We start from the raw sequence: 57,671 nt of genomic DNA, 5'->3' as shown, positions 1-57,671 counted from the left end.
TACACGTTTTTTATGTACGCTTTTGCATCGTCTTGGTTAGCGTAAACGTATGAGCCGGCAAGTCCTCCCTGTTGTAAATACTTTTGCAAAGCATCGTTAAAGTTGCTTGTTATTTCAAAGTATTCGCAATATTCTGCAAAGCTGAAAGGGAATACTGGTATCTCAATAAATCTTCCACTAAATAGTGTTGCAAGATCCGAGCTAAGTAAGAATGCGTTGGATCCCGTTAAGTAAATATCGTATTTATTGCTATTGTGAAGGCTATTAATCGCAAGCTCAAATTTTGGGCATAATTGCACTTCGTCAATCATGAGAACGTTGTAAGCATCTGATATATAACGACTTTCAACGTATGCAAAAAGGCTTTTGTAATTTTTCAGATTTTCATAATTTAGGTTATTAAAGTCAATGTTGATTATGTTAAGTTGCTGATTATCTAGGTTATTTTGTTGTTGTAGTGCGTTTGGAAGTTGCGCATGCTTTGCTGACGCGTAAAGTTTGCTACTTTGATTGCTGTAGGTGTTTTCTAAATACGTGCGGTAAGCGCGCAGCAACTCCGATTTTCCGCTGCGTCGAATCCCGGTAATGATTTTTATATCTGGTGTGCCTTTAAGTCGCTTTAGGCGATTTAAGTAATCTGTTCTCTCAATGAGTTTCATTTCAATCGCCTTTCGTCTTCAGAATCGTAGTATTTTTCACTTTTGAAAGCAGATTCGTATTTTCACTTTCAAAACTTTAATTTTATTTTATTTTTGAAAGTATTATATCATTTTCACTTTCAAAACTGTAATATTTTTTCACTTTTGAAAGTGAGTGTCTATTTGTGTTCGCGTTCGCTTGTTTGTTTTCTTGCTTGCGCTCGCGCGAAGGCTCTTTTCTTTATGCATTTTCCGATTGCGTTCTGTTTTTTGTGTTTTGCGGCTTGTGCAAATATCATCTGACTTCGCAAAATTAAAAAATTTTCAAATTTGCGAAGTGGGATTTGCTTAGTTTTAAAGTGCGTAAATCATGTTGCACCGAAACTAGTGGCGTTATGTTGCCGATGCTGGATTCGTCAAATCGCAAAATATGATGCAACAAAAATGTGTTGTAAGCAGAATATGCAGTAATCAAAATGCGTTGCGAATAGTAAAATAGTGCGTAGTTATTTTTGATTTGGGTGCGTGTGTTGGCAGGGAGAAGAAATGATTGATAAAGAAACGCAACGTAGGCGTCAAGAAAATTTGGGTCTTGCAATAGCTTCAGGCAGACTTGAAGGCAATTCGCCTTCAAAAGAGTTTCTTTATGACGCAAATCAATATGCTAAAGGTCTTATAACCAGTGACGAATTTGTTGCTAGAATGCGTTCTAGATATGGCGTAATGGATTAAGTTATTGGGTTGTGTGCGTCGTGGAAACAGTTTTTGACCCTTATCTTATTCCTCACACAAGGGTATTGAAGAACAAATCTAATATAAATAATCAGATTGAATTAGATAAATATGAGAACGATGCTGTTCTCACAAGATGTTCTATTTTGTACGAAAATTTGCCGCATGCTGAAGGAACTGTTAAGCAATTGCAGTGGATTCATCATTATCTTTTCCAGGATGTTTACGATTGGGCTGGTCAGATTCGCACTATTGACATGTCTAAAGGCGGTGGCGAGCCGTTTCATCCGCTTGAATATATGGGCGTTGGAATTCGCTACTGCGAGCAAACGCTTAAAAATGATAATTTATTACAAGGTTTATCTATTGACGAGTTTATTAGTAAGCTAAGCGTAAATTACAATAATTTTAATGTTTTACACCCATTTCGTGAGGGCAATGGTAGAACGCAACGCGTTTTTTGGGATATAGTTGCGCGAGATGCTGGATACCATTTCGATTGGGGATTAATAACGCAGCGTGTTAACGACGAAGCTTCAATCCAGGCTAAAGATGCTAACGATACAAAGCTTCTTGAGGGCATGTTCCACATTATTACAAAGCCTTTGAATATTGAGCTTTTAGCTCAACAGCAGTTTGCTCATCTTGTTGAAGAAGAATACGAATACGCGCCGAATGTGGCTAGTGTTTTGCAAGATAAGGATTACGCTGCGTATAAAACGCGTTATGGTATAGATTGAATCTAGCAATTATGTATCGCTATAGTGTGCAATCTAAACTTGCAAAAATACAAAGTTTGAGTTATCAATAACTTAAACTCACGAAAAAGAAAAGTTTAGGTCATGAATGACTTAAACTTGTAAAAGGTGGATTTTGTTGCGACTTCTGCTTGCGAAAAGCTTTATATTCAAGTAACTGAAAGCATGATGGATGAGTCTATGCGCGAGCGAGAGTTAAAGCCGCTTCGGAAGATTCAGAATAATTATGAAAAGCTGGTTATTACTTTGAGTAAGGCTTTAGATGATTACGACGGCATTCGTGTTGAAAACATTGTTGATTGGTTGCTTAAGTAGCGTTGTTTATTTGTTTCTTAGCTAGTTGTTATGGGTATTCATTAAAACGCGTAAATCGTGCTACGCAGAAACGAGTTGCGTTATGTTGCCAGTGCCGTAAATATTTCTATAATGCGTTTTTGCAAAAATTTTGGTATAGATGAATATTTTTTGCACGCTATGCCTTCATTTTGCCAGAATGTAGGTATAGGCGAATGTTTTTGTGTGCTATGCTGCTATTTTTTAAAAATGTCGGTATAGAATGAGACTGTCTGTAAACTATGTCGACATTTTGCTGTTTTTGTTGTTTTGTTGCGGATTTTGACGAGTAACAGAGAGTTTTGACTTAGGGATTGAAGCAAGCGATGTTTAGGAATGTTGTTGCGATTGAGCGCGCGCTTGGAACGGGGATTATTATCTCTAGCAGCAAGCCGATTTCGCAGCGCGTGCAGAAGCGGATTCGCGCTTTTGTTGAAGAGTATGAATCGGTGCTTTCGCGCTTTCGTGAAGATTCGTTTGTTTCGCGCATGGCTCGTGCGGAGCATGGCGGTGAGTTTGAGTTTCCGGCGTGGACACAGCCGCTTTTTGCAATTTACGACGAGTTTTACGATGCCACTCGCGGAGCTTTCGACGCTTGTATTGGCGCGGATTTGCTTGCGCTTGGCTACGATAATTCCGTGCAATTCGTTCCGGAGCCGGCTGGCAGTGCGAACAAGGATAGTGGCAGTGTCAGTGGCAGCTGGAGCAAATATCGCCGCTCTCTTCCAGTTAAGTGGGCAGATATTTCTCGAGATGACAGCGGCACAACGCTTCACACAAATCAGCCAGTGCAGCTTGATTTTGGGGCAGCTGGGAAGGGTTATTTTGTAGATCTTGTAACGAATATTCTTAAAGACGAGCTTGGTGACGATTCGCTTTCGGATTGCGATTTTTTGGTAAATGCCGGCGGTGATATGCGCGCTTGCTTTAGCGATGAAGATTACCAAATAAAAGTTGCGCTGGAAAATCCTTTTGATACAACGCAAGCAGTTGGAGTGGCATCAATTGCAAGCGGAGCGTTGTGTGCTTCGTCTGCTGCAAGAAAGCGTTGGAAAGTAAAAGACGCAAATTGCCTTGCAGACAATGCTTTTGAATCTAATTTAATTGCAACTCATCTGATTAACGCTTTAGACGGCGTTCCTTCGCAAAAACTTTCTGCAAGCTGGGCGTATATTCCTGCTAAAACTTGCGCTTTTCCAACTGCTTATGCCGACGCGCTCGCAACTGCGCTTTTTGTTTCGCAAGAAAACGATTTGCAAAAAATTGTGCAAACTGCCGGCGCTGAGTTTGTTGTAATCTCGCCAAATTATGCGCTTCGCAAAACGGCCGCCTTTCCAGCGTATTTTTTTGCTGCATAATCGCAAAAAGATTGATAATTATCGTTATCAATATCATTTTTGTAATATTTGCGTGTTTTTTGCGTAGAACTATATCAATCTACATGATATGTCGATATTATGTACCTGTGGGGCCTTTGTAATGGCAAGTTTTAGTTGGGTGCGCTCAATTTGGGGTAGAGCGCGTAGATATGCAGAAATGCGTTAACGCAAAAGGCGTAAAACGCGTGAGAAGTGCGGAATCGCAAGAAGACGCGGAAGAACGCGAGGAGATGTTATGCGCGCGTATGTAAAAGTGCGCCGAATTATTCGTGACTCGGCTGCACTGATTCTGGCTGTGTGCATGTTGGTAGGTTGCATAGTGAGTTCGTTCGCTACAACTATTCCAGCTTTTGCAACAGATGCGGATCGTTCATATACTAGCTGGACAGAAGTTTCTAAAGCAATTAATAAAGAATTGCTACAAGGTCAATCAGAATACAATAGTGGCAATAATTCTGGAGCTGCAACTCGATTTGAAGCAGCATACAATTCCGTTTATGTTGCTTCTAATATGATTACGGTTGTGCGAGATGCAATCGGGCAGAATAAAGTTCAGGCACAAACTGATCAATTCCAGCAGCTACAAACGCTTGTATACCAGCAAAATCAAGGTTCACAAATAAGTGCTGTTTCAACGGCTCTTTCAGTGGATGTTGCACAAACTGCATCTAGTCTCGATGCCAACTTAAAAGTGGATAAGCCAAATGTTTATGCACAAAAGTTGCGTGCGCAAATTAAAGCAGAGCGCAAAAAGCTTGATGCTGCAAAAAAGAAAAACCTCGGGCGCAATGGTCGTACGTGGGGTCAAGTTGCTCGAGAAATGAACGTTATTCTCGACAAGTCTGTTGCAAAATACAAGTCTGCAAAAGGTAATAAAACTCAAGTAGCATCTGCAGTTGATTTAATTAACGAAGCCTATTACCAGTATTACGAAAAGCTTGGTTTCGAGAAGAACGTGATGAATGCAATAAGCGGAAGTCGCGTTTCGACTGTCGAGTATCAATTCAAAGAGTGCCGCCAAACAATGAACAACGGCGGAACTATTGAGCAAGCTAAAAAGTTCGTAACGGATCTTAAAGCGATGCTTATTGAAGACGCAGCAAAATTAGACAAAGGCGCATCTTCAAGCGCAAATCCATTTATGCAATTCATAACTAGCTCATTCGGTCAGGCTTTCGTAATTTTGCTTCGTGAAGGTTTGGAAGCGTTGCTAGTTGTTGCAGCAATTATTGCTTACCTTGTTAAATCCGGTCACAAGAATATGGTGAAGTATATTTACCTAGGTATTGCGGCTGGAATTGTGGCATCTCTTGCTGTAGCTGCACTATTCGGCTTGCTATTTAATGGTTCTGGTCCGCAGCAGGAGATTACAGAAGGCGTTGTTGCATTGTTCGCAATGCTTATGCTGCTTTACACGAGTAATTGGATGATTTCTAGATCTTCAGTGCAAGCATGGAATAAGTATATTAGTGAGCAAACAACGGCAGCAGTTTCTAAGGGAAGTTTGGTTTCTTTAGCGTTATTGAGTTTCCTTGCGGTGTTCCGCGAAGGTGCTGAAACTGTAATCTTCTATCAAGCAATCTTTGCAGTTTCAAACGGAGCTGACTCTATGATTTGGGGAGGCTTCATTTCCGCTGCTGCAGTTCTTGTAGTGATATTCTTGCTGATTCGTTTCGCATCTGTGCGCATACCAATTCGCCCATTCTTTACTGGAACAAGCGCTCTTATGTCTGTTCTCGTAGTAATTTTTGCGGGCGGTGGCGTGCACGCGTTAATCGAGGGCGATGCTCTCGAAGGAATGTATATTCAAGGCTTGCCAACTAACGATTGGCTTGGGTTCTATCCGTATGTTGAGACGATTGTTGCTCAAATTGTGGCAGCAATTGTTGTGATTTCACTGCTTTGCGTATCTATTGCGCGAAGTCGTGGGAAACGCGCGATAGAAAATAAATAAGCAAAACAACAAATAACCAACTAATAAATAATTAATAAACAACCAATAACAACAATTAAATAAAAATAACTAACAACAAACACAGAAGGTTAGATATGAAGAATAATAAAATGACAGCAATTGCAGCTTTAGCTCTTGCTGGACTGCTTGCGCTTGCTGGATGCGGTTCCAATGGCAATTCAGCTAAAACTGATGCTAAGTCACAAGCAACCGAGCAGAAGTCTGATAACAAGTCCGACGACAAGGGCGGCGATAAGGGCTTTGAGGAGGTTCCAGTTGGTCCTCACCAAGATCAGAACATTGGACCTCTTACTATTGGTGCCGTGTACTTCCAGCCAGTTGATATGCTCCCAGCCGGTATGGGTTTGAAGGCAAGTGAAGCAAGCTTCCACCTTGAAGCCGATATCCACGCTAACCAAAAAGGTACAAAGCTTGGCTACGGTAAGGGCGAGTTCATTCCAGATTTGACTGTGAATTATGAGATTGTCGATAAGACAAGCGGTGAATCCGTTGGCAAGGGTACTTTTATGCAGATGAACGCTTCCGATGGCCCTCACTACGGTGCAAACGTTAAGCTTGACAAGGCTGGAAATTACAAGCTCGTGCTTTCTATTGAATCCCCAGAAAAGAAGGGTTGGATGCTTCACGTCGATCCTGCTACCGGCGTAACCGGTCGCTTCTGGACTGAGCCAATTAAGGCAACCTTCGACGATTGGAAGTACACTCCTCGTCAGTGGTAGTGATAGCTAGTTAATAATTAGTGATTAATTAATAATTTTAGTAAATAATAAGTAACAGCAAAGGAGGGAGTTATGCTCAGACTGTTTGTGGCAGTTATGCCTGGGCTGCTCCCTCTTACGCTACTCACAATGGGATTAAGCACATCGCTCACTGTTGGCGAGGGGCGAGATAAGCCTCTAAGCGCACGTTGGAGATTGTATGGGCTGTCTGCAGGCACAGTTGCAGCTCTTATTTTTGCTATACTTCGCGCATCTGTGGTCATTAATCAGCGAAACTTTGTTAATATGCCGGCGTTGTGCATTGCAGTTCCGCTTGATATTGCTGCAATTATTGTGGTTATCTTTTCACACAAAATAGTAAGAAATTGGCGTAATTGCCCGCTTTTAATGCACATAAGTAACGTGATTGGTGCATGTTGTTTAGCGTTTACTGTGTTTTATGCTTTACCAGATGTTATTTTGCAGCTTACTATTTTCGTAGATTCAAGCACTCCGCCTTTTACATCAGACATGTTGCTTCGCGCGCTTGGTTTTGTACTTGGCGTTATTGCTGCTATTTGCTTAAGCCTTATGGTTCGTTCTTTGCGCACTACATCTAACGCTATTTGCTTCAAAATTGCTGTAGTTTTAAGCATGATTATTTTGCTAGTGCAGCACATAACTTCACTTTTGCAGATTATGCAAGGAAGCATTCTGCTTTATATGGATGATTTTTCTTTCAGCGTGCTTGTTTGGCTAATTAATAACGCTCCGTTAATGATTATGGCGCAAATTAGCGTGTTCATGATTCCTGCTGCTGCATCCGTAATAATCGGCTTTAAAACGGCTGTAGTTGGTGAAAATGCTGCAGAAATTCGCACGAAGCGAGCGTTTAAAAGGAAATCACGAAAGTCTGCGCTCGCAGCTCTTTTGGCTGCTATAACAGTAATACTTACGCTTACTGTAGGCGTATCTATTATGAATATTAAACCAACTCTTACGCCTCCAGAACCGTACGAATTGCACGATGGTGTTGCGACTATTAATTACGTTCAAGTTTCAGATGGTCATTTGCATCGCTTCCAATACAAAGCAAAAGACGGCACTGTTATGCGCTTTATAATCATCAAAAAGAATGGTGGAGCGTATGGCGTTGGCTTGGATGCTTGCGAAAACTGTGGAGATGCAGGCTACTATGAAAAAGACGGTAAGATTATTTGCCGTAAATGTGACGTAGCAATTAATTTGGCAACTATCGGTTTTAAAGGTGGTTGCAATCCGATTCCGTTCCCGTATAAGGCGGGGCATGGCAAAATCACAATTCATACCGCTGATTTAGACGTGCTCAGTTCGCATTTTAAGTAAGGGAGAGTTGCTATGTTTATGATGCGCATGGTTGCTCGATCTCTTGTGCGGCAATTGAAAAAGCGTGTGTTAATTGCGCTCGTAGTGTGCTTAAGCGCGTGCGTTAGCGTGTCAATGCTTAGCGTTGTGTATGACGTTGGAGACAAAATTAACGCAGAGCTTAGTTCGTATGGTTCAAATATTGTGGTTCAGCCAAAATCTAGCGCTGTTGTAAATGATTTGTATGCTTCTCGAGAGCAGATTGATACTAATGGTTCTGGGAGTTTAAAGGCTGCGGAAAGTCACGAGTCTACTGCTTCGCTAAAAGAATCTGATGCTGCAAAAATAAAAATGATTTTCTGGGCGTTTAATATCACTAATTTTGCGCCGAAAATAAAAGTTCACGCAAATCTTGAAGCGAAATCTTCTGGCGATTTGGTAGTGCCTATTATTGGAACTTGGTTTAATCGTAAGCTTGCGCTCGCTTCTGGGGAAACAACGGTTGTTGGTGTTAGGGGTTTACGCTCTTGGTGGAAGATTAATGCAGGTCGTTGGGCAAAAGATAATAAATCTGAGGCAATGGTAGGTGCGCAGCTAGCTGAGCATTTGCACTTAAAAATTGGTCAGCGTTTGCGTTTGATTCGTGACGGGCGCGAGGTTTCGTTGCGCTTGGTTGGCATATACGATTCTGGCGACGACGATAATAACGCAATCTACGCAAGTTCTAGCGATGCTCAAAGCCTTGCAAATAAGCCGAATAAGGTTGATTCGATTGAAGTAAAGGCGCTTACTACTCCTGAAAATGATTTAGCGCGAAAGGCTGCTAAAAATCCGGCAGCGCTCAGCCAGGAAGAGTGGGAAACTTGGTATTGCACGGCTTACCCGAGTTCGATTACTTACCAAATTGAGGAGGTAATTCCTGGAGCTGTTGCAAAGCAGGTTCGTCAAGTTGCAGCTCTTCAGGGTAACGTATTAAATAAGACGCGCGCTGTTATGGTTTTGATGACTGCGTTAAGTTTAATTGCTGCGGCTGTTGCTGTGGCGAATCTTATGGCTGCTTCAATTTCTGAGCGTTCCGGTGAGCTTGCATTGCTTAAGGCTTTGGGTGCGCGTGATGGTGCTGTTGCTCGTCTTATGCTTATGGAAACTGCGGTTATTGCGTTTGGTGGAGCGTTACTCGGCATGGCTTTGGGATTTGCAGTGGCGCAGATTATTGGTTTTACAGTGTTCGACTCTGCGATTTTGTTCCGACCGATGGTATTTGTTCTGGTGTTCGTGCTGCTTGCGTTGACTGTGCTTGCTGCTGCAGGCTCGTCGATTCGTTCGATTTTGAGTGTGCGTCCTGCGGAGGTGCTTCATGGCAGGTAAATCTTATATGACTTCCAACAATTCTATGTTTATTACCATGCTATTTAGCGCGGTATTTCGTAGAAAATCGCGTGCTTTGATGGCTGTTATTGCAACGCTTGTTGGTGCTGCCACGCTGTTTTGTTTAGCTGCAATCTGCCTTGTTGTGCCTCAGCAAATGAGCGATGAAATGCGTGCGTATGGAGCGAATATTATCGTAACTCCAATTGAGGGCGAGTGGAAAAACGGTATTGATCGCGCAATGGTTTTGCACACAAATGATATGGTTCTTGCAAAAGGTGCTATGCGCTCTGCTACGTATCGTTACGAAAACGTGCGTATTAACGCAGCTCCGTATGTTTTAGCAGGAATAGACGTTCGTCCAGTAAAGTCGCTTAATAAGCATTGGAATGTAGACGGCTCTTGGCCTAGCAGTGGAAATGTTATGGTTGGGCGAGATGTAGCTCTTGCGATGGGCTTAAAAATAGGTTCTCGAATTGCGATTGCGTATAGATCCTCGGATAATACTGCCGGCTCGCATAAGCCAGCAGAGAAGTCTGAAAATAAGGCTGCAAATAAATCTGCAGATAAACCAGCGCAAAATTCTGTTGCAAATTCTTCAGAAGAATCTGCACAAAATTCATCTCAACAAAAGCTCGTTGAAGGCAGAGTCTCAACAGATATTATGGATACTCACGGCACAACTTTCCGAGTTTGTGGCATTTTGGACACAGGCGGCGCAGAGGATTCCATGTTATATGCGCTAAACGCAGATGTAAATTCTCTTACAGGAGTTAAGCGTGGTACGGATGTTATTGCTTACTCGTCTTCTGCTCCTAGTGTTGATGCTGTTGTGAGAAGTATTAACGACATGACTTCTATGCGTGTGCGTGCTCAGCAAGTTACTAAAGTTACTGCTGCTGACACTGGTATTATCACTATGCTTCGCAGCCTGTTCTGCATTGTATCGCTAGTTGTTCTAGTGTTGATGATGGTTGGTGTGAGCACTACTATTTCTTCGATTGTGCAGCAGCGTCGAAATGAAATTGGTTTGCGCAAAGCTTTGGGTGCGAGCGCACGGAGTATTGGCGTGGAGTTTACTGCTGAAGCTGGATTATATGGCTTCGTTGGTGGCGTTGCTGGTACCGCAGTAGGGTATGTGTTTGCTCGTTTGCTTGCAGCAATGGTGTTCTCTAGAGATTTGGGCGTGAATTGGTGGCTTGTTGCGTTCTCGGTGGCGTTTAGCATTATTGCATCTTGCGTTGCTGCGTTGCCGCCTGTTTTGCGCGCTTCAAAGATCGATCCTGCGATTGTGCTTCGAGAAGAATAATTTTAAGCGTAAATTTAGAGATTGTTTAAGATTTGAGTTAAGGATTTAATATGACAGAGAATGTAGAAAATAAGTTGGAAGGCGCGGAGTCTAAACCAAAAATGCTGTTGACTTTGGATCATATTTCCAAGATTTACGGATCTCTTCGCGCGGTTGACGATTTGTCGCTTACTGTGCCAGAAGGCGAGTGGCTTTCTATTGTTGGCTCGAGTGGCTCTGGCAAAACAACACTTATGAACATTATTGGCTGCATGGATTCGCCTTCCAAGGGTTCCGTGTCTTTGCAAGGTCGCAAACTTGAGGATTTGAATGCCGGTCAGCTTGCTGACGTTCGTAAAAACGTAATTGGCTTAGTTTTTCAAAAGTTTTATCTTGTGCCGCATTTAACGGCAGTTGAAAACGTGATGGTTGCGCAATACTATCATTCTGTTGTTGACGAAGCTCAGGCAATGGATGCTTTGGATCGAGTTGGCTTGAAGGACCGCGCTCACCATTTACCAAGCCAGCTTTCTGGCGGCGAGCAGCAGCGTGTGTGCGTTGCTCGCGCGCTTATTAACTGTCCGAAGTTGCTGCTTGCGGATGAGCCGACTGGTAATTTGGATGAAAAAAATGAGCAGATTGTGCTCGATTTGTTTAAGCAGCTGCACAATCAAGGGACTACGATTATTGTTGTAACTCACGATTCTCTGGTTGCTCAATGCGCGGATCGCGAAATTATGCTTAATCACGGTGTGCTTGTTGGTGAGCGTTGGAATAATGAGAGTGCGCGCAAAGCGTACGAGGCGATTGGTGGCAAGCCTGCGTTTACGAGTGCTCACGTTGATGAAAGTGTTGTGGAAGCTTTGCAAGACCATGAGCCTACTAAGTTGCCTAAATTAGCGAATTTAGATGATTAGTTGCGCAAGATTTTAAAATATACAAGATTTAAAGGCGATGATTTTATGATTTCAGATAATATGTTTCACGATGTTTCACGCGATGATTTGAAATCCAAAAAAGTTGCAAAAACCGTTGCTACGCTTGCAATTGTAGCTGCATCTTCTGCTATGTTGTCGGCTTGCGGTGAACCTAGTGCTGTGCCAATGAATGATGAGTTTGCTGGCAATTCTGGTCAGAGTGCAGATGATGGTGGTAATCCTTCAGGCAAGTACAATGCTGGTGCTCAGCAATCTAAGTCTTCAGCTCAAAGTGAAGATTCTGGGGATTCTAAAAACCAGTCTAAAACTGATACTGGTAATTACAAAGATGGTGACTATAAAGTCAAAGCTACGTATGGTCCTGTTGCAGAAGACAGTTTTGATGTACGCTTAAGCGTTGCAAATGGAAATGTTAGCGATGTGCAGATAACATCTCATCCGTTTACGCCGATTTCAAAAGGCCACATGGACGCATTTTCAAAAGCTATACCTGGCAAAATTGTTGGAAAGTCACTAAAAGATTTGCATATTTCGGTTGTTGCTGGAGCAAGTTGGACTAGCGATGCCTTCAACAAAGCGCTTGATGTTGCTCGCCAAGAGGCCTCAATTCAACCCGTGCAATAAATGTACTCAAAACTTAGTGCTCAACGTAATGGTAGATTGCCAATAAGCTTAAATCCTTAAAAATCGCTTTTATCCGTAGGGTGACCTTGTGGGCGCTTTATGACTCGACACAAAATCACTAATGCTAAGACACCATTTGCAATTCCGTAGTAATAAATCCAAGGAACGTGAATAAGCCCACAAATAAAGCATGTAATAATATTTGTTAAATTATTTGAGTAATTGTTAAGTATTTGCTTATTTTGCAATTCGACTTTTTTGCGTTTTAGTGCGACAACTTTGTTTTCTTCGGCACTTTCGCTTTTGTCGTTTTCTGAGCCGTAGCTGTTTTTAACATTGTTGTCATAGTTATCGCAATTATCGCAGCTATCGTAATTTTCAGTATCGCAAGCCTTTTTGCTGCCTGTGCTCTTAAGTTCACTATCTCTACTTATACTGTTAGTGTTATCGCTATCAAGCTCAGCTATATTATTTGTGTTACTTGCATTTTCGCCTTCAAGAACATTTTTGCGCAAGAAAAAATATGCATAAGAATACATTGCAACAGAAAGGAGTCCTAAAACAAGCCACAAAACAAAAAAGCCAAAACTACGCATAAAAGCAGCTGCTGAGGCAAACGCCATCGCAGCTACTTCTGCGGAGTGCAATACTACTAGTCGTTTTGTCATATAATCCTGCTGCAATCATTATTGAAAATGAGTTTTCAACGCAACCAAAAGTCGCATACTGTCACTTATTATAATCACATTTGACTTACATGCATTACTTGTAATCATTTCTTGCTACACAATTTGCTCTATTTTGTGCGCACTTATAAAGTAAAATATAAGAAAAGTAGCGTGAAATTGCAAGAAAGCCATTATGCCAAAAACGTATGCAATAGTAGATAACGATCCATTAGTTTTAGCGGTTATGCGAAACGTGCTCAGCAAGCTTTTGCCAAGCGAGTACGCGTGCAAATGGTGCGTAAAATCTGGAGCGCAAGCTTTGGAATACTGCCAAGTAGCAAAAACTACTCCGGATTATATTTTGATTGATATGTCAATGAAAGACATGTCTGGAGTAGACGTAATACGCGCAATTCGTGAGAAAAACAATAGCATTATTTTAATTGGTATGACTTCGTATGACTGCAGATCCTATGCTTCGTCAGTAGCGCAAGTTGGTGGGCAGGCAATGGTTGCTAAAGACAATTTCAAAGGTTTGGCAGAAGCTTTGCAATATTGCGATAATCAGCACGTGTATGGCTGCCGTTGCGTTAAAGACGTTGCTTACGATTTTGCTACACCGCAAGAATCTTTTATTAGGCTTTCTAAATCAAGATCGCGTAGCGTTTTGCCGCCTCAAGAACTAAAAATCATGGATCTGCTTGCTAAAGGCTACACAACGAATCAGATTGCGGCTCAACTTGGTCTTATGCCAAACACTATTAACACGCATATTCATAGAATTTACAAAAAATTGCATGTTTCTAACCGAGTGCAAGCAATATCCGCATTTGCTGCAATGCAAAATCGTGAGCAAAATAGCAATCTGCAATATTTGAATGATTCGCCGCAGAATCATACGAATATTTTGCAAGAAACGGATAACGCATGTTAATGAAAACATTTTCGCGCGTTATTGAGTTGGTTAAAAGCTGGAAAATTCAGCGAACTTTATTCATAATATTGGCGATTCTTGTAGTGTCAATGGATGTGCAATCTTGTAATACAGCTGGGTTGTGGCACAATCCATTACAATCTGCGTGCCAATACGTTTGGATGTTTGCAACTTTTCTTATGATTGCTTTTCCGCGTCAAATATCACTCGTAACTCCGATTTTTTATTGCGTAACGTTAGCAGTACCAGGCGTAAATGCAACTTGTGTGCTTTTTGCGCTGCTCTCTGGCATGCTTGTTGCAGGCTTTTACGATTCGTGGAAGTATTTGCTTTGCGCTTACATAGTTTCGCTGAATATTATGTACTTTGCAAAAATGGCGTACATTCCGCTTACTTTTCCTTGTTTTGTTCTTATTTCTATGATTTGTGGCTACGCTTTGCACAAATATTTGAACATGTTGGAAGAAAATAATCGCGCAAAAATGGATATTGTACGGAGTAAGTTCCAGTCTTATATTGCGTCTGTTGCGTTGCAATTGCATGACGATGTGAACAATGAGATTACTGATATTACGTTGCTTGCGACGGATGCTTTATATGTTGAGAACAATGAACATACAAAAGAATCGTTAGAGCAGATTATTGAACATTCGCGTAATGCACTTTCCAAAGCGAGACTTGTTATCAGCCTGCTTGAGCAAGCTGAACAAAAGTATGATGATTCTTTAGATTCAAATATTGCTAGTACGCAGTTTGTTTATAGTTCTAATAACAATGATTGCATGAATTTGACTGATTTTTTATGCAATATTCGTGCGCGTTTACAGGCTGAACGGCAAATTTGTGAGCAGCTTGGGTACTATGGCTCTTTAATAGTGGTTGATAAAAGTTCGGGGAGTGGTGATTTTGCTGCATCTGCAACTGTTAGTACTGAAAAAGCTCAATGTGCTATTCGCATGTGCAGTGAGTTGCTTACTAACATTCGTAAGCATTGCAGTACTAGCGTTGACTTTTCTATGAACGTTACTGTTGATGAGCGAGAATGCAAAATAATGTGCATGAATTCGTTGTCGAATAAGTTTGGTGGAAGACTTGTTTTTGGCAAAGGGTTACTATTCCACAAAAAATCTGTGGAACGTTTAGGTGGATCTTTAAACGCGCAAAAAGATGATGACACTTGGCTGGTCAATGTTGTTATTCCACTAAACTAGCAGTACTTAAACTCTCGAGTTATCGTGGCAGTTTTTGCGAATTTTGCAATTTTTGCCACGATAACGTGTGATTTTTGTGTTTTATAAGTCTTGTAATACAATTCTTTTATCTTCTGCAGACTGCTTAGATGACTTATCGTCTTTCTTAAGAGAATGCGCATATCGAATAAGACTTCTTGCAATAAAGAACACTAATACGCATATAACAAGTGCAATAAGAATGTCAATTATTGGACCAAATAATGCATAGCTCATGATTCATCCTTTCTTTTTCTATATTCGTTTATGAGTGTTCGAGCTGTGTCAACATCGTATTTATCGTCAATAGCAAGACTCTTTACTAAAAGAACGAACGGGTCTTCTGGTTCATTGTCGCTTATGCGCAGCTTTTCAATGAGCCGGTTAAGCCTGATTCTCATCGTTGGGTAAGAGACTTGATACATTTGCGACATTTCTTTTAACGATCCAGACGATAATACAAAGTTCTTTATAAACGACATATCTTCGTCTGTGAGATTAGCCATCCATTTTGGAATATGATCCATATCACCCCTTTCGTCAACCTATAAAACTTTAATTAAATTAAACTTTTATTAAAAATATTAAAGTTGTTATATGAGTTTGTCAAGAATAAACATGAGAGATATGACACAAAGCGGCATTTTTATGTCGCCAAAATTGTCGCTTTGTCGCCAATGGATACAAAATTTAGTCATTTTGCTTAGAGCTAAGAACGTTCAATAAGTTTATAATTTCATCAAGTTCGCTTGAAAATGTTATTCCTTTTGTATAACTATATTTTTTAAGCAAGTTATCGTGGCAAAAATTGCAAATCTTACAAAAACTGCCACGATAACGTGTATGACATAGCAACGAAACAGCATGCTGCATTGCAAATTAACCGCTTACTTGCATCTTCTGTGCAAAGCTTCGTCCAAATACTCGATTAAAACGTGTCCAAATACTCGATTAAAGCGCAAGAAAGCACAATGACTATTTCTCTACATGAAGTGGAACATGTACATTAATAATCCACGAATCGCCATCTTCAATAACTTTAAAAGTTCCGCCAACTCGTTCCGCAAGCATCTTATGAAAACGCAGTCCATATCCTAATTGCAAGTTAGCAAGAACGCCTCGTTGCGCACTATTTATACACGTAATATGACATTCATGGTCATTAAGCATTACATTCATGGCGTATTCTTTAGGTTTTGCAGCATGCTTTTTTACGTTCGCAAGCAGTTCTCTGCAAATATATTCAATTTGAGCACATTCTTCAAAAGGTAAATGTGCTGATCTCGAATTTTCAGTAGCTAAATCACTACTCAAGTCAATGGAACCAATATAGTCAAGCTTTTCAAATGACTTTTGTTCACAGTCAAATAAAACACGTAAGCCTGTGCAAAAATCTTTATAAAATGTAGTCGATTGCATAACATCGCCAGTGCTTGCAGTTGTAGCATTGTCAAGAAGAGAAATAATATTACGTGCTCTATGAACAGTTGTAGTAGCACGTTGAAGAATCTCTCGCGAATTTTCATGTTCTTGGTCATGAGTTGTTTGAGGTTCAATAGATTGTTGAGCCATCATCATAATGCTGGAAAGCTCATTAGTTACTTCATCGTGCATGCGAATTGCTGCAATAGTGGCATATTTTTGAAAAATGTTGTAACGCTGTGCAAATAACTGTTCCTGCTGTTGGTGAATAGTGGAAATATAGTATTTTACGATTGCGCTAGAAATAAGAGTGATAAGAAGCCACCACGCTAACACATAAGCGTTTTGAAAATCGCAGATAATAAAGAACCATGAAGAAACTCCGCAAGAAGAAAGCACAGTGTACCAAGGTTGAGTAATTACAGCAATTGCTAAACAAATCAATATGGTAAGCATCATAGATGAGTAGTTGATATTTGGCGCAATAATTACCAACGGCATCCAAATAAGCACAATAAAAGATGCTTTACGAGGCCATATTGCAATACATAAGCAGATTACAATCCATACTATTTCAACCGTAATTGCATGCCAATTAGAGTAGTAATGAAGATTATTATAGGAACAAATTTCAAGAATCAAAGTACAACTTATGATTGCGCCAATTCCAATTTTCTGCCAGGCATCATGCGGCAAAAAATTGATCATACGCGTTAATAATTTCATAACTACCTACTTTTACATGTTAATTTCTTACACGTTATATGTCATGCGAATATTTTGCGAGCGCAGCGAGCGCTTGCATACGACTTTTAACTTGAAGTTTTCCATAAATACGCCGTAAGTGCGTGTTGACTGTTGAAACTTTCACATTAAGCTGATCTGCAATCTCTTTCGTAGAAGATCCCTGTTTGCACAAGCGCATAATTTCCGATTCTTGAGGAGACAAAACTGAAGTCTTCGGAAGTTGAGAAATCATATTGAATGATTCTTGCGGAGTGTGAAAATAGTCAATATATTGTGGCAATTCTGGGCAACCGTAGCTTGTTGTGCGCGATTGAATAGCTGCAACTATGTCTGCTAAATTGTCTTTATGTACTAGCGCTTGACCACCCGACTTAGCAACTTGCAATACGTATTCATCCAGCATGTAGGAAGTAATGCCAATCAAAACAATATTGCTATTGCGCTCGCGAATTGCCTTAATTACATCAACACCACTCATTTCTCTCATTGACATATCTACTAAAAGTATGTCAGGAGTATTTTCTGTAACGCAACGATGAATAGCTTGTTTTGCAGAAGAACACATCCATGCACAAACAAAGTTTTCAGGCAAACGACTTCTCAGAAGAAGTTGCATATATCGCAATACAAGCGTGTCATTATCAACAATTGCGTAAGTAGTGTTCATACAATATATGGTATCTTGTTTTGGAATCCGCTTATCAAGAGATGTGCGATTGTATTGTTTTTCTCAAATTATCAAGATTGTACACATTAAAGTGCCATACGCTAGCACTTTCCGTTGGCACACTCCATTCTTCGGTTTTACCATTCGCAGTAAAGCGAATTATTTGGGTTGTTGGCTTATTTATAACTTCAAAATTAGTGAGTTGATTCCACGGAATGCGATGAAGATGCTTATCGTCTAATTTAGCTAGATTACCCGAGCCTAAAATGGTATTCGGATTAACAACAATAAACTCATTATTAGTGGCAGCAACAATACGCGCATCAACACTTTGCGCTACATAGAATAATTTAGGTAACAAAAATAGTTTGAGTAAATCTTTCCACCAAGGGTCGTATTTCATGGTAAATACATACGTCTTATCAACTGAAAGATTGTGATCTTTAAAGTACTTGACGATATCTTCTTCTCGTATACCGCGCAAAGGATTGGTCATAATAAGCACCTCCTTGTGATTCTTGTTTTGTAAATTACCAACATACTAACGTTCAAATTTTATCTACACAAATAGGCGTACTTATTTTTAACGATAGCGTTTTTAGAAAACTTTTTAAAACTTTTACGATTAGCAGTTTGTATGTTCTCAACAATCAACATTTAAGAACATTTCCGTTTTGGAACCATTCTTAAATAAAGACATATTTATGGAGTTATCGTGGCAAAAATTGCAAATCTAACAAAAACTGACACGATAACGGATGTGTTTGGGTTGATTTTTGCAGCATAAAAATTTCTACTGAGCCCAAAAATAACAATCACAAGTATTGCCAATTTTACTGTGTCACTAAATATAGTTACAGCTGATTACATGACAGTATTTTTTTATTACACTGAGAGCCATTGCACAATTTATTTGTACAGCAAAATAACGTTTTAAGGAAAGGAATTATGCGGTGAAGCGCTTAGCAAAGACAGTGTTAAAGAAACTCGGTGGTTCTGTTGGTATTGCATTTCAATTGGGTATTGCGCATGGCAATGTCGTGACCAGTGGGGTAGGTGAATCATTATGAAAAAGCAAATTTTGGCTTATTTTAAGCGACTTATCAAACGAGAAGCTACTTATATGCCGTTGACATTTATTGGCTTGCTTGGAATTTTTGCAATATTTAGTGGCAATACAATTGCTTACATTTCATCTCCAAATAGGTGGATTGAAACATTTGTTTTTACACTTATTGTTGCTTTTGCACGTGCCTTCATACCTGATGATCGTTATTGAACAATTTATTTCATAAAGATTAGCGAAATGCACACAGCACTTCGCTAATCTTCTATTTCATATTTTCTAAGTTATATTACGGTAGATTTTAATCCTATTTAGTTGTTTTTTATTTATCAGTAACTTTTTGGTTGCTGTCTAGGATGCTAATATGCAATATTCATAGATTACATTAAGAAGAAGGAATATCATGAGTCAAGATTTTGGAGTAAAAAATTGGAATCCATCTGCTGCAGCAAATACTAGTGACGATGACGATGAGCTTTCTGAAGAAGATTTTGATAAATTGGCTGCAGAGCTTGAGCAATTCTTTACCAAGTATGTAGTGTTAGAAAATAATAAGTTTGTAGTTCATGACGATGCGATTATTGCCGATGGTTATGGAGAATATTTAGAAGGCTTTCACATCTTAGCAGAAAAATTCACTGCTGGTCTTGAAGAGGACAGATAGCGTAAATTAACCACGATAACGCGTATAACATAGCGAATGTGCAATTAAAGTTATACGATACAGTCGCGTAATCAGTTAAAAAATATTGCCTGTTCATCAATATCGTTGATGAACAGGCAATATTTTTAAAACAACAAAATTTGGCAAATAGCCTAAATTTTGTGGCTAAACCATTTACTATTTTGCTACGTCAAGAACTACTAAACGTTGTCCGCCATAAGTTCTGGCATCAAGACAGGTTTGAATAAAGTAAGCAGATTTAGGGAATTGCTCAACATATCCTTTGAACTGGCTTAACAATTTATCCGCGCTGCCTCCTCCTTCAAAGTCTTTATAATCTGCCACTTTATAGTCTTTGCCGTTTAATTTAACTGGTGTGCCCTTTTGAAGTTTCTTTAATAACATTCCTGAAGTATTTAAACGGTCGACGACCATGTAGTGACCAGTAATGACTTGGAACCAGTCGTCTTGAAGTGTCCAATGATAAAAAGCATCTTTCACGTAGGCCAACTTATCAGGATAAGCGTCCCAAATAACGGGTTTAGTTTCACCTAGTGCTTCAAAAGTTCCTTTTTCGCCTTTCACAAAAGCCTCAGGAACGTTCTTTTCTGAAGGTTTTTTGATTGATTTTGAATGTTTTTTAGTTGACTGATGGGTTATTTTCGTAGACGCTGAATTGTTTGCTTTGGAGCTACCGCAGGCCGCTAGCCCCACCAGCGAACTGAATAGCACTACAACACAAAGTACTTTTTTATAAGTCATTTTCCCCATAACTGACCTTCTTTCTTCGTATAGATGTGACTAACAACTGCTAGGCATCCTTATCAATTTGGATTCCAAACTTGAGCGCCTGCTCAGTTCAGCCCAAAACGCTTAGTTTAAACGGAGGATGAATTGATAGTCACTGCTGATTTTTGCATAAAGGGATTAACAAAACCAGTTTCTTTTCCATAGTGTACCATAAAGGCTGAGGGGGCTCATGTTACTTTCTAATTTTTCAGTTTTTATGTATACGATATTTTGGTTCAATAATTGACTTAGATAAATTAAATTGGTTAACTAATTAAATTAATTAGTTAACCAATCGAACAGTCAGTTAATCAAATAAACAATCAATTATGCGACTAGAAGTCCCAATCGTCGTCGTCGGTTTCAACAGACTTTCCCATGATGTAGCTGGAGCCAGAGCCGGAGAAGAAGTCGTGATTTTCGTCGGCAGCAGGAGATAGAGCTGCGAGAATTTCTGGGCTTACGTGAGTTTCTTCTTCGCTGTACTTAGCAGGATAGCCAAGATTCATCAAAGCCTTGTTAGCGTTATAACGAACGAAGTCAAAAACGTCATCGTGGAAGTCAAATCCTTCGTAAATCTGACCAGAATACTCAACTTCCAAATCGTACAAAGTATCGAGCAAGTTCATAGTGAACTTTTCAAGATTCTTCTTATCGTTCTCGCTTCTAAGCTCCAAACCGCGCTGGAACTTGTAACCAGAATAATAGCCGTGAATCGCCTTATCGCGCAAAATCAAACGAATCATATCGGCAGTGTTCATCATCTTTCCGCGAGAAGCAAAATAAAGCGGAAGGTAGAATCCCGCGTAAAGAAGCAACGAAGAAAGCATAGTTGCTGCTATCTTACGTTTAAGTGGATCTTCGCTCTCGTACTCGCAAAGCACAGTGGTGACGCGCTGCTGCAAAACATCGTTGCCAACAGCCCAACGGTAAGCTTCGTCAATTTCCTCGCTAGAACAAAGAGTAGAGAAAATAGAGGAGTAGGAGCGCGCGTGAATCGACTGCATAAAAGCAATATTCGTGTAAATAGCCTGCTCGTGCTCAGTGCGAGCGTGCTCAATCTGGCAAAGCTCGCCAATAGTTGCCTGGCTAGTATCAAGCAAAGTCAAGCCCGTAAAAACGCGAGTAGTGGTCTTGCGTTCAAGATCGGTGAGGGAACGCCAAGAAGGAATATCGTTGCTCAGCGGCACTTTTTCAGGAAGCCAGAAGTTAGCAATAAGACGATTCCAAACGTCCAAATCCTTGTCGTCAACAATATTATTCCAATTAACTGGGCGTACACGTGATCCGTGATGGTAGCGGTACTGAGATGGTGTGATAGAAGCTGCCATCATAGCGTCATCTGCGATTACGCGATTTGTGCCGAAAGGCTTATCGAGGCTACTGCGCAATGCTGTTGGATCGAGCGCAGTTGGGTCGAGCTCGGTTGGGCTGAGTTCTGTCATAATTACTCCTGATCTTGTGTTTACGTTTTATAAAATTTTTAAGTTTTTTTTTATTTAATTTGGAAATATCTACGTAACTAAAATTTTTATCACTACTACTTATAGTGTGCAGCTTACGCAACCTTCAATTTCCGTACCTTCCAAAGCTTTCTGGCGAATACGAATGTAGTAAAGAGTCTTAATGCCCTTGCGCCATGCGTAAATCTGAGCCTTATTCAAATCGCGAGTAGTCGTAGTGTCTGGGAAGAACAAAGTAAGCGACAATCCCTGATCCACATGCTGAGTTGCTTCAGCGTAAGTATCAATAATTGCCTTCCAGCCAATCTCGTAAGCATCCTTAAAGTACTGCATATTGTCGTTCGTCATGTATGCTGCAGGGTAGTAGACGCGACCAACTTTGCCCTCTTTACGAATCTCAATGCGAGAAGCAATTGGGTGGATTGAACTCGTGGAATGGTTGATGTAAGAGATTGAGCCAGTTGGAGGAACAGCCTGCAAATACTCGTTGTAAATGCCGTCGCGCAAAATCTCGTCGCGCAGTTGCTCCCAGTCTGAAACACTTGGAATCGCAACATTGAAACGAGCAAACAAATCGCGAACCGCTTGAGTGCGAGGCTCAAGAGAACGACTTCCATCAGTGTATTTATCGAAATAGTTGCCTTTTCCTGCAGGCTTAGCGTAGGCACTCGTTTTAAAGCTTGCAAAAGCGTGTCCGCGCTCTACAGCCAAAGCGTGAGAAGCCTTATAAGCGTGGTAAGCAACAGTCATAAAGTACATGTCTGTAAAGTCAAGAGCTTCCTCGCTTCCGTACTGCATGTGCTCGCGAGCAAGGAAACCGTGCAAATTCATTTGACCCAAGCCAATAGCGTGACCTTCTGCGTTTCCGCGACGAATCGAAGGTACAGAATCAATCGAAGTGTGCTCCGAAACAGAAGTGAGCGCACGTACCGCCAAATCAACGCTTGCACCCAAGTCACCATCCATTGCCTTAGCAATATTAAGAGAGCCGAGATTGCAAGAAATGTCGCGGCCAACGTGACTATAAGATAAGTCAGCGTTATAAGTGCTTGCTTCCTGAGTTTGCAAAATCTCGGAGCACAAGTTGCTCATAGTAATGCGACCCTTAATAGGATTTGTGCGATTCACAGTATCCTCAAACAAAATGTAAGGGTAGCCAGACTCAAACTGAATTTCCGCAAGTGTCATAAAGAATTCGCGAGCGTCGATGTACTTCTTGTGAATGCGAGGATTTGCAACCATCTCATCGTAATGCTCAGTAACAGAAATGTCTGCAAAAGGTTTACCATACTCACGCTCAACATCGTAAGGGCTAAACAAAGCCATCTTTTCCTTACGCTTAGCAAGTTCAAAAGTAATATCTGGAATAACAACGCCCAAAGAAAGCGACTTAATACGAATCTTCTCGTCCGCGTTCTCGCGCTTAGTGTCGAGGAAACGCATAATATCTGGGTGGTGAGCGCTAATATACACAGCACCAGCGCCCTGACGAGCGCCAAGCTGATTAGCGTAAGAGAATGAATCTTCCAAAAGCTTCATAACAGGTACAACGCCACTCGACTGATTTTCGATGCGCTTAATAGGAGCGCCAAGCTCGCGCAAATTCGTAAGCAAAAGAGCCACGCCGCCGCCTCGTTTAGAAAGTTGCAAAGCAGAATTAATTCCGCGCGCAATAGACTCCATATTATCTTCCAAACGCACGAGGAAGCAGCTCACAGCCTCTCCGCGCTGAGCTTTACCAAGATTCAAGAACGTTGGAGTGGCTGGCTGGAAGCGACCTGCAAGCATTTCGTCCAAATAGTTGAGCGCTGCTTTTTCGTCGCCGTCTGCGAGTTCCAAAGCGACTGCAGCTGCGCGTTGAGCGAAGTTTTCCAAATACTGTTTGCCGTCGAAAGTCTTTAAAGCGTAAGAAGTGTAGAACTTAAAAGCACCTAAGAATGTGCCAAAAGTGTGGTGAGCGGCTTCTGCATGCTCGTAGAATTTATCGAGAAACTCATCGCTGTATTTGTTGAACACGTTGCCGTTGTAGTAATAGTTGTCAATCAAATAGTTCAAGCGCTCGCGAGTTGAAGCAAACTTCATGCTGTGTTCTTGCACGTAATCCGAAACGTAAAGCTTTTCTGCTTCCTGATCTTTATCAAACTGAATGCCTTTTTCTGGGTCAAAAAGACCGAGCATAGCGTTAAGAACGTGGTAGTCGCGGCTGTTGCGAATGCGCTCTGCTGTTGTGCTGGCAGTTGTGCTTGCAGAATCAGTGTGATCAAGATTAAGCGAAGTAGATTCGCTCATCGGATCCGTGCTATTCATGGGGTTTGTTCCTTTCTTCATGCGTTATTTTTGTTTTTCAAACGCTGTTTGTTTTGTTTCTTTTACTTATTTCGTTTATTTCGTTTGTTCTGTTTCTTTGAGTTGTTTTAAAAATCTCGGTATCCCATGCGCTACTTTTTCTATATCTTCTGCAGTTCCCGTGAGTTCAAACGAGTACATATTTGGGATTTTGCACTTTCCTGCAATTTGACCGCCTGCAGCGCAATATGCTTCTCCAAAATTTGTATTTCCGGAAGAAATTACCCCGCGAATAAACGAACGATTTTCGCGATTATTTAAGAATTTGCGAACTTGTATTGGTATTGCTTTCGCAATATTTCCACCGCCGTAAGTTGGAACAATCAAAACGTACGGTTCGCGCACGTTTAATTCCGGCTCTTTAGGGCGAAGTGGTATGCGGTACACGTTTACGTTATTGCTTGGAAAATCGCAATTTTGCACAAATCTTAACGTGTTTTCGGAAACTGAGGAAAAGTAGACTACAGCTCCGATTGATTCGCCTTGTGCGCGCGATTCAGGCTCGCTTTGTTGTGTTATATTTTCTTGCTCACACATTTCTTATGCTTCTTTTGCTGCCTCTGCGGAAGTTCCGAGTTTATCCGCAATTTGCGCAATTAGATCTGGACGGTACCCACTCCAGGATGCGTCGGGAGCAATGACTACTGGAGCTTGACGGTATCCGGCATTTCTTAACTGTTCGAGTGATTCAGGGCTTTTTGACAAGTCTACTGTTTCAAAGTTCACGCCAAGTTTTGTGAACTGTCGCTTAGTTGCATCACACTGTGGGCAATGAGGTTTAGTAAACACTGTGATAGTCATTTCAATCTCCTCTGGTGATGGGGAATTTTGCAATTCCGTGTTGTATCGACAAAAGCCAAGTAGTTAGCTTACTCTGAATAAGCACTATTTATAGTGGTGTGTCGACTGTGTGAACACTATATATAGTTATTATTTAAAATAGCTAAAAATAGCGTGTTTGTAAGCGTGTCGTGTTCTATGAAGTGAATATGGGTTTAGCTTTAACGATGAAAAATGTAATCTATCTCACAAAATTTATATTTGAAACTACTTAACTTACATATTGTTAAGCCTTGTGCATATCCGCCTATAAAATTATTAAGTGCGTTTCTTGAAGGGGCGTAACGCAAAATAAAAAGTTGTGCATTTTGTAGATAATGCAGATTGCTTGGGTGCGCAAAGCATGCGTGCAAATAACAAAACAAGTACAAGATAAGAGGTGTCATTATGACTCAAGCTCAGGCAAATATTGGTGTTGTTGGTTTGGCTGCCATGGGTTCGAATTTAGCGCGTAATCTTGCGCATCATGGAAATACAGTAGCTGTTTATAATCGTCATTATTCGCGCACTGAAACTTTAATGAATGAGCATGGCAGTGAAGGTGCTTTTGTGCCTTCAAAAACTGTTGAAGAATTTGTAGCTTCTCTAAAGCGTCCGCGCACCGCAATAATTATGGTAAAAGCTGGTGCTCCTACGGATGCTGTGATTGAAGAACTTGCAAATGCTATGGAGCCTGGAGATATTATCGTCGACGGAGGAAACTCTTATTTTGAAGATACGATTCGCAGAGAGCGTGACATTCGCGCGCGTGGTCTTCATTACGTTGGTTGCGGTGTTTCTGGCGGCGAAGAAGGTGCTTTGCGTGGTCCTTCGATGATGCCTGGTGGCACTGAGGAATCTTGGAAGACTCTTGGTCCTATTTTGAAGTCTATTGCTGCTGTTGCTGAAGGTGAACCTTGCGTAACGCATATTGGTACTGACGGCGCTGGTCATTTTGTGAAGATGGTTCACAATGGCATCGAGTACTCGGATATGCAGCTTATTGCCGAAAGCTACGATTTAATGCTTCGCGGTTTGGGCATGAAGTCCGACGAAATTGCAGACGTGTTTAGCGAGTGGAATAAGGGCGAACTTGATTCTTATTTGATTGAAATTACGGCTGATGTGCTTCGCCAGAAGGATGCTAAGACTGGTAAGCCTTTGGTTGAGATGATGGTGGATCACGCTGGCATGAAGGGCACTGGCACTTGGACTGTACAGTCTGCGCTTTCGCTCGGCATACCAGTTACCGGTATTGCTGAAGCCGTGTTTGCTCGCGGACTTTCCAGCCAGGTTGCTTTGCGAGAAGCTGCTGAAAGCCAAGGTTTGACTGGTCCGGATGTGCATTTTGATTTGAACGATGCTGAGCGTAAGGCGTTTATTGAGGATATTCGCCAAGCTTTGTACGCTTCTAAGATTGTTTCTTATGCTCAGGGATTCGACGAGATTGCTGCTGCTGCAATTGAGCATGATTGGAAGATTGACCAGGCTGCGGTTGCTCGCATTTGGCGTGGTGGATGCATTATTCGCGCTCAGTTCTTGAACCGCGTTTCTGAGGCTTTTGAGTCCGGTGAAGCGAGCGTTTCTTTGCTTTTTGCACCGTACTTTAAGGATGCTATTGAAAAGTCGCAGGCTGCTTGGCGTCGTGTTATTGCGCGTGCAGTTGAGCACGGGGTTCCTGTGCCAGCATTCTCTAGCTTGCTTGCATACTACGATGGATTGCGTTCCAAGCGTTTGCCAGCTTCGCTTATTCAGGCTCAGCGTGATTTCTTCGGCGCTCACACTTACGGTCGCATTGACGAGCCAGGCGTATTCCACACTTTGTGGGCAGAGCCTAATCGCCCAGAAGTAAAGCAAGATTAAAACAAATAATATTTAGAGATAACAGACCTTTGCATTATTATGCAGAGGTCTGTTATTTATTGTTCTGAGTATTATGCATGTTGCTAGAAAGCTATACAAGTTACTTAATAGCAGCTTGCAAAGTTTCCGCGGTGGTTAGCCAAGAGATTTCGTCAGTTCCGTTTGCAAAAGACGCAGGATATTCTGGATTATTATCACCAGAAAGTACATTCATTAAAGCAGCGCCTTTTTCTTCTCCTGCAGTCAAGAACCAAGTTCGGTGGCTGTGAGCTAATACAGGAACAGTAAGAGTTAAGCGCATAGGCGGCAACTTAGGGGAGTGATTTACTCCAACAACAATGCGATCGCGATTATTAACCTGCGGTAATCCTGGGAAAAGTGAAGCCATATGCGCATCCGGCCCCATGCCAAGAATTGCTAGATCAAACACTGGCTCTTTGCCAAGTATGCTCACGATTTCTTCCTCATAGTCGCGCGCTGCAGCATCTAAAATAGCGTCATTTTCAGCGTCGCTGGCTGCTGCAATTTTCTCAGCATTACGCTCATCTGCAGGCATTTCGTGAATATGAGATTCTGCCAAAGCTTTGTTAGAAGTAAGTAAGTTAAGAAACATTTCGCGAGCCTTGCGCGCATTGCGATCCTCGCTATCATAAGCTACGAAACGCTCATCTGCCCACCAAATATGCACTAAATTCCAATTAATTGCTGGTAAAAGCGGGTTATTAGCAAGCATTTGGAACATGCGTATTGAATCTGTGCCACCAGTAAGTAATAAATGAAATGGTTTATTGAGATTTTGCACATCATTCTGTGATTCCATAATAAGCGTTACTAGACGTTGGGCTGCAACGGCTGCAAGCACATCGCGATTATCGTATCCGTAAATACTTGCGTTATGTGCAAAAGTAACTTCATTATTTGTCATAGTTGTTCCTTTTATGCAATTAAAAATATTTCACGAATTGTTTCACGTAATGTTTCACGCATTTTCTGAAGGATTATCTCGCACCAGCTGCGCGTAAATTTCGTCCGGATCAATGCGTCTCAATTCTTCGCTTAAGCAATCATCCAGAGTGCGAATAGGAAGCGCAATAGGTTGTGCAGCCTGTCCAGGCAGGCTAATCAAAGCTTGATCTCCGCCAGCAGGGCGAGTGAGTGACAATGTGCCATCCTTGCGTTCTAAAGTTACGGAAGTAATAGCTTGAGCTTCAGGATTTTCAACTATTTCTACAGGAACGTGCAAGCTACTCTTAAGCCAAGCTGCAAGTAAATGCAAAGACACGTAATGAGTAGGACCCACAACCTTCGCGCTAAGAATAGGCAAATGTGGAGGTTGATCGAGCATAGAAGCAAGTAACGCGCGCCAAGGAGTTAAACGCGTCCAAGACAAATCTGCATCTTGCGGAGACCAGTTTTTACGCAAGTTTTGCACAGTTTTAAGAGTATCGTCTGCTCGCTGTGCGTCAGTAATTCTGCTACTTGCCATAGCTCCAAGCAAATCGTGAGCAGGATCTTCCGGAGCGTTTGTTGGCCACCATGCAACAACCGGTGCATCTGGCACAAGTAGTGGAATGACAAGCGTATCCGGATGACGAACTAAACCGTTGTGTGGATACAAAATAATAATTTCGCCAGCTCCAGCATCTGCGCCAAAACGTACTTGAGCATCGAGATTCGGCACAACCTCACCGCGCTCAGCAGCGTGCTCGCTAGACCAATCTCGAACCATTGCAATAACTCGGCAAGGATGCTCGCGGCTAGCTGCGTTTGCTGCATCAAGTGCATGCTCTAACTCTTTAAGAGTTGTATCAATAAGCAAAGTGAGCACTCGACCAGTAGCAGATTCGCCGCGCTCTTCGTGCAATTCGTCGATTTTTGCTGCAATTTTGCTTGTATTAGTATCAGGAAGGTTGATAATCATGGCAGCCTCCAATGGCGATTATCTCGAGCAAGCATAGCATCAGCTTCTGCTGGACCCCACGTTCCAGCGCGATATGGTTGCGGTTGTGTGCTAAGCGAACTCCAGAATTCCTCAATAGGGTCAAGAATTTTCCAACTTAAATCTACTTCTTGCGTAGTCGGGAATAGCGGTGGTTCGCCAAGAAGTACGTCAAGAATCAAGCGCTCGTAAGCTTCAGGGGAACTTTCAGTAAAAGAGCGTCCGTAACTAAAGTCCATAGAAACGTCTCGAACTTCCATAGCAGTTCCGCCAGGGACTTTCGCACCAAAGCGCATAGTAACGCCCTCGTCTGGCTGCACTCGAATCACAATAGCATTGCTACCAAGCTCTCGAACTGCAGTAGACTCAAACGGCAAATGCGGAGCACGCTTAAAAATAACAGCAATTTCCGTAACGCGCTTGCCTAAACGTTTTCCGGTTCGCAAGTAGAACGGAACTCCAGCCCAACGGCGAGTATCAACGTCAAGTCGCACTGCAGCGTACGTTTCAGTAGTGCTTTTAGGGTCGATTCCTTGCTCTTCCAAGTATCCAACAGCTTTGTAAGAGCCTTGCCATCCTGCTGCATACTGTCCTCGAGCAGTATTGGCAGCCAAGTCTTGAGGTAGTCGGATTGCGGATAGAACTTTCGTTTTTTCAGCAGTCAAATCGCTAGCGCGGAAACTTACAGGCTCTTCCATAGCAGTAAGCGCCATAAGTTGAAGCAAATGGTTCTGAATCACGTCACGTGCAGCACCGATTCCGTCGTAGTATCCGGCTCTTCCGCCAATGCCAATATCTTCAGCCATCGTAATTTGCACGTGATCGACGTAATTTGCGTTCCAAATCGGCTCATACATTGCGTTAGCAAAGCGGAAAGCCAACAAATTTTGCACAGTTTCCTTGCCTAAATAATGGTCAATTCGGAACACAGAATTAGGATCAAAAACTTCAGAAACAACGCGATCCAATTCTCGTGCGCTCGCTAAATCGTGACCAAAAGGCTTTTCAATAATTACGCGTCGCCAAGCATGCTCAGAAGAGTGCGAAAGACCTGATGCTGCAAGCTGTTGGGCAACAACTGGGAAGCTGGAAGGCGGAATAGACATGTAAAAAGCGTGATTTCCGCGAGTACCTCTGTCTCGATCAAGTTCGTTCACTGTTTTGCTTAAACGCTCAAACGCGGACGCATCGTCAAAGGTGCCGCGTACGAAACGTATGCCTTTAGCGAGATTAATCCAAGTTGACTCACGAAATGGCGTTCTGCAATGCTGCTCAATATTTTCGCGCACAAAGTTTACGAAATGTTCATCCGTCCAATCGCGTCTCGCAAAACCAGTTAAACCAAATCCTGGAGGCAAAAGCCCGCGATTAGCTAAATCATATACTGCTGGCATAAGTTTTTTGCGTGCTAAATCGCCAGTAATGCCAAAAATTACTAGGCTGCACGGACCCGCAATGCGAGCTAAACGCAAATCACGTGGATCGCGCAAAGGATTCGTCCAAGTAGATACGCTTTCCCCAGCGTCTTGCAAATCACGTAGTGTCCTCAACTCAGTCATAGATACTATCGTAATATTTCGTAGCTATTTTCACCACGCAAAACACAATTTATTATGCTTAATAACAGTATTAAAAAGTTTTAGCGCGTTATAACTCTAATTTTCAGCCGCCGCATACAGCTAAACGAATCATCTTCGCGTATTGTGGACCGCCAATTGGAGTTAAGTGAACTCCATCGTCAGTCAAATATTCCGAGTGACCATTACTCAAACCATGCCAGTCTATAATGCCAACATTATGATGAGTTGCTGCGAACTTGCGTAAGCTATCGTTCGTTGCATCCTGCCAAGGTTGCGGAACTCGTGTGGTAACGAAATAAACAGGTCTACCTTTTGCGACATCAACCATGTGTTGAAGCACGCTATCGTCATGAGGAGGACCGTTGGTTCCAAGAGCGAAAATCACCACATCTCCAGCGTGTTTTGCCGAAATATCTTTCTCGTATTCATCAGCTCCGTGGAAAATTTGTCTACTCACTTTTCCATCTATATAAGCGTTAGGCATAACTTGCATCAAATATGGTTTAGCGCCTTCAGTAATGGAATCTCCAACCATAGTTAAGTTTACGGAACAAGTATTGCGTCGTTTGTCGATCCGCGTATGAGTAGTAACAAGATTTCGTGGAACTTTTTCTGCAATAGGGAAGAGAATACGATACTTCGATGGTGTAGGTGGAAGAGACTGTTTTACTACATTCTTTTGCACACCTTTTGGAACTGCTTTTTCTTTTGTTTCTTGCTTAGAATTAGTTTTGTCAAAAGCAGTAGGTTTTTTATTTGACGATGAAGATTGCTCTACTTGTGCTGTCAATTCTGGGCGAAGCTGCATTGACCTATGCTTGGCTATATCCTGCCAATTTACTGGCAAGATAATTAACGACACAATAATTATGCAGCACAAAGTTAGTGAGACAGAGCGAATAAGCTTAAATAATTGTTGATCTTTTATTGGCTTTTCAAATAACTGATACAAGCATTCTGCAAGTGCAACTATTACTAGTGCTTGCAAGACTTGCTCTCCTGTAGAAATAGCAGTTGTTCTATTTGCTGGGTTGAATAATTCAAGAACAGGGAAGTGAACTAAATAAATTGCAAAAGAGCGTCTGCCGATATAGGCGAGTGGAGTCCATGCAAATATTCTCGAGCAAATATTATCAGTTTGCGTGCAAGACCATAGTATTAGTGTGCAAGCGGCTGCTGTTATTGTGTATCCGCCAAAAACAAATACTGAAGATGTGCCTTCTGCATACACGAAGCAGTAGCACAACACAATTGTTGCCAATAACCCAACGCAAGATCGCTGCCATGCACGAAGTGGATTATAAAAAACAGTTTTTGGCTTATTGAATGCGTTATTTGGAAGTTCTTGTATATCTGGAGTTACGCCATTATCTGATAAATCAATTTGTAATCCTTTACGCAAGTCAGCAGGTATTCCATCTTCAATAAACTCTTTTTCTTTATTTGCGCAGGATTTATCTGATTTTTTCGTTAATGCCGAATTATCTACACTACTGTCTAACTTAACTGATGAAGCTAAGCTGACCGATATGTTCTTTTTGCCCATTAGCAAATGTAATGCATGAATAAGCCACGCGTGGAATGAATGTTTGGCAAACCAAGCACCGTACATTGCTAGCATTGCACCCATTAAGAATTCTGATGCTCTCGTATCTAGAGAATAGTAGACGCGAGCTGGAGTTGTGTAATTGTTAAATAAGTAGGCAAAAGTAAAAGTAAGAATAGAAGAAAGTATGGCTAAGCCTGCTGTGATATACATGCGTATTAGCTTGCTACGCACGAATTTAATAAGTGCAGCAAGGATAATAGGCCATATAACAAAAGCCTGCATTAAAAGTCCGAGATACCAAAGATGTTTGATAGGAGAAGGTAGTCCGGACTGTTCAAAATATGAAAGTTTACGGGCAACATACATTATATTGCTAAAGAATCCGGAGCCTGAAAGAGCATCCGCTTGTAACTTTGGTAGTAGACTTGGCGAAAAAAGCCACATAATTGGTGCTGTTATAGCGATAATTCCAAGTGTTGACGGCCAAATTCTTTTTACGCGCTTTAGTAAATACTCCCAGTAATGCTTGATTCCTTGAGTATTTTTATTATTATCTCCGATATTTTTTGTATTTTTTGCGTTTTCATCTGCGTTTAAATAGCGCAGAACTGATCTCGTACAAAAATATCCTGCCAATACCAAAAATAGTGTTACTCCAAGGAATCCTCCCATAAGAAGGCTTGGACGCATATGAAAGCATACAATACCAATAATTGCTAAAGCTCTTAAACCGTCTATTGCTTTATTTCGCTTCGAAACAGTATTTGTAGGTAAAGTAGATGATTGTTTATTTTCAGCTTTTGCGCTATGAATAGTTTTTTCTACGGTATTATTTGCGTTTGCTGAAAGATTAGTTGAGGTCGTTTTACTAGCATTTTTTTCTGCAGGAACCTTCTTTGTTTTGAAGGATTGATCTGCTTGTGAAGCAGTGGAAGTGTTCACGCATCTCTTTTTTGTCATCTTGCCTACGCTTCGGTAACCATACTGGTATGTATGCAACATATCGTGTGTAAAACGTAGCAATAGTAACTGTGTATTAAGACACTTTTATAGCTTAAAGCGTGTCTTGTTGCTATGCCTAGGATGTGCTAGAAATATGTGATTTTATACTACTTCTGTAAGTGATACAAAACGTTTATTATTTAACGAAATTTGTTAACAAAATTTTGTTTTATATGCTCTATTGCTGTCGTTCGTCGGTGCGCGCTAAAGTGAGATAGAACAGTTATATGAATTGTTATTAAAGTTATCAAAGGAGCCAATATGGCAGAAACTTTTAACGTTGTGGTAGAGATTCCACGCGGTTCTAAGAACAAGTATGAAGTGGATCACGAAACTGGTCGCGTATTCTTGGATCGCACCCTTTTCACAGCTATGGGTTATCCAGATGATTACGGTTATATTGATGGCACTTTGGGCGAAGATGGCGATCCACTTGACGCTCTTGTTATGATTCCAAATTCTGTGTTCCCAGGATGTGTTGTTGAGTGCCGCGCCGTTGGCTTGTATCACATGGTTGATGAAGCTGGCGGAGACGACAAGGTTTTGTGCGTTCCAGCAGACGTTCGTTTTGACGACATCAAGGATATCGATGACGTGAACGAGTATCATAAAGCTGAAATCAAGCACTTCTTCGAGCAGTACAAGGCTTTGGAGCCAGGTAAGGAAGTTCTTCCTGGTGACTTCTGGGCTGGTGTAGAGCAGGCTGAGAAGGAAATCGTCGCAGCTCGCAAGCGCTTGGAAGAAAGCGAAAAATAAGTTTCGCTTTTAATGAGTAAAACAATAAAGATTAAAAGCTAATAAATAAAACGTCGAAGACACATACCGTGTTTTCGACGTTTTTATGTAAGTGCGTGCTGCTTTCAAAAGTAAATTAAAATGTAACGTTGCATACGCTTTTAAATAATTTTAAGCAGCTACTAGCATTCCAAGGCCTGCAATATACACGAGCATTCCTGAAAGCATTATTGGCAATATAGAAATGGCGATATCGTGCGAAACTATTCCAGTTTCGTATTCTTCATAATTGTTGCGAACCCACAAATATGAAAGTCCTGATAGCGCGATTAGCATAAATATGCACAGTACTATAACGAGTATTCCACCGTCTAAATTGCGAAGCGATGGCATAAAGCTAATAATTGACGGCAAAAATAGCCAACCCGGAAGTGCTGCACAAGCAATACTTGCAGTAAGCGTGTGCGAAAGATTTCGTACTAAATTTGTGCGATTCTCGCGCAGCATTTGCCTCAAGAATGTTACAAATGTTGCTGCTACAAGAATTAGAGCAAAAGATACAGCCCAGCGTTCGTAAGGGTGAATTGCAGCAATGAACTTACTCATCGACACAGTTTCGTTATCAATAATGACGCTTTTTGGTAGCCATACCTTTAATACTCCGGTTGCAAACCATGTAGAAGCAATTCCTGCGCATAATGCAATAGCTCGGTCAATTACATTTCCGTGCAGTGGCCACAACGCTATAAATGTAAGCATTATGATAAGGCATAATATAAGTGTTATTTTTGCTGTTGCGATTGGCAATATTGCTGCAATTGCGAGAAGTACTACAACAAAAATTTGGCTTACAAACATCGCTAATGCGTTCATGCTAGGTATACGGGTATGTTTTTGAACATTTACGCAAGAATTATCATTTTTCTGCATCTTATTATTGCAGATACGTGTTTCATTGCTCATACACACTCCCTAGTGCTGTAAGTTTTATATTTATAAAGCGTAATATGTCCATAAAATATTAACAAATTACTTTGTTTATTTACTAATGTAGCCTATAACCTGCACTGCGCTTTATTGTGTTGATATTTTTTATCTTTAGAAGATGCAAGTGTTGCAGTTGTCGCTATTTTTCGCAGTATGGTTTACAATTCCTGTAAAGGCTGAATTTGCTACTACATCAATTGTTTGTTGGAGGCATCATATGACTGATATCACATTGATGACTTCGTGTGCTTCTCCTTCTTCAGTTTTACCTTCACTTACTTTGTTATCTCATAAAGTGCGTTTACTTTCTTTGGATACGTCAAGTTTGGCAAAACTGCCCGCACAAACCATTCTTTTGCTTGATGCGCGTGAGGATTTAGCTCTCGCTAAATCAATGTGTTCTTCTCTGCGTGTTGCAAATATTACGGTTCCTGTCATATTAGTTATAACTGAGGGTGGTTTTACTGTAGTAAATCCTTCGTGGAACATTTCTGATGTTGTGCTTACTAATGCTTCTCCGGCAGAAGTAGAGGGTCGTTTGCGTTTGGCTTCTTTGCAACACGGATCTTCTGATGATTTGTTTGTGCATTCGCAAGGCTCTGAAATTGATGATTCTTTCAATTCAGACAATGGAACTATGCGTTCTGGAGATCTTGTTGTAGATATGCGTAGCTACACAGTGAGTTTGCATGGTCATCCTGTTGATTTAGCTTATAAAGAATTTGAATTGCTGAAATACTTTGTGCAGCATCCGCGCAGGGTGTTTACTCGTGCTCATTTGTTGCAAGAAGTATGGGGTTACGACTACTACGGTGGCACTCGTACTGTAGACGTTCATATTCGTAGACTTCGTGCAAAACTTGGTGTTGAATATGAACATCTAATTGGCACAGTGCGTAATGTTGGCTATCGCTTTGATCCTTCGGAGTCTGATGAGAATAGCGAAATTTCCGAAAGCAGTGTTGAAGATGATTCTGAAAATGATGCAGATAAGCAGTCTGCGCAATAATGATTTATCGAAGCTCTAATATGCGAGAATCAAAACAAGCGAAATTAGCTCGTATTTATGCAGAGTACGATTTATTGTGCAAAGAAATACCGGAGCCGAAGTGTGCATTAAATTTCAAAAATCCATTTGAGCTACTAATCGCTACTGTATTAAGCGCGCAAACTACGGATAAGCGCGTGAATATCGTGACGCCTGAACTCTTTTCTATTTTTCCCAACGCGAGTTCCTTAGCTGCTGCTCCTGTATCTCAAGTTGAGTCAATTATTTACCCTCTCGGATTTTATAGAGTAAAAGCACAGAATATTATTTCATTATCTGCATGTTTGCTTAATAATTTTTCTGGTATAGTGCCATCAAATATGGAAGATTTAATATCGTTGCCGGGTGTTGGTCGTAAAACTGCCAATGTTGTTCTTGGCAACGCATTTGGATTACCGGGGTTTCCTGTAGATACTCACGTAATACGTGTTACAGGTCGTCTTGGTTGGCGTAAGGTTCAGAATCGTCCAAATCCTGTTGCTATTGAGCGCGAAATAACTGCTTATTTTGCTCCTAAAGAGTGGACTAATCTTTCTCATAGACTTATTTTGCATGGCAGAAAAATTTGCACTGCTCGGAATCCAAAATGTGTTTCATGCCCTTTAAATACAACATGTCCGTCGGCAATTATTTAAAGCGTGTTGTTTCCAATTCAGATATTGATATAGACTGTAGGTTATGTCAAGAACAGGCAAATATGCGTATCGCACTTCCAGGTCAGCTCATGCTCGCACTAATGCAGACTGGATGCCATGGGTTGTGTTTGTAGTTGTGTCTGTAATAATGAGCGGCATTTTGTGGTGTGGATGGCAAATATACCAGGGTCATTCGCCTTTTGCTGCAATAATGCATCCAGCTAGTAACTCAGTGCTAAAAGTTGGTTTACGTACTGCTCCTGAATCTCTTGATATTAGAAACGACGACAGTGACGCTTTACAGCAAGCTTTAATTGGTAATGTTTACGAAACTCTTGTTAAACGTGGCGATGATAATAGTTTGCAACCAGGTCTCGCGAAGTCATGGGATATTTCGAAAGACGGCTTAACATATCGTTTTAATTTGCGTCAAGGTGTGCGTTTCTCTAACGGTAGTGAGATGACTTCGACTTCCGTATTACAATCTTTGAAACAAGGCATCACAAATAATTATCCTGGTTATAGCGCACTTACAAATATTAAAACTGTTAATAATCCGGATGATTACACTTTAGTAATTACACTTAATAATCCAGATGCGTTACTTCTACGTCGTCTTGCTGGACGTGTTGGCATTGTCTATGACACAAAATCGATGATCGACTATGCAAGTGCTGCTCTTGGCACAGGTCCTTTCACTGTAAGTGACTACAATAAAGGCAATTCTTTAGTATTACTTCGCAACGATAAATATTGGGGAACCCCTGCTTCTTGTGCAAGTATTACTTTGCAATATTTCAATAGCGATACTGCTCTAGCTGAGGCAATGGAAAAGGGCAATATTCAAATGGCAGTTCCGCTTGAAGGTAACGAAAATAAGCGTCTTGCTGCTGTTGCTAATACGCAAATGGTAGAGGGTCAGAGCACAAGAGTGCGATTTATTGCAATAAATACAACAGTTTCATCGATTTTCTGCGATGAGCAGGCTCGTAAAGCTGCGAGATACGCTTTGAATGCGCAAACTGTACTTGCAGCTGATGGCAATGGTGGTGTTCCAGTAGGAGGACCTATTGATCCTCTTTCAACTGGTTATGAAGATTTAAATGGATTGTATCCTTATAATCCAGGCAAAGCTGCTCCCTTGTTCCATTACTTTAGCGCAAGCTATTTAGGAACTATTAATTTTCTTGTTCCACAGGGCGAAGGTGGAGTTGGGCGCGAGCTTTCAAAACAGATTAGTTCCGTGAGCGGTTTTAAGGTCAATCTTGAAGAAGTTGATCAACAAACTATGCGTAAGCGTATTAGTGAAGGTAAGTATGATCTTGCGCTTACTACGAGCAATCGTACTTTAGATGAAGGCATGTTTGCAGAAAGCGGTTCTCCGTTCGTTTTGCAAGACGCGCGTGCTCAACAAGCTTGGGCCGATGCGGTTCATTCTAAGAATGCAAACGAATATGAGGCAAATGCTCGTGCATATGCGCGCGAAGTAAGCAATAATGCTGCAGCTCACTGGTTATATGCTCGAAAGAGCATTATGGCTGTAAAGTCTAATGTAAGCGGCTATACGAAAAATATGACGGATCAGCTTCTGCCATTGCAGAGCGTAGTGGTGAAATAGAAAAGCGTAAGATTTGCGTTGTCGCGCTGAGTTTCTAATATTCAGTTCATGAGTGAACAGGATAATAACACAGTAAAGCACGCACATTTAACGCCTCTTCCTAACAAAGTTGGCGTTGATGGTCTTGAAGACAAGTGGCGTAGCAATTGGGACGAAGCCAAAACTTACGCATTCCATAATTCTCGCGACCGTAAGGCCGTATATTCTATCGATACTCCACCTCCAACCGTTAGTGGCCACTTGCACGTAGGTCACGTATTCTCTTACACGCATACGGATGTCATTGCGCGATATAAGCGCATGCAAGGCTTTGACGTATTCTACCCAATGGGTTGGGACGATAACGGCTTGCCAACAGAGCGCCGCGTACAAAATTATTACGGTGTGCGAGTGGATACTTCGTTGAAGTATGACCCTGATTTTAAGCCGCCTTTTGAAGGCACTGAAGGCAAGAAGATTGAGGCTAAAGATCAGGTTCCTGTAAGCCGACAGAACTTTATTGAGCTTTGCGAGCGCTTGACTTCTCAAGATGAGAAGCTTTTTGAAGCATTGTGGCGCAGGCTCGGGCTTTCTGTAGACTGGTCGCAAACTTACCACACGATTGGTGAGCAGCCTCGTCGAGTTGCGCAAAAAGCATTCCTTCGCAATCTTGCTCGCGGAGAAGCTTATCAAAAAGATGCTCCTGGATTGTGGGATGTGACTTTCCAGACTGCAGTTGCACAAGCAGAGCTTGAATCGCGCGAATATCCTGGTTTCTACCATAAGATTGCGTTCCGTTTTGAAGATGGTACGCCAATTTATATTGAAACTACGCGTCCAGAATTGCTTGCTGCATGCACTTCTTTAATTGCAAATCCAGAAGATGAGCGTTACAAGAAGTACTTTGGTCAGGAAGTTTATTCGCCACTGTTTAAGGTGAAGGTTCCGATTTTGGCGCATTCTGCTGCTCAAATGGACAAGGGTGCTGGCATTGCAATGTGCTGCACTTTCGGTGACGTAACAGACGTTGAGTGGTGGCGCGATTTGAATTTGCCAACTCGACCAATTATTCAGCGTAACGGTCGCATCGTTATGACGACTCCTGATTGGATTACAGATGAATCCGGCCGTGAAATGTTCGAGAAAATTGCCGGCAAAACCACGTTCTCTGCTCGTAAGGAAATTGTTGAAGCTTTGCAAGCAGCTGGAGACATGGAAGGCGATCCAAAGCCAACAAAGCGTATGACGAACTTCTACGAAAAGGGCGATAAGCCTTTGGAAATCGTCACTTCTCGCCAGTGGTATTTAAAGAACGGTGGCACGGACGAAAAGTTGAATGCTGAACTTATTGAGCGAGGCAAGGAACTTAACTTCCACCCAGACTTTATGCGCGTGCGCTATGAGAATTGGGTTCACGGTTTGAATGGTGACTGGCTTATCTCTCGCCAGCGCTTCTTCGGTGTGCCATTCCCACTTTGGTATCCAGTAAACGAAAATGGGGAAGTGGATTACGAGCATCCTTTGACGCCTAGCGAAGATCGTTTGCCAATCGATCCAACTATTGACGTTCCAGAAGGATTCGATGAATCGCAGCGAGACCAGCCAAATGGCTTTACTGCTGAGCAAGACATTATGGACACTTGGGCTACATCTTCCTTAACTCCACAAATTGTGACTCGTTGGGAAGAGCCAGGTGAGGAAAATCAAGCTCTGTTTAAGGCTACTTTCCCAATGGATTTGCGTCCACAAGGCCAGGATATTATTCGTACTTGGCTGTTTAGTACTGTTGATCGCGCACATCTTGAAAACGGCTGCTTGCCTTGGAAGCATGCTGCACTTTCTGGCTGGATTCTTGATCCTGACCATAAGAAGATGTCTAAATCTAAAGGCAACGTGGTTGTGCCAAATAAGCCAATTGAAGAGTTTGGTGCTGATGCTGTGCGCTACTGGGCAACTTCAGCAAAACTTGGCTTGGATGCAACTTACGACGAAGGCCAAATGAAGATTGGCCGACGCTTAGCGATTAAGCTTTTGAACGCTACAAAGTTTGCGCTCGCAATTGGTCGTGAAGATGATGAGCATCAGGTTCTTGAGTCTGCTAGTGCGGATTGGGATTTTGCAGACGTTACGGAAGTTTTGGATCGCTCTGTTATGGCAAAGCTCGCATCCGTTATTCGTACCGCAACTGATGCGCTTGAATCTTACGAGCATTCCAAGGCTTTGGAAGCAATCGAAACATTCTTCTGGGAGTTCTGCGACGACTATATTGAGCTTGCAAAGAATCGCGCTTACGGTACTGCAGAATCAACTGGACGCACTCCAAGCGAAGCTGCTGTAAAGTCTGCTCGCACAACTCTTGGCCTTGCACTCGATGCTTTGGCTCGCTTGCTTGCTCCTTACTTGCCTTACGCTACTGAAGAAGTGTGGAGCTGGATGCATGACGGCGAAGGCTCTGTGCATCGCGCTAGCTGGCCATGCGCTAAGGCGTATGAGGCTGCTGCAAACGGTGTTTCTGCAGATACTTTGGCTTACGCGGGTGAAGCTTTGGCTACTTTGCGCAAGATTAAGTCTGAAGCAAAAGTTTCTATGAAGACTCCTATTTTGCAAGTGACTTTGAACGTAGCAGAAAATGCTTACAAGGCTGTCGAGGAGACTTTGGATGACGTTGCTGAAGCTGGACGCGTTACTGGAGAAGTAAATCTTAACGCTGTTAAGGCAGCAGTTGCTGGAGATTCTTCTGATTCTGAATCTGATTCCGCGGAATCTGATGCAGCTAACGTAAACGTTTCTGTTGCTCAAAGCGAACTCGGCGAAGCTCCTGCAAAAAAGAAGTAGCTGTAAGTAGTTGCAAGTAATCGAAAATAATTAATCGCAAAACAAAAGCGCTGGAAGTCAATCTTCGACTCCAGCGCTTTTTGTGTATTGTAATCGCGAAGCATCGCGCGGTAACGCTAGACTGTAAACCATGAATCCAGAAAGCTTAAGTGAATTAATTGAAAAAATTGCTAAAGATTTAGTAGCAAGCGGTAAAGCTGGCAGTCTAACAGAAGATTTGATTCCTGCTGCCGAAAAACTTGCAGTTATGCGACCAAAGGATCGCGCACACGGCGATTGGGCTACGAACGTTGCTATGCAGCTTGCTAAAAAAGCTGGTATGAAGCCTAGTGATTTAGCCGAGCTTTTTGCTGAGAGTTTGCAAGAAGCGGAAGGTATTGCGTCTGTAGAAGTTGCAGGTCCTGGCTTTATTAACATAACGCTTGATTCTGCTTCTGCAGCGGCAGTTGTAGACGAGGTCTTAAAGCAAGGTGCTGATTTTGGCAAAAATACGCACTTAAGCGGCAAAACTTTGAATCTTGAGTTTGTTTCCGCAAACCCAACTGGTCCAATCCACATTGGTGGAACTCGCTGGGCTGCAGTTGGTGATTCTATGGCTCGAGTCTTGGAAGCGAACGGCGCAAAAGTTGTGCGCGAGTACTACTTCAACGATCATGGCGAGCAAATTAACCGTTTTGCAAAGTCTTTAGTTGCTGCAGCTCATGGTGAAGAAACGCCTGCAGATGGTTACAAAGGCGCGTATATTAACGAAATCGCAGACGCTGTTATAAAAGAAGCGCAAGCAGACGGCGTTGATGTTCTTTCTTTGCCAAGAATTGATCTTGGAAAAGACGAGGAAGGTTTGCCTCTTGGCGAAGGCGATTCCGAGCAGCGCGAAGAGTTCCGCAAGCGCGCAGTGCCAATGATGTTTGCCGAAATCCGTAAGTCCATGCGCGATTTTCGTGTTGATTTCGACGTGTGGTTCCACGAAAACAGCCTGTACGAGGATGGCGAAGTTGAGCGTGCTATTGCAGATTTGCGTTCTCGCGGAGACATTTTTGAAAAAGATGGCGCAACTTGGTTTGAATCCACTAAGCATGGCGACGACAAAGATCGCGTAATTATTAAGTCTGACGGCAATTACGCTTACTTTGCTGCAGATATTGCGTACTATCGCAACAAGCGCCATCGCGAACAGAATCCTGCGGACGTAGCGATTTACATGCTTGGTGCGGATCATCACGGCTATATTGGCAGAATGATGGCAATGTGCGCGGCTTTTGGAGACAAGCCAGGCGAAAACATGCAGATTCTTATTGGTCAGCTTGTAAACGTTATGAAAGATGGCAAGCCTGTACGCATGAGCAAGCGCGCAGGAAACGTTATTACGATTGACGATTTAGTTGATGCAATTGGTGTTGATGCTTCGCGCTACTCGCTTGCTCGCACAGATTACAATACAAGCGTTGATATTGATTTGGATTTGCTTGCTTCTCACAGCAACGATAATCCTGTGTATTACGTGCAATACGCGCACGCACGCAGCTGCAATGTGGCTCGTAACGCGGCGGACGCTGGAATTACGCAAGATGGCGCTGATTTAAGCTTGCTTAATACCGAGGCTGACGGCGAAGTGTTGGCTGCTTTGGCGCAATGGCCTGCAGCTTTGGCTCAAGCTGGCGACTTGCGCGCTCCTCACAGAGTTGCGCATTACCTTGAGGATTTGGCAGCAAGTTACCACAAGTGGTACAACCTTGAGCGCGTTGTGCCAATGGAGTTAACTGACCCTGAAAATCGTTTGCCAGAAGCCGAGCGCGAAGCTCAGCGCATTGCAAAGTGCCCAGAGCCAGCTCGTGCTGCAGCTCGCTTAAAGCTTAACGCTGCTGTGCGCACAGTTATTGCAACTGGTCTTGATTTGCTTGGAGTTTCTGCTCCGGAAAAGATGTGATTTTGCTTATTTTATATAAGATTTAGAGCAAAGCTATAGAGCATTTTTGATTACATAGGACGTTGGTAGTTTGCCAGCGTCCTTTTTATTTTTTATTAGAGACACGCACGAATTATAAGTTTCTATCGATTAAGTACATGCAATTTATTAATATACCCTCTAATATTATTTTCGCTTTAAATCCACAAAATTACAAAGTAAGAGATTTAGCTGAATAGTATATAAATACAAATTTATCCTTATGGGAGGTGTAAGCATGAGCGTCACAACACAAAGTGTCAGCACAGATAGTGCCCCGAAAAAAAGGAACTTGACCATTATTGAGTCCGCGTACGTGGCGGTCATGTTGTTTGGTATGTTCTTTGGCGCAGGAAACCTGATTTTCCCTGTGTTCCTTGGAGCTAATGCAGGAAACAATTCCGCTCCTGCAGCATTAGGCTTTATTATTACCGGCGTTGGTTTGCCATTGCTTGGTGTTACGGCTCTTGCGATGAGTCGCGCAAACGGTCTTTTTGAACTTTCTAGTAAGCCGAGCAAAAAATACGGCATGTTCTTTACTTGTGTGCTGTATTTAACAATCGGACCATTCTTTGCAATTCCTCGCTGCGCAACAACTTCGTACACTGTTGGTTTGGAACGCGTCGTTCCACAAGACGGAAACGGTCAATTGTATTTGTTCTTGTTCTCTGTGGTTTTCTTCGCGTTAGCATTCTTCTTTGCTATGAAGCCTAGCGGAATACTTACATGGGTTGGTAAAGTTCTTACGCCGATATTCCTGGTTTTCTTAGGTATTCTGGTATTTACTGCACTGTTTTCTCCTGTAAGCGGCGCTTCTGCGGATGCTGCTCCTATAGGGAAGTATGTTAATGAATCATTCTTTACAGGATTCTTAGATGGCTACAATACAATGGATGCTTTAGCTAGCTTGGCTTTTGGCATTATAGTTGTTAGTACTATTCGATCCTTTGGCGTAAAAGACCCTAAAGATGTGGCAGTGAATACTGTGCGATCTGGATTCTTTAGCTGCTTGCTTATGGCGTTGATTTACGTCGCAATTGTTGTTGTCGGTGTGCGTAGCCGTGCACTGTTTAAGCCTGCTGAAAACGGTGGCGTAACTTTGGCGCAAGTTGCACGCTACCATCTTGGAAACGTTGGTTTGCTTGTTCTTGCTGCAACTGTTACTCTTGCATGCTTAAAGACGGCAGTTGGTTTAATTGTAAGCTGCTCGGAAACCTTCTCTAAGTTATTCCCTAAGGGTCCTAGCTATCGCGTTTGGTCTGTGTTGATTACGCTTGTTTCGTTTGGCCTTGCAAACTTTGGTTTGAGCACAATCATCGAATATGCAGTTCCAGTATTGATGTTCTTGTATCCACTGTCAATCGTATTGATTCTTTTGGCTTTGTGCGGTCGACTTTTTGGAAATTCCAAAGTCGTGTACGCTTGGACACTTGGTTTTACTGGTGTTGCAGCTGTATTTGACTTTTTGAATAGTTTGCCAACAGCTTTGCGCAACGCATTGCATATGAACGATATGTTGGTGGTTGCTCAAAACTGGTTGCCGTTCTCGGAATTTGGCATGGCTTGGGTTTGCCCTGCTGTTGTTGGATTTGTTGTTGGCTATGTCCGCATGGTTTTATTTGAAAACAAGGACATGGAAGAGGTGGCTCGTCTAGCTGCTGGTCCAGATCTTGAAGGCAGTGTTGCTAGTAGCGATGATTCTATTACTGATGAGTCATAGTCTTGTGCGTAATTCTCGAGAGTAATATTTACTTGTATTGAAAAAGCCTACAGTATGTTTTCGCGTACGGTAGGCTTTTGTTTTGGTTATTTGTTAAAAAAGATGCGCAAGTGTGACGATCAGTTAGCTGCCTACGTGGGGACAAATTGTCCCCTGGTGTATATTGGTGATAGCCTGCATGGTTTGAAGTTGTGTTAGGAAACGCTTGCAGGAAAGATTGATGTGATCTATATAGACGAGTAAGTAACGGATATACAATATATAAAGGCTAGTCAATATAGATTTTTTCTTGTACAATTAACATGAAAGAGATTAGCATAAAAGGTTGACAAGCCATGAAAAAACTGACAAAATCCTTGACAGACAGACAGACAGACAGACAGACAGACAGACAGACAGACAGACAGACAGACAGACAGCATAGTTCTGTCTCTTTTCACGTAGACTTTTTTAATTGGCAGAAATACATGCCTGATGGATAGGTATGTGTTTCTGCCTATTTTTATTCAATTTTTCAAAACAATAAAAAGAACATTATTAGATTAATAAGGAGGAAAATATGAAAACATTAGTAAAAAAGACAATGGGTCTATTGATGGCAACATTAGTAGCATTTGGTGTAATGGCTGGAACTACACAGGCATTTGCGGCTGGAAGTAATGTAACAAGTGAATATGATCAAGTTGCAAAAGATAAGATTGTAGGAACAATTACTATAACAGATGCATTACAAAATGCAGGTAAGGATGTTAATAAAGACGGTAATCTTTACTATGAGGGTGTTGTTTCAGGATCTGTCGAAACAAGCGATCTGTTAGAAGGTGCATACCAAAAATATATTAAAGACTTTAAGGGGAAGACTGATTCTCATGGTAGAGCTTTTGAGAATTTGGTTATGTTTGATAAGGGACAAAATTTCCCAACAGCTAAATATACTGTCACTTTCCCTAAAAATTTCAACGTTAATTTAGAAAAGGTTTCTTGCTCTGCAAACACTTCTATGATTAGTGAAATCAAAAAATCATACGATAAAGACGCCAATTCGGTAACTTTTACTTTTAGTCTTGGAAACTGGAACGACTACAAGGGCTTCTTTAATCTATACGAAAATGAAAGAAAAGCAGGTATGACAGGGCATCCTATTTCTATCAGCATTCCATATTCTGTAGAAGTTAAAGACGATTCTGTTAAGAATTTAGGACAGATAACAGCTGAAGGCAAATGTGAATTATTTTATAAGAAGTTCATTTTCCAAAAGCAAATTGTTGATATTAAGACTAATAAGGCAACCGTTAATGTTGTGCGCTAATAGGAGTATTTTATGAAGAAAGTTTTAAGCATACTATTTTCAGCGTTGCTCCTTTCCACATTCTCATCGGGTGTAGCGCATGCGGAAGTGGCTGAAGATTTTAGCTCCATGAAATCAGGAAATACTTGGATTGAACTTGAAGAAGCGAATACAGATATTTTTGGCGATTCAAAAATTGCAGCCGTCCCTAAAGGTGTTTTGAAACCTGAAGGAACTAAAATTCGTGATGCAATTAAAAAAATAGGTGGTCAGGATGCTGTTGATCAAACTCAGTATTTTAGCTATTCAACAGGCATTCATTCAGATGATGGAAAACCTGCACTTTCTCCGCTTTTGAAGATGCTTAAAGAGTATAAGCCTGAAAGTGCAACGGATGATCCAGCTGTTCCGATGACAGATAATCCAATGTTTTATGGAGATCTTTCCTATAATGATGACACAACGTCAAAAAATGTAAAGATTTCTGCTGGTGATAATCTGTCAAGTTTGAAATTAACGCTCTCAAACATGAACTGGTTATCTCAGCCGATTTTCTCTGAACTTTCTGGTCATGACATGTATAGGAGCGAAAAGGCTAACGGAACATTACGCTTTTTAACGGATTCACAGCTTGTTTACACCATCAAGTTTCCTAAGGGATTTGATATATCTAAAGCAACGGCAACATCTGATGCATCTTCTGATTTGCTAACGCTCTCCACTTCTGTAAGCGGAGAAGTTAAAACCGGTATGACACTTACCGTTACGCTAAGAAGAAAAGGTGCTGGAGAAACGTTCTTAACGGAAGACCAATTTAAGAATGAGTTAAATTCTCTCAATACAATCTCTGTATCTATGAAGGATATAGCTATTACTAAAGATGCCGTGCAAGGTAAGAATGTTGTTACTGGTTCCATCGGTGGTTTCCTTGAGTATATGAATGTTGGAGGATCCACCTATGACGAAGTTAGACAGAATAAAGGTCTGACGTGGACATATATACATTACTTTGCAGCCCCTCAAGAAGCTAGCGGTAAAGATAGCAATTTAACTGCTAACGACAGTCAGTATAAAATCCAATATACATTTAATGTTGTTAAGCCTGCTCAAAGCACGGTTACTTTCAAGGACGGCGATAAGACGCATGCAACTGTGAAAGTGGAAACTGGTAAGGCTATTGATACTGATGCGTTGACTGATGAGTCTATGCCGAAGAATCCAACGAAGGCCGGTTATACCTTCAAGGAATGGAATACAAAGGAAGACGGTAAAGGTACTGCGTTTACGGGAGCAAGCATAGTTAATAGCGATATGACTGTGTATGCTATTTACACGAAAGATCCTGTACCAACTCCGGATCCAACTCCGAATCCTCCGGCACCAAATCCGGATCCAACTCCAAACCCACCAGCTCCAACACCGGAACCAACGCCTAATCCACCGACTCCGGAACTTAAGCCAAATCCTCAGACACCGGCTCCTGGGCCTGAAACGCAGCCAGAATCTACACCGACACCGGATTCTGAGCCTGAATCGCAGTCAGAATCTGTGTCAAATACTCCTGTAAAGAAGCATGGTGAAATTCCTAAGGCGGGTGAATCAACAACTCTTCCGTTCGCATTAACGGCATTAGGGCTTGGTGTTGCAGGCTTAGGAATTCTTCGCAAAAAGAGAATGATGAAAGAAAACATCAAGTAATTTTTGCCGATTGCCCTAACACCTATTGGGTGTGACAAAGCCTACCGTGCTTGTTTGCGGTAGGCTTTTGTTTAGGTTATTTGATGGAGATTTTATGCGACTTTCGACTTGCGATCAGAAGTTAGTTGCCTCGTGGGGACAAATTGTCCCAAGCTCGGAGGCTTGCGACTAGAAGTTGCCGCCGTTCCAACCCCAGTCAGTAGTTGCAGTGTAACGAATATAAGTGCGATCCTGTGGAATACCAAGCTCTCGCTCTAAAGCTGCCATAATCTGCTCAGTTAACTTTTCCCAAGCAGACCCTGGCACGCTGGAACCAAACACGTTCACCTCAACGTAAGCTGCAGGCTTAGTATTGTCTCCTGCAAAATAAATCGGCATATTGTCCTCGAATGGGCACATGAGCCAATGCTCGCTTTTTCCTGGAACTGCGCTAATTGCTTTGCCATAAGCAGCTTTTAATGCGTCGCGCTGGGCAGGTGTTGTGCTTACAGAAACGTGAGTATGAATAACTGGCATAATCGCTCCTTTGCTAAATTTAGTAAGCTTTATTACGTAACAATTATATGTTATTTGTTAGCAGCCGCGTGTTTAATGGATATTATGAAAAAGCTTATTGAACAGGTTGTAAAGTTTGGAATTGTGGGCATTATTGCCCTTATTATTGACGTTGCGCTACTCAATTTATTAATGCTTGCGCACTTAAATAATGTGGTTGCGGGTACGATTTCTTTCGTAATCTCACTTATCTTCAACTATATTGCCAGTATGAAATACGTCTTTAAACATCGTGAAGATATGGCAAAGTGGATGGAGCTTCTGATTTTTGTTATTTCCGCAGTTATAGGTTTGCTTATAAATGATTTGATTATTTGGGCTAGTACGTTAGGAATGGCTGAAACTTTACGCGGATCTGCAGTATACGTTTTGCGCACAAATATAGGAAAACTTGTAGCTACTGTTGTTGTTGCTGTATGGAATTTTGTTATACGAAAGTGGCTGCTCGATGATACTAAATCTCAACAGCCTGGGTATGTTGCGCAAGAAGATACGAGTTTTGCTCACCGTTTGGGAATGTGGTCGCTTAATCATACAAAAAACCGCAAGTAATTGGTTTAATCTTTTAAACAGAAAGTAGAACGCAATGCCAGCTACGACAATTCATTTTGTGCGTCATGGAGAAGTTGATAATCCAAATCACGTGTTGTATGAGCGTCTTCCTGGATTTCATCTTTCGGCTCGCGGGGTGAGGATGGCGCAAGCTACAGCAAAATATATTGCCACTGTTCCGCAAATGCGCGGAATTACTGCAATTTATTCGTCTCCTCTTGAGCGGACTCGTGAAACAGCGCGTGAAATCGAAAATGCTTTGCGCAAGATTGCAGATTCTTCCTATGTAAAAGCGCACTGTGATGAAGATTCTGCGCAATCTTTTGCGCAATCTCAAGAAAGCGACATTGTTTTAGATAAACGCTTAATTGAAGCTGGAAATAATTTCCGCGGAAAACGCATAGGCTACGGTGAAGGCGCGCTGTGGAAAAACGACAATTGGAAGCTTGTTGCGAATTTGTGGAAGCCAAGTTGGGGAGAAAGCTACCGCAGTATTGCTACTCGCGTTGGTGATTTTGCGCGCGAGCAGGTTCGTAAGCATCCTGGTGAGCAAATCGTTGCAGTTACTCATGAGTCGCCAATCTGGTCTTATAGACACCTACTGGAAACCGGTCACGCTGAACATAATATGCTTCTTCGTCACACGGCTTTAGCTTCGATTACTTCTATTACTTACGATTGTGAGACTTTGCGTGTGCTTTCAATTACGTATGTTGATCCTGCTGGGCGAGTGAAGTAAGTAATATATAATGCGAAGGAGCATTGAAATGGTTAATTCTGTTGATTCTGTCAAAGATTCTGAAGATATTAAAAATAATGAAAAAAGTATGCTAATGCTGAATGATGCAGCGCAATCTGCCGCAAAACTAACAGAATTATGGCCATTGACGGAAGCGCGACACTTAGATAACGACGCAAAATATGCGGAAAATCTTGAGGTGCGCTCAATGCGAGCAATAGCACGAATACTCACGAATCTTGACGTTACCGTTCCGGATGCTGAATTTGTGTATGAAGGCGCGGATGAAATTCCTGGACGTCCGCAAGAAATAGTAGACGCGCTACTTGCTGCCGCCGATGCTTACGACAATATGGATTCATGCTATGAGCCTAACTATGATGAAGCAGAAGAAGAAATACTAGAAAATAGTAATAATATAAATTCTATTTTTAGTAAGATTGCATCTCATTCTGCCGAAGATTCTAATGCAATAAATGCAGCAGCCGATACGTTAAATGTTGAAGGTAATTGGAGTATTAACGATATTGACTTTGCAATTAATTATGCGAAACAAATGGTTTCTTGTTATGAAAATAAATCATTGGAAACGCAAAAAATTATTGTAGTTTTAAGCTTACTAACAAATCTAATTAAAAAAACTAACGAGATTTGCGAAACTTTACCAATCTTCTTGTATATTAACGAAGTATGTGAGTGTGCTGGTTTGCCGCGAATGATGTTCAAGGATGCTCAATGGCGTGAGATTGTTGATTGTGTGCGCAATTCTAGTGATAAGTGTAATTGTGATATAAGTGCGCTGGTCAATTTTATTTCGCCGCTGCTTATTTCTGAGTGGGAAAAGCATCGTGAAGACGTGCTGTGGGATCCTGAAGTTGCGAAGAAGCTCGCAAAAGAAGAGGATGATAGAAAGTCCCGCGAGGCTCTTGCTGCGAAGTTTGCGCACGTTGAGGGTAATAAAGAATCTACGCAGGCGCTTGATTAGTTTTTAGGTTGATTATGTTTGATGCGAATGCTGCACGTCCGTAACGCGCGGCACAATGGAACCTATGACTGATATCGAGGAAACTCAAGAAGTTGCTAATAATGCAACAAAATCCGCAAAGCCTGAACTTCCAAAGAATGTTCGCGTGCGTTTTTGCCCTTCGCCAACCGGTACACCTCACGTAGGTATGGTTCGTACCGCGCTATTTAACTGGGCGGAGGCTCGCCATACTCACGGCAAATTGCTGTTCCGTATTGAAGATACCGATAATGAGCGCGATAGTGAGGAAAGCTACCAGCAGATTATTGAGGCTCTTCGTTGGCTCAATATTGATTGGGACGAGGGCATTGATGTTGGCGGAGATAACGGACCGTATCGCCAGTCCCAGCGCATGGAAATTTATAAAGACGTAGCACAAAAGCTTTTTGAAGCAGGATACGCTTATGAATCCTTCTCTACTCCTGAAGAAATTAAGGAGCGTAATATTGCTGCTGGTCGTCCTGCTGAATTTGGTTACGATGGCTACGATCGCAATCTTACGGAAGAACAGAAGCAAGCTTTCCGCGACGAAGGCCGCAAACCTGCACTTCGCTTGAAGATGCCAAATGAAGACATTACTTTTAACGATTTAATTCGTGGCGAAATCACCTTTAAAGCTGGATCTGTTCCAGATTATGTGATTGTGCGCCCGAATGGCGATCCACTTTATACGCTTACAAACCCTGTTGACGATGCGTTAATGGATGTGAACGTTGTTTTGCGCGGTGAAGATATTCTTAGCTCCACGCCTCGTCAGATTGTGCTTTACCGTTATCTTATGGAGATGGGCATTGCTAAGGAAACTCCACTTTACGGCCATATGCCTTACGTTATGGGCGAAGGTAAGAAGAAGCTTTCCAAGAGAGACCCTGAGTCCAACTTGTTCTTGCATAGAGATAACGGATTTATTCCAGAAGGCTTACTGAACTACTTGGCTTTGCTTGGCTGGTCGATCGCTCCTGATCGTGACGTGTTCACTATGGACGAAATGATTGAAAAGTTCGATGTGCGAGACGTTAAGGCAAATCCTGCACACTTTGACTTAGACAAGGCGATTTCCATCAACGCTGAGCATATTCGTATGCTCGATCCGCAAGATTTCTTGAATCGTTCTGTGCCTTACTTGCATAAGGATGGCGTAGTTAGCGCAGATAATTGGGATGCGTTAACTGACCGCGAGCGTGAAGTACTCACAGCTGCAGCTCCTCTTGTACAGCCTCGCGTGCGTTTGCTTGGTGAAGTCGCTGGAATGGTTGGAAGCCTGTTAAGCGAAGATGGCTACATTGCTCCAGATGACGACGCTCGTAAACAGTTGAAGGAATCTGCAGGCGAGGTTCTTGACGCTGCGCTCGCTGCTTTGAAGGGTGTTGATGCCGCTGATTGGCACACTGATTCCTTGCATGAGCTTTTGAATAAGAAGCTTGTTGAGGAAGCTGGTTACAAGCCGCGCTTGGCATTTGGTCCTGTGCGAGTTGCACTTTCTGGCCGTCGCGTTTCTCCGCCATTGTTTGAGTCCATGGAAATCGTGGGCAAAGACGTGACTTTGGCGCGTTTAGCTGGATTGCGTGAGCATTTGTAAATCACCAATAATTTATAAGCTCAAATAAAATTTGAACAAGGTGGGAACGTGGCACTATTGCTACGTTTCCGCTTTTTTATTTGTTTTATGTTTCGTTTAATATATTTTCGACACGCCGCGGTTGCGTATTGAGCTGTTATGTTGTAAAGTCGCTATTTGTTGCGTCAAGAGGCGTAGCTGATAAATGAAAGCCCCCGTCGTCTAGCGGTCTAGGACTACGCCCTCTCACGGCGCCAACACCGGTTCAAATCCGGTCGGGGGTACGAAGACGGAACGGTCCCAAGAGCCGCGAAGCCTGCCAATTGGGGTATGGTGTAATTGGCAACACAGGTGATTCTGGTTCATCCATTCTTGGTTCGAGTCCAGGTACCCCAGCGAATAGCTCTCGTAGAACGAGGGCTTTTTTGTTATCTATCTGTATTTCTGCGATTTGCCTCAGCATGCGACCTTTTCTTTACGCGGCTGTAAAGTTTTGGTCGGATTAAGGTGATAAAACGGCAGTTTCTTTACATGCGTGCTCAGTTTTTGCCGTTTACCGCGCTTGTACACGCTTATCCCGTTTACTACGCTTGCCGCACGCTTCTTATGCAGCCTTAAAATCAAAAACCCCGGTGCGTGACCGGGGTTAGAGAAAGAAGAGAAGAAGAGAGGTTTAAGTTATTAAAGTCAAATTCAACTACTTGCTTGTAGTTTATTTCCTTTTGATGTATATATAATAACCACCTTATGCTGAGTGCAGTAATGCGATTACCTGTGAATTGTCTGTGAATTTGTAACTATTTTACTGAAATTGCACGTTTTTATCGCTTTTGGGTTATTTCTTATCAGTATTTGCTTAATTTAGTATTTTTGAATGTAAATAATTTATGTAAACTTGCGAACAAAATTGAGTGAGTCGCGGCATATCTGCCGTATGCTTAAAGTATGACTGATTCTGCACAATCCGAAGCTAATGCATCTGCGGCACTTCCTTTATCTGTTTCGGCGCGTTTAGGACGTTTGCAGTTCCATCTTTCTGGTAAATTCCGAGTGCTTCAGTGTGCAGATGTTCAAGATGGGTTACGTATTTCACAAGACACCATTCGACTTATTGCTTCTGCTTGCGATGCTGTGCGACCAGATCTTGTAGTTTTTAGCGGAAACCAGATTGCAGGTTATGAAAAAGTATTTGCAAAAACTTTTCAGCGTAGACGCTGGCAGGAATCTTCCAATATTTCGTCTTCTGATAAGAAGCAATTGGTTGATAAAGTGCACGAATTCGTTGCTAAGTTAATGAAGCCACTAGAAGATCGCAGTATTCCATGGGTTGTTACTTATGGTAATCATGATTTCCAGTGCGGTCTAAATAATGAAGAGCTTGATAAGATATATCAAGATTTTCCATGTTGCATGAATCGTAGTGCTTCTAGTACATCTTCTGCAAGTGCTATGCAATCGACAAAATGTGTGTTGCCAAAGCAGATTATTTTTACATGCGAGCCTGGTACTTTTGCCTTGCCTGTTATGGATGAAAAGCATGAAAAGGTTGTTTTTTCAATAGTTTTAGTTGATTCTGGAGATTATGCTAAATCAGGCGGCTATGGTAGCCCTTCTAAAAAAACTATCGAGTTTATTTCTGGTCTTTCTTCTTATTTGCCTGAGCATATTTGCGTTTTTCAGCATTTTCCATTGCCGCAATATTATCGTGTTCTTCGCGAAGTTCCGCAAGAACTTGCTGCGCGCGAACATGCTATCGAGGGGTATCGTACTTTTGCTGGCCGCTATTATGCTCTTGACGAAAAACATGTTCTGCCAGATGGGTATTTAGGTGAAGGAATTAGCTGCCCTGACGTCGATAGTGGCGAATATGCTGCTTTGCTTGATGCCGGAGCTTTTGCGCTAATTGCCGGTCACGATCACCGCAATTCTTTCGCAGCTAAAGATCCCGAGAGTAATATGCTATTTGTTGCTACTCCTACATGTGGTTTTGGATCTTACGGTCCTGAACCTGCTAAAAGAGGCGTGCGCTTGCTCGAATTTGATATTCGTCATCCGTTTGAACCGCGTACGCAAATGCTTGAATTTGGGAATCTTGTTGGCAAACCTTCTTCCAAAAAAGCCTATACTTATGCTCTTACAGCTGAGTCTGAGCATGAATTGCCAGAAGTAGATTTATTGCGTAAACCATCATTGCTTACTAGATTGATTCGTCGATGGCGTCAACGATCTACGCGCTAATTTAATCAGTTTTAATAGATTGCATGAGCGCGTTGGCAAATATGCCGGTATTATAGTGAATAGTGTTTTAGCGCGAACGAAAGAGGTAAATGTGTCCGCACACAATACGGCTGAACAGAACAACAATAGTGGCATTGACGCTGCAGATGTGTTGCATGTAGAAGGTGGTAAGCCGCTTAATGGCACTATTAAAGTGCGTGGCGCAAAAAACTTTGTTAGCAAAGCTATGGTTGCAGCTTTGTTGGCACCAGGTAAGTCTGTTCTAAAAAACGTTCCTGAAATTCGCGATGTTCATGTAGTTTCTGATCTGTTGCGTTTGCATGGTGTTGACGTTGAGGTTAATGGGCCTGAAGGCATTGTGACAATTGATGCCACAAAAGTGCAGCTCGCAGATGTAGCTGACGTCGACACTCTTTCTGGTTCGTCTCGTATTCCAATTCTTTTTTCTGGTCCTCTTCTTCATCGTCTTGGAGAAGCGTTTATTCCTGCGCTTGGAGGATGCAATATTGGTGGTCGTCCAATTGATTTTCATCTTGAGACGTTGCGTAAACTTGGTGCAAATGTAGATAAAGATCATGAGGATGGTATACATATTACTGCACCTAATGGCTTACATGGCACTAAAATTCATTTGCCTTATCCTTCTGTCGGTGCAACCGAGCAGACTTTGCTTGCAGCGGTTCTTGCAGAAGGTCGTACAGAGCTTTCCGGAGCTGCAATTGAGCCAGAAATCATGGATTTGGTAGCCGTTTTGCAAAAGATGGGTGCGATTATTTCTGTAGACGTTGACCGTACTTTCCGTATTGAAGGAGTAAAAGAGCTTCAAGGATACACTCATACGTCATTAACTGATCGCATTGAAGCAGCTTCTTGGGCTTCTGCTGCTCTTGCAACACACGGAGATGTGTTTATTAAGGGCGCAACTCAGCCAGAAATGATGACTTTCTTAAACGTGTTCCGTAAAGTTGGCGGACAGTTTGATGTTACAGATAAAGGAATTCGTTTTTGGCATCCGGGTGGGGATTTGCATCCTGTTGCTATTGAAACCGATGTACATCCTGGTTTTATGACTGATTGGCAGCAGCCTCTTGTTGTTGCGCTTACTCAAGCGAAGGGCTTGAGTATTGTGCATGAAACTGTTTATGAAAATCGTTTTGGCTTCACGAAGCCACTTGTGCAAATGGGAGCTATGATTCAGCTTTATCGTGAATGCTTAGGTTCGCTTCCTTGCAGGTTCCAGCAGCGCAATTACAAGCATTCTGCAGTTATTTTCGGACCTACTCCGTTGACAGGTCAAGATATTGACGTACCTGATTTGCGCGGAGGCTTTAGCCATTTGATTGCAGCTCTTACTGCTCAAGGTCCGTCGAATGTGCGCGGAATTTCGCTAATTGATCGAGGATATGCAGATTTTAGAGGCAAACTTTTAGCTTTGGGTGCTAATATCGACTGATATATTCTTCTACTTCTTCTACAAAACGTGAGTTTTGTAGGTTTATAAGCTTTTATCCACAATGCTATAAAAAGCTTTTTTACGCATAAATTTATCGGTACAGTAGTCGCAACTGTAATTCAATTACTCAAAAAATTAACTGAAATATTTGATGAGTAGTTGTAGTTTTCAATATTGCGGAGGCGTAACGATGGTTTGTGTAGGCGGACGCTATCAGCTGCTTGGTGAGCTGGGGCGTGGTGGCACTTCAACAGTCTTTCTTGCTGTTGACACCGTTTTGCACAAGCAATGGGCTGTTAAAGAAACGCTTCTGCAAGGAGACGAAGAGTATCAACAGCATATTATTCAATCCTTACGCGCTGAAGCGAATGTTTTAAAGGAATGCGATCATCCAGCTATTCCGCGAATTGTTGATTTTTTTGAAGAAAATGGTAGAGCTTATGCTGTTCGCGATTATGTAAAGGGGCGTTCTTTAAAATCTATTGTAGAAGAATCTGGATTGCAAAATGTTGAAATTGTTCTTGATTTAGGTATGCAACTTTGCTCAATACTTTCTTATTTACATTCGCATTATCCGCCAATTATATACGGTGATCTTAAGCCTTCTCAGGTTATGATTTCAGAAGATGGCACAGTCCGTTTGATTGATTTTGGTGCTGCAACGCAATTATATGCAAACGGGGGAGTGCTTGATTTACGCACAATAGACCAGTGCGACGCTCGATTTGCTACTAATATTTTTACTGCTCCTGAAATTTTGAATGAAAACTCTGCAGCAACTACTTCAAGCGATGTGTATTCGATTGGAATGACATTGCGTTACGCATTATTGCCAGCTGAAGTGTCTAAAACAGACGTGCAATCTGCTGTACTATTGCCTCATGAGAATCGTGAAGTAGTAGAACAATTGGTGTCTGTGCTCGCAATAGCTACAGCTACTAAACCATCTCATAGATATAAAGATTGCGAAGAAATGTTTTCTGCACTGGAAGCGTGTGAGCATACAGAAAAACATTCACAACAATGCGACACCTCTACGAATGTATTGCGACGTAAACAATGCAAAAATAGTTCTAAGTCTAGAAAAAAGCGCTATGCAATTACGGCATTAATTGTTATAGTGCTAGTTTTTATAGTAATTTTATTCAACTGCTTAGGTTTATTTGTGGGGAATGCTTTTGTAAATCGAAATAAGCAATCTTTTAATGGTGAGCCAAGTAGTAAAAGAATTGAAGCAATACGCAAAAATAATAAAAGTTACGATTCTTACATGCAATTAGCTGAGCGTGAAAGCAATTCGGATATTGCGTGTCGCTATATTTCTCATGCAATGCAAGTGCAAAATAGCATGCGCAATAAGAAATATATAAGCAAAATGTCATTTAAACCTCTCCAAATTTTATTGCAAATTCAACTTGCAGATCAGCAATGGAGTGTCAACGAAGAGCAATGTTTTGTTGGTTTGATTAATAAATACGAGCAAAACTTGCGTCCTGTAAATAAAGATTGGTCGAATATTTCTATAGAAATAGGCAAAGCGTATTGGTACTATTTTGCAGGATTTTCTGGAAAAGTTTCGCAAACAGAACGATTATCTCGTATGCGAGTAGCAAAAGTATGGTTCCAAGAGGCTCAAAAATATGAGAAGGATGCGAATGAAACGTCTTCGCAAACTGTAGAAACTAATTCTGATGACATATCGCATACTGTTTCAAATCAAAAAATGTTAAGCGCGTACATCGCTATTTCTGACGCTTATGCGCAACTTGTTGATGTTTCTAAAGATTGTGCAAGCGTAGAAAGATATAAAAATTATGTGAATCAATTACAGCAGTTAATGCAAATTGTTGAGAAAGATCACGGAGACGTCTTATTCGTGGATACTGGAGAACTAGTTTTGCAATCAATTCATTCGTGGTTGCCAATGTTCCTAGAAAGTGGATCCAGTAAACAAGAAATTCAGCAAATGTGCGACAAGGCAGAATATCTTCTTAAACAAGCGCATGTGTCAAATGATGAAGCTGTAAGTAGAAAGAAAAACGCAATCGACAGTGTCAAAAAAGTTCAAGACGAAATTAATCTAGCTTTTTTGCAAAAGAAATAAAAGAAATAATAAAAAAGGGGGGAATAAATGTGTAAACAAAGAAATTTGGGGGATATGTGTTTTTTCAAGCGACTTAAATGCGGTTGCGCTCGCATTGGTGTCTATATTGGGATTATTGCATTTATTAGTGTTGCTATA

51 protein-coding genes and 2 tRNA genes (2 of these 53 cut by a window edge) are annotated in these 57,671 nt (G+C 41.8%); 35 read left to right on the top strand and 18 right to left on the bottom strand.

Going from position 1 to position 57,671, the window contains the following annotated elements; all coding sequences use genetic code 11:
* Window positions 1–659: the 5' portion of an ATP-binding protein gene (locus tag HXT26_RS05670; RefSeq protein ID WP_422111978.1), read on the bottom strand. Its footprint begins 625 nt before the window's first position; only the first 659 of its 1,284 coding nucleotides appear in the window; its start codon is at window positions 657–659; its stop codon lies off the left edge, out of view.
* 525 nt (window positions 660–1,184) lie between these two features.
* Here HXT26_RS05670 and HXT26_RS05665 point away from each other — a divergent pair.
* The 11 genes from HXT26_RS05665 (at window position 1,185) to HXT26_RS05615 (ending at window position 12,075) form a co-directional block, all read left to right on the top strand.
* The gene (locus HXT26_RS05665) at window positions 1,185–1,370 is read left to right on the top strand and encodes an antitoxin VbhA family protein (RefSeq protein WP_004105736.1); all 186 of its coding nucleotides are present in this window, start codon (window positions 1,185–1,187) and stop codon (window positions 1,368–1,370) included.
* 20 nt (window positions 1,371–1,390) lie between these two features.
* Window positions 1,391–2,110 carry a Fic/DOC family protein gene (locus HXT26_RS05660; RefSeq protein ID WP_422111977.1) on the top strand — a complete coding sequence of 240 codons (720 nt, stop codon included), beginning with the start codon at window positions 1,391–1,393 and terminating at the stop codon, window positions 2,108–2,110.
* Window positions 2,111–2,236: 126 nt separating this feature from the next.
* Window positions 2,237–2,443, top strand: coding sequence for a hypothetical protein (locus tag HXT26_RS05655; protein WP_422111976.1), 207 nt, complete (start codon window positions 2,237–2,239; stop codon window positions 2,441–2,443).
* A 344-nt stretch (window positions 2,444–2,787) separates the two neighbouring features.
* Window positions 2,788–3,819, top strand: coding sequence for an FAD:protein FMN transferase (locus tag HXT26_RS05650; protein ID WP_422111975.1), 1,032 nt, complete (start codon window positions 2,788–2,790; stop codon window positions 3,817–3,819).
* 256 nt (window positions 3,820–4,075) lie between these two features.
* Window positions 4,076–5,794 carry an FTR1 family iron permease gene (locus tag HXT26_RS05645; RefSeq protein ID WP_112928856.1) on the top strand — a complete coding sequence of 573 codons (1,719 nt, stop codon included), beginning with the start codon at window positions 4,076–4,078 and terminating at the stop codon, window positions 5,792–5,794.
* A 95-nt stretch (window positions 5,795–5,889) separates the two neighbouring features.
* Window positions 5,890–6,534, top strand: a complete 645-nt coding sequence (locus tag HXT26_RS05640) for an iron transporter (RefSeq protein WP_422111974.1) — start codon at window positions 5,890–5,892, stop codon at window positions 6,532–6,534.
* A gap of 72 nt (window positions 6,535–6,606) precedes the next feature.
* Complete coding sequence (locus tag HXT26_RS05635) at window positions 6,607–7,878, top strand: Fe-S-containing protein (protein ID WP_422111973.1); 1,272 nt, start codon at window positions 6,607–6,609, stop codon at window positions 7,876–7,878.
* Window positions 7,879–7,890: 12 nt separating this feature from the next.
* The gene (locus HXT26_RS05630; RefSeq protein WP_004574160.1) at window positions 7,891–9,225 is read left to right on the top strand and encodes an ABC transporter permease; all 1,335 of its coding nucleotides are present in this window, start codon (window positions 7,891–7,893) and stop codon (window positions 9,223–9,225) included.
* A complete protein-coding gene (locus HXT26_RS05625) occupies window positions 9,215–10,534 on the top strand; it encodes an ABC transporter permease (RefSeq protein ID WP_032842352.1) in 1,320 nt (439 codons plus the stop codon). Before HXT26_RS05630 ends, HXT26_RS05625 begins: the two co-directional genes overlap by 11 nt.
* A gap of 50 nt (window positions 10,535–10,584) precedes the next feature.
* Entirely contained in the window at window positions 10,585–11,430 is an 846-nt protein-coding gene (locus tag HXT26_RS05620) for an ABC transporter ATP-binding protein (RefSeq protein WP_422111972.1), read from the top strand.
* A gap of 45 nt (window positions 11,431–11,475) precedes the next feature.
* Entirely contained in the window at window positions 11,476–12,075 is a 600-nt protein-coding gene (locus HXT26_RS05615) for an FMN-binding protein (protein ID WP_004105691.1), read from the top strand.
* A gap of 56 nt (window positions 12,076–12,131) precedes the next feature.
* On the opposite strand, the gene HXT26_RS05610 is transcribed toward HXT26_RS05615, so the two are convergent.
* The gene (locus HXT26_RS05610) at window positions 12,132–12,743 is read right to left on the bottom strand and encodes a hypothetical protein (protein ID WP_004105689.1); all 612 of its coding nucleotides are present in this window, start codon (window positions 12,741–12,743) and stop codon (window positions 12,132–12,134) included.
* A gap of 193 nt (window positions 12,744–12,936) precedes the next feature.
* Here HXT26_RS05610 and HXT26_RS05605 point away from each other — a divergent pair, with 193 nt between their 5' ends.
* Together HXT26_RS05605 and HXT26_RS05600 are read left to right on the top strand one after the other, a co-directional pair.
* A complete protein-coding gene (locus HXT26_RS05605; RefSeq protein ID WP_004105686.1) occupies window positions 12,937–13,677 on the top strand; it encodes a response regulator transcription factor in 741 nt (246 codons plus the stop codon).
* Entirely contained in the window at window positions 13,671–14,888 is a 1,218-nt protein-coding gene (locus HXT26_RS05600; protein ID WP_004105684.1) for a histidine kinase dimerization/phosphoacceptor domain-containing protein, read from the top strand. The genes HXT26_RS05605 and HXT26_RS05600 overlap by 7 nt, the downstream gene beginning before the upstream one ends.
* Before the next feature lie 81 nt (window positions 14,889–14,969).
* Here HXT26_RS05600 and HXT26_RS05595 read toward each other — a convergent pair whose 3' ends face one another.
* The 5 genes from HXT26_RS05595 to HXT26_RS05575 all read right to left on the bottom strand — a co-directional run bounded on the left by HXT26_RS05595 (window position 14,970) and on the right by HXT26_RS05575 (window position 18,238).
* Window positions 14,970–15,143, bottom strand: coding sequence for a hypothetical protein (locus tag HXT26_RS05595; RefSeq protein ID WP_004105682.1), 174 nt, complete (start codon window positions 15,141–15,143; stop codon window positions 14,970–14,972).
* Window positions 15,140–15,433: a DUF2089 family protein gene (locus HXT26_RS05590; protein ID WP_004110367.1), complete on the bottom strand. Its 294-nt coding sequence runs from the start codon at window positions 15,431–15,433 to the stop codon at window positions 15,140–15,142. Before HXT26_RS05590 ends, HXT26_RS05595 begins: the two co-directional genes overlap by 4 nt.
* 448 nt (window positions 15,434–15,881) lie before the next feature.
* Window positions 15,882–17,054: an exodeoxyribonuclease V gene (locus HXT26_RS05585; protein WP_004105679.1), complete on the bottom strand. Its 1,173-nt coding sequence runs from the start codon at window positions 17,052–17,054 to the stop codon at window positions 15,882–15,884.
* A 34-nt stretch (window positions 17,055–17,088) separates the two neighbouring features.
* The gene (locus HXT26_RS05580; protein WP_004105678.1) at window positions 17,089–17,742 is read right to left on the bottom strand and encodes a response regulator transcription factor; all 654 of its coding nucleotides are present in this window, start codon (window positions 17,740–17,742) and stop codon (window positions 17,089–17,091) included.
* 34 nt (window positions 17,743–17,776) lie between these two features.
* A complete protein-coding gene (locus tag HXT26_RS05575) occupies window positions 17,777–18,238 on the bottom strand; it encodes a hypothetical protein (protein ID WP_004574152.1) in 462 nt (153 codons plus the stop codon).
* Between the two features lie 570 nt (window positions 18,239–18,808).
* Here HXT26_RS05575 and HXT26_RS05570 point away from each other — a divergent pair.
* Both HXT26_RS05570 and HXT26_RS05565 read left to right on the top strand, forming a co-directional pair.
* Window positions 18,809–19,021: a hypothetical protein gene (locus HXT26_RS05570; RefSeq protein WP_004105675.1), complete on the top strand. Its 213-nt coding sequence runs from the start codon at window positions 18,809–18,811 to the stop codon at window positions 19,019–19,021.
* A 190-nt stretch (window positions 19,022–19,211) separates the two neighbouring features.
* The gene (locus tag HXT26_RS05565) at window positions 19,212–19,472 is read left to right on the top strand and encodes a hypothetical protein (protein WP_004105674.1); all 261 of its coding nucleotides are present in this window, start codon (window positions 19,212–19,214) and stop codon (window positions 19,470–19,472) included.
* 177 nt (window positions 19,473–19,649) lie between these two features.
* On the opposite strand, the gene HXT26_RS05560 is transcribed toward HXT26_RS05565, so the two are convergent.
* From HXT26_RS05560 to nrdH, 5 genes are all read right to left on the bottom strand, one after another.
* On the bottom strand, window positions 19,650–20,243 hold the full coding sequence (locus tag HXT26_RS05560) for a hypothetical protein (protein WP_004105672.1): 594 nt from the start codon (window positions 20,241–20,243) through the stop codon (window positions 19,650–19,652).
* 353 nt (window positions 20,244–20,596) lie between these two features.
* The gene (gene nrdF, locus HXT26_RS05555; protein ID WP_410297145.1) at window positions 20,597–21,706 is read right to left on the bottom strand and encodes a class 1b ribonucleoside-diphosphate reductase subunit beta; all 1,110 of its coding nucleotides are present in this window, start codon (window positions 21,704–21,706) and stop codon (window positions 20,597–20,599) included.
* A 99-nt stretch (window positions 21,707–21,805) separates the two neighbouring features.
* Complete coding sequence (gene nrdE, locus HXT26_RS05550) at window positions 21,806–24,031, bottom strand: class 1b ribonucleoside-diphosphate reductase subunit alpha (RefSeq protein WP_100066576.1); 2,226 nt, start codon at window positions 24,029–24,031, stop codon at window positions 21,806–21,808.
* A 75-nt stretch (window positions 24,032–24,106) separates the two neighbouring features.
* Window positions 24,107–24,607 (bottom strand): class Ib ribonucleoside-diphosphate reductase assembly flavoprotein NrdI, encoded by a 501-nt coding sequence (gene nrdI / locus HXT26_RS05545; protein ID WP_004105666.1) that lies wholly within the window; start codon window positions 24,605–24,607, stop codon window positions 24,107–24,109.
* Window positions 24,608–24,610: 3 nt separating this feature from the next.
* On the bottom strand, window positions 24,611–24,871 hold the full coding sequence (nrdH, locus tag HXT26_RS05540; protein WP_004574150.1) for a glutaredoxin-like protein NrdH: 261 nt from the start codon (window positions 24,869–24,871) through the stop codon (window positions 24,611–24,613).
* A 426-nt stretch (window positions 24,872–25,297) separates the two neighbouring features.
* Here nrdH and gndA point away from each other — a divergent pair, with 426 nt between their 5' ends.
* Entirely contained in the window at window positions 25,298–26,752 is a 1,455-nt protein-coding gene (gene gndA / locus HXT26_RS05535; protein WP_004574149.1) for an NADP-dependent phosphogluconate dehydrogenase, read from the top strand.
* A 100-nt stretch (window positions 26,753–26,852) separates the two neighbouring features.
* Here gndA and pgl read toward each other — a convergent pair whose 3' ends face one another.
* From pgl to HXT26_RS05515, 4 genes are all read right to left on the bottom strand, one after another.
* A complete protein-coding gene (gene pgl, locus HXT26_RS05530; RefSeq protein WP_410297144.1) occupies window positions 26,853–27,677 on the bottom strand; it encodes a 6-phosphogluconolactonase in 825 nt (274 codons plus the stop codon).
* A 54-nt stretch (window positions 27,678–27,731) separates the two neighbouring features.
* A complete protein-coding gene (locus tag HXT26_RS05525) occupies window positions 27,732–28,673 on the bottom strand; it encodes a glucose-6-phosphate dehydrogenase assembly protein OpcA (RefSeq protein ID WP_004574147.1) in 942 nt (313 codons plus the stop codon).
* Entirely contained in the window at window positions 28,670–30,250 is a 1,581-nt protein-coding gene (zwf, locus tag HXT26_RS05520) for a glucose-6-phosphate dehydrogenase (protein ID WP_004574146.1), read from the bottom strand. The genes HXT26_RS05525 and zwf overlap by 4 nt, the downstream gene beginning before the upstream one ends.
* 103 nt (window positions 30,251–30,353) lie before the next feature.
* Window positions 30,354–32,780 carry an acyltransferase family protein gene (locus HXT26_RS05515; protein ID WP_032835326.1) on the bottom strand — a complete coding sequence of 809 codons (2,427 nt, stop codon included), beginning with the start codon at window positions 32,778–32,780 and terminating at the stop codon, window positions 30,354–30,356.
* 303 nt (window positions 32,781–33,083) lie between these two features.
* Here HXT26_RS05515 and HXT26_RS05510 point away from each other — a divergent pair, with 303 nt between their 5' ends.
* Window positions 33,084–33,578, top strand: coding sequence for an inorganic diphosphatase (locus HXT26_RS05510; protein ID WP_004105658.1), 495 nt, complete (start codon window positions 33,084–33,086; stop codon window positions 33,576–33,578).
* Between the two features lie 150 nt (window positions 33,579–33,728).
* Here HXT26_RS05510 and HXT26_RS05505 read toward each other — a convergent pair whose 3' ends face one another.
* Window positions 33,729–34,520, bottom strand: a complete 792-nt coding sequence (locus HXT26_RS05505; RefSeq protein ID WP_415696270.1) for a beta-carotene 15,15'-monooxygenase — start codon at window positions 34,518–34,520, stop codon at window positions 33,729–33,731.
* Window positions 34,521–34,761: 241 nt separating this feature from the next.
* Between HXT26_RS05505 and HXT26_RS05500 the strand changes: the two genes are divergently transcribed.
* The 8 genes from HXT26_RS05500 to HXT26_RS05465 all read left to right on the top strand — a co-directional run bounded on the left by HXT26_RS05500 (window position 34,762) and on the right by HXT26_RS05465 (window position 47,310).
* Entirely contained in the window at window positions 34,762–35,553 is a 792-nt protein-coding gene (locus tag HXT26_RS05500; RefSeq protein WP_032835323.1) for a response regulator transcription factor, read from the top strand.
* Window positions 35,554–35,573: 20 nt separating this feature from the next.
* Window positions 35,574–36,227, top strand: coding sequence for an endonuclease III (gene nth, locus HXT26_RS05495; protein WP_032835362.1), 654 nt, complete (start codon window positions 35,574–35,576; stop codon window positions 36,225–36,227).
* Between the two features lie 112 nt (window positions 36,228–36,339).
* Entirely contained in the window at window positions 36,340–37,845 is a 1,506-nt protein-coding gene (locus HXT26_RS05490; RefSeq protein ID WP_064340652.1) for an ABC transporter substrate-binding protein, read from the top strand.
* Between the two features lie 48 nt (window positions 37,846–37,893).
* Window positions 37,894–40,659, top strand: a complete 2,766-nt coding sequence (gene valS, locus HXT26_RS05485) for a valine--tRNA ligase (protein ID WP_116971206.1) — start codon at window positions 37,894–37,896, stop codon at window positions 40,657–40,659.
* 130 nt (window positions 40,660–40,789) lie between these two features.
* Window positions 40,790–42,586: an arginine--tRNA ligase gene (gene argS / locus HXT26_RS05480; protein WP_004105648.1), complete on the top strand. Its 1,797-nt coding sequence runs from the start codon at window positions 40,790–40,792 to the stop codon at window positions 42,584–42,586.
* A gap of 256 nt (window positions 42,587–42,842) precedes the next feature.
* The gene (gene brnQ, locus HXT26_RS05475) at window positions 42,843–44,324 is read left to right on the top strand and encodes a branched-chain amino acid transport system II carrier protein (protein WP_174164266.1); all 1,482 of its coding nucleotides are present in this window, start codon (window positions 42,843–42,845) and stop codon (window positions 44,322–44,324) included.
* A 559-nt stretch (window positions 44,325–44,883) separates the two neighbouring features.
* A complete protein-coding gene (locus HXT26_RS05470; protein ID WP_004574138.1) occupies window positions 44,884–45,633 on the top strand; it encodes a hypothetical protein in 750 nt (249 codons plus the stop codon).
* A gap of 12 nt (window positions 45,634–45,645) precedes the next feature.
* Window positions 45,646–47,310, top strand: a complete 1,665-nt coding sequence (locus HXT26_RS05465) for an InlB B-repeat-containing protein (RefSeq protein WP_004574136.1) — start codon at window positions 45,646–45,648, stop codon at window positions 47,308–47,310.
* 168 nt (window positions 47,311–47,478) lie between these two features.
* Here HXT26_RS05465 and HXT26_RS05460 read toward each other — a convergent pair whose 3' ends face one another.
* On the bottom strand, window positions 47,479–47,826 hold the full coding sequence (locus tag HXT26_RS05460) for a phenylpyruvate tautomerase MIF-related protein (RefSeq protein ID WP_004574134.1): 348 nt from the start codon (window positions 47,824–47,826) through the stop codon (window positions 47,479–47,481).
* Between the two features lie 84 nt (window positions 47,827–47,910).
* Here HXT26_RS05460 and HXT26_RS05455 point away from each other — a divergent pair, with 84 nt between their 5' ends.
* The 10 genes from HXT26_RS05455 to HXT26_RS05410 form a co-directional block, all read left to right on the top strand.
* A complete protein-coding gene (locus tag HXT26_RS05455; RefSeq protein WP_032835361.1) occupies window positions 47,911–48,417 on the top strand; it encodes a GtrA family protein in 507 nt (168 codons plus the stop codon).
* A 34-nt stretch (window positions 48,418–48,451) separates the two neighbouring features.
* Entirely contained in the window at window positions 48,452–49,156 is a 705-nt protein-coding gene (locus HXT26_RS05450) for a histidine phosphatase family protein (protein ID WP_422111971.1), read from the top strand.
* Window positions 49,157–49,184: 28 nt separating this feature from the next.
* Complete coding sequence (locus tag HXT26_RS05445; RefSeq protein ID WP_422111970.1) at window positions 49,185–50,141, top strand: hypothetical protein; 957 nt, start codon at window positions 49,185–49,187, stop codon at window positions 50,139–50,141.
* Window positions 50,142–50,196: 55 nt separating this feature from the next.
* Window positions 50,197–51,759 carry a glutamate--tRNA ligase gene (gene gltX, locus HXT26_RS05440; protein ID WP_100209131.1) on the top strand — a complete coding sequence of 521 codons (1,563 nt, stop codon included), beginning with the start codon at window positions 50,197–50,199 and terminating at the stop codon, window positions 51,757–51,759.
* A 190-nt stretch (window positions 51,760–51,949) separates the two neighbouring features.
* Window positions 51,950–52,022, top strand: a tRNA-Glu gene (locus HXT26_RS05435).
* 40 nt (window positions 52,023–52,062) lie between these two features.
* Window positions 52,063–52,134: transfer RNA gene (locus HXT26_RS05430), tRNA-Gln, on the top strand.
* 549 nt (window positions 52,135–52,683) lie between these two features.
* Complete coding sequence (locus HXT26_RS05425; RefSeq protein WP_004105623.1) at window positions 52,684–53,976, top strand: metallophosphoesterase; 1,293 nt, start codon at window positions 52,684–52,686, stop codon at window positions 53,974–53,976.
* A gap of 91 nt (window positions 53,977–54,067) precedes the next feature.
* Window positions 54,068–55,429: a UDP-N-acetylglucosamine 1-carboxyvinyltransferase gene (murA, locus tag HXT26_RS05420; protein WP_004109784.1), complete on the top strand. Its 1,362-nt coding sequence runs from the start codon at window positions 54,068–54,070 to the stop codon at window positions 55,427–55,429.
* 190 nt (window positions 55,430–55,619) lie between these two features.
* Window positions 55,620–57,533 carry a serine/threonine protein kinase gene (locus HXT26_RS05415; RefSeq protein ID WP_422111969.1) on the top strand — a complete coding sequence of 638 codons (1,914 nt, stop codon included), beginning with the start codon at window positions 55,620–55,622 and terminating at the stop codon, window positions 57,531–57,533.
* Window positions 57,534–57,560: 27 nt separating this feature from the next.
* Window positions 57,561–57,671, top strand: partial view of a hypothetical protein gene (locus HXT26_RS05410; RefSeq protein ID WP_422111968.1) — the start only. It continues 2,232 nt past the right edge of the window; the window shows 111 of its 2,343 coding nt (coding positions 1–111); the start codon lies at window positions 57,561–57,563; its stop codon lies off the right edge, out of view.

Origin of the sequence: Gardnerella sp. DNF00497B (assembly GCF_049262725.1) — a bacterium.
GTDB lineage: Bacteria > Actinomycetota > Actinomycetes > Actinomycetales > Bifidobacteriaceae > Bifidobacterium > Bifidobacterium leopoldii.
This window is presented reverse-complemented; position numbering and strand designations above follow the sequence as displayed.

What these genes read in the sequence shown, in the direction of transcription:
- HXT26_RS05455 (WP_032835361.1), top strand. Translation starts at nt 47,911, where the DNA reads ATGAAAAAGCTTATTGAACAGGTTGTAAAGTTTGGAATTGTGGGCATT.
- nrdH (WP_004574150.1), bottom strand. Translation starts at nt 24,871, where the DNA reads ATGACTATCACAGTGTTTACTAAACCTCATTGCCCACAGTGTGATGCA.
- valS (WP_116971206.1), top strand. Translation starts at nt 37,894, where the DNA reads ATGAGTGAACAGGATAATAACACAGTAAAGCACGCACATTTAACGCCT.
- HXT26_RS05635 (WP_422111973.1), top strand. Translation starts at nt 6,607, where the DNA reads ATGCTCAGACTGTTTGTGGCAGTTATGCCTGGGCTGCTCCCTCTTACG.
- HXT26_RS05470 (WP_004574138.1), top strand. Translation starts at nt 44,884, where the DNA reads ATGAAAACATTAGTAAAAAAGACAATGGGTCTATTGATGGCAACATTA.
- argS (WP_004105648.1), top strand. Translation starts at nt 40,790, where the DNA reads ATGAATCCAGAAAGCTTAAGTGAATTAATTGAAAAAATTGCTAAAGAT.
- HXT26_RS05560 (WP_004105672.1), bottom strand. Translation starts at nt 20,243, where the DNA reads ATGGGGAAAATGACTTATAAAAAAGTACTTTGTGTTGTAGTGCTATTC.
- gndA (WP_004574149.1), top strand. Translation starts at nt 25,298, where the DNA reads ATGACTCAAGCTCAGGCAAATATTGGTGTTGTTGGTTTGGCTGCCATG.
- HXT26_RS05465 (WP_004574136.1), top strand. Translation starts at nt 45,646, where the DNA reads ATGAAGAAAGTTTTAAGCATACTATTTTCAGCGTTGCTCCTTTCCACA.
- pgl (WP_410297144.1), bottom strand. Translation starts at nt 27,677, where the DNA reads ATGACAAATAATGAAGTTACTTTTGCACATAACGCAAGTATTTACGGA.
- HXT26_RS05575 (WP_004574152.1), bottom strand. Translation starts at nt 18,238, where the DNA reads ATGACCAATCCTTTGCGCGGTATACGAGAAGAAGATATCGTCAAGTAC.
- HXT26_RS05620 (WP_422111972.1), top strand. Translation starts at nt 10,585, where the DNA reads ATGACAGAGAATGTAGAAAATAAGTTGGAAGGCGCGGAGTCTAAACCA.
- HXT26_RS05595 (WP_004105682.1), bottom strand. Translation starts at nt 15,143, where the DNA reads ATGAGCTATGCATTATTTGGTCCAATAATTGACATTCTTATTGCACTT.
- nth (WP_032835362.1), top strand. Translation starts at nt 35,574, where the DNA reads ATGCGAGAATCAAAACAAGCGAAATTAGCTCGTATTTATGCAGAGTAC.
- HXT26_RS05610 (WP_004105689.1), bottom strand. Translation starts at nt 12,743, where the DNA reads ATGACAAAACGACTAGTAGTATTGCACTCCGCAGAAGTAGCTGCGATG.
- HXT26_RS05525 (WP_004574147.1), bottom strand. Translation starts at nt 28,673, where the DNA reads ATGATTATCAACCTTCCTGATACTAATACAAGCAAAATTGCAGCAAAA.
- HXT26_RS05450 (WP_422111971.1), top strand. Translation starts at nt 48,452, where the DNA reads ATGCCAGCTACGACAATTCATTTTGTGCGTCATGGAGAAGTTGATAAT.
- HXT26_RS05445 (WP_422111970.1), top strand. Translation starts at nt 49,185, where the DNA reads ATGGTTAATTCTGTTGATTCTGTCAAAGATTCTGAAGATATTAAAAAT.
- HXT26_RS05490 (WP_064340652.1), top strand. Translation starts at nt 36,340, where the DNA reads ATGCCATGGGTTGTGTTTGTAGTTGTGTCTGTAATAATGAGCGGCATT.
- nrdF (WP_410297145.1), bottom strand. Translation starts at nt 21,706, where the DNA reads ATGACAGAACTCAGCCCAACCGAGCTCGACCCAACTGCGCTCGATCCA.
- HXT26_RS05600 (WP_004105684.1), top strand. Translation starts at nt 13,671, where the DNA reads ATGTTAATGAAAACATTTTCGCGCGTTATTGAGTTGGTTAAAAGCTGG.
- HXT26_RS05570 (WP_004105675.1), top strand. Translation starts at nt 18,809, where the DNA reads ATGAAAAAGCAAATTTTGGCTTATTTTAAGCGACTTATCAAACGAGAA.
- HXT26_RS05650 (WP_422111975.1), top strand. Translation starts at nt 2,788, where the DNA reads ATGTTTAGGAATGTTGTTGCGATTGAGCGCGCGCTTGGAACGGGGATT.
- nrdE (WP_100066576.1), bottom strand. Translation starts at nt 24,031, where the DNA reads ATGAATAGCACGGATCCGATGAGCGAATCTACTTCGCTTAATCTTGAT.
- HXT26_RS05415 (WP_422111969.1), top strand. Translation starts at nt 55,620, where the DNA reads ATGGTTTGTGTAGGCGGACGCTATCAGCTGCTTGGTGAGCTGGGGCGT.
- HXT26_RS05605 (WP_004105686.1), top strand. Translation starts at nt 12,937, where the DNA reads ATGCCAAAAACGTATGCAATAGTAGATAACGATCCATTAGTTTTAGCG.
- HXT26_RS05645 (WP_112928856.1), top strand. Translation starts at nt 4,076, where the DNA reads ATGCGCGCGTATGTAAAAGTGCGCCGAATTATTCGTGACTCGGCTGCA.
- HXT26_RS05665 (WP_004105736.1), top strand. Translation starts at nt 1,185, where the DNA reads ATGATTGATAAAGAAACGCAACGTAGGCGTCAAGAAAATTTGGGTCTT.
- HXT26_RS05630 (WP_004574160.1), top strand. Translation starts at nt 7,891, where the DNA reads ATGTTTATGATGCGCATGGTTGCTCGATCTCTTGTGCGGCAATTGAAA.
- HXT26_RS05460 (WP_004574134.1), bottom strand. Translation starts at nt 47,826, where the DNA reads ATGCCAGTTATTCATACTCACGTTTCTGTAAGCACAACACCTGCCCAG.
- HXT26_RS05425 (WP_004105623.1), top strand. Translation starts at nt 52,684, where the DNA reads ATGACTGATTCTGCACAATCCGAAGCTAATGCATCTGCGGCACTTCCT.
- HXT26_RS05640 (WP_422111974.1), top strand. Translation starts at nt 5,890, where the DNA reads ATGAAGAATAATAAAATGACAGCAATTGCAGCTTTAGCTCTTGCTGGA.
- nrdI (WP_004105666.1), bottom strand. Translation starts at nt 24,607, where the DNA reads ATGTGTGAGCAAGAAAATATAACACAACAAAGCGAGCCTGAATCGCGC.
- brnQ (WP_174164266.1), top strand. Translation starts at nt 42,843, where the DNA reads ATGAGCGTCACAACACAAAGTGTCAGCACAGATAGTGCCCCGAAAAAA.
- zwf (WP_004574146.1), bottom strand. Translation starts at nt 30,250, where the DNA reads ATGACTGAGTTGAGGACACTACGTGATTTGCAAGACGCTGGGGAAAGC.
- HXT26_RS05565 (WP_004105674.1), top strand. Translation starts at nt 19,212, where the DNA reads ATGAGTCAAGATTTTGGAGTAAAAAATTGGAATCCATCTGCTGCAGCA.
- HXT26_RS05500 (WP_032835323.1), top strand. Translation starts at nt 34,762, where the DNA reads ATGACTGATATCACATTGATGACTTCGTGTGCTTCTCCTTCTTCAGTT.
- HXT26_RS05580 (WP_004105678.1), bottom strand. Translation starts at nt 17,742, where the DNA reads ATGAACACTACTTACGCAATTGTTGATAATGACACGCTTGTATTGCGA.
- HXT26_RS05590 (WP_004110367.1), bottom strand. Translation starts at nt 15,433, where the DNA reads ATGGATCATATTCCAAAATGGATGGCTAATCTCACAGACGAAGATATG.
- HXT26_RS05510 (WP_004105658.1), top strand. Translation starts at nt 33,084, where the DNA reads ATGGCAGAAACTTTTAACGTTGTGGTAGAGATTCCACGCGGTTCTAAG.
- HXT26_RS05515 (WP_032835326.1), bottom strand. Translation starts at nt 32,780, where the DNA reads ATGACAAAAAAGAGATGCGTGAACACTTCCACTGCTTCACAAGCAGAT.
- HXT26_RS05585 (WP_004105679.1), bottom strand. Translation starts at nt 17,054, where the DNA reads ATGAAATTATTAACGCGTATGATCAATTTTTTGCCGCATGATGCCTGG.
- HXT26_RS05625 (WP_032842352.1), top strand. Translation starts at nt 9,215, where the DNA reads ATGGCAGGTAAATCTTATATGACTTCCAACAATTCTATGTTTATTACC.
- HXT26_RS05615 (WP_004105691.1), top strand. Translation starts at nt 11,476, where the DNA reads ATGATTTCAGATAATATGTTTCACGATGTTTCACGCGATGATTTGAAA.
- gltX (WP_100209131.1), top strand. Translation starts at nt 50,197, where the DNA reads ATGGAACCTATGACTGATATCGAGGAAACTCAAGAAGTTGCTAATAAT.
- HXT26_RS05505 (WP_415696270.1), bottom strand. Translation starts at nt 34,520, where the DNA reads ATGAGCAATGAAACACGTATCTGCAATAATAAGATGCAGAAAAATGAT.